38 protein-coding genes, 8 tRNA genes, 1 other RNA gene and 1 pseudogene (2 of these 48 cut by a window edge) are annotated in these 57,671 nt (G+C 65.4%); 18 read left to right on the forward strand and 30 right to left on the reverse strand.

The features are described 5' to 3' along the window. From AC1DEL_RS11025 to AC1DEL_RS11060, 8 genes are all read right to left on the reverse strand, one after another. Nucleotides 1–626, reverse strand: the 5' portion of a protein-coding gene (locus tag AC1DEL_RS11025) for a Bug family tripartite tricarboxylate transporter substrate binding protein (protein ID WP_477125743.1). 352 nt of this gene lie to the left of the window's left edge; the window shows 626 of its 978 coding nt (coding positions 1–626); its start codon is at nt 624–626; the stop codon falls past the left edge of the window. Nucleotides 627–679: 53 nt separating this feature from the next. Further along, nucleotides 680–1,648 (reverse strand): hydroxymethylglutaryl-CoA lyase, encoded by a 969-nt coding sequence (locus AC1DEL_RS11030; RefSeq protein ID WP_092289725.1) that lies wholly within the window; start codon nt 1,646–1,648, stop codon nt 680–682. After that, nucleotides 1,645–2,841 carry a CaiB/BaiF CoA transferase family protein gene (locus AC1DEL_RS11035; protein WP_092289727.1) on the reverse strand — a complete coding sequence of 399 codons (1,197 nt, stop codon included), beginning with the start codon at nt 2,839–2,841 and terminating at the stop codon, nt 1,645–1,647. Before AC1DEL_RS11035 ends, AC1DEL_RS11030 begins: the two co-directional genes overlap by 4 nt. A 197-nt stretch (nt 2,842–3,038) precedes the next feature. Next, a complete protein-coding gene (locus AC1DEL_RS11040; protein WP_477159071.1) occupies nt 3,039–3,944 on the reverse strand; it encodes a LysR family transcriptional regulator in 906 nt (301 codons plus the stop codon). Between the two features lie 23 nt (nt 3,945–3,967). Beyond that, complete coding sequence (gene recR / locus AC1DEL_RS11045) at nt 3,968–4,582, reverse strand: recombination mediator RecR (RefSeq protein WP_441644640.1); 615 nt, start codon at nt 4,580–4,582, stop codon at nt 3,968–3,970. 25 nt (nt 4,583–4,607) lie between these two features. Then, complete coding sequence (locus AC1DEL_RS11050; RefSeq protein ID WP_092289733.1) at nt 4,608–4,934, reverse strand: YbaB/EbfC family nucleoid-associated protein; 327 nt, start codon at nt 4,932–4,934, stop codon at nt 4,608–4,610. A 78-nt stretch (nt 4,935–5,012) separates the two neighbouring features. Next, nucleotides 5,013–7,349, reverse strand: a complete 2,337-nt coding sequence (locus AC1DEL_RS11055; protein ID WP_477125744.1) for a DNA polymerase III subunit gamma/tau — start codon at nt 7,347–7,349, stop codon at nt 5,013–5,015. A gap of 42 nt (nt 7,350–7,391) precedes the next feature. After that, entirely contained in the window at nt 7,392–9,902 is a 2,511-nt protein-coding gene (locus AC1DEL_RS11060) for an adenosylcobalamin-dependent ribonucleoside-diphosphate reductase (RefSeq protein WP_477109946.1), read from the reverse strand. Nucleotides 9,903–10,056: 154 nt separating this feature from the next. Between AC1DEL_RS11060 and ffs the strand changes: the two genes are divergently transcribed. Next, an RNA gene (gene ffs, locus AC1DEL_RS11065) (signal recognition particle sRNA small type) lies at nt 10,057–10,155 on the forward strand. 158 nt (nt 10,156–10,313) lie between these two features. Here the strand turns inward: ffs and AC1DEL_RS11070 are convergent. From AC1DEL_RS11070 to AC1DEL_RS11080, 3 genes are all read right to left on the reverse strand, one after another. Then, a complete protein-coding gene (locus tag AC1DEL_RS11070; RefSeq protein WP_477159072.1) occupies nt 10,314–13,874 on the reverse strand; it encodes a UvrD-helicase domain-containing protein in 3,561 nt (1,186 codons plus the stop codon). Further along, nucleotides 13,871–16,804 (reverse strand): PD-(D/E)XK nuclease family protein, encoded by a 2,934-nt coding sequence (locus tag AC1DEL_RS11075; RefSeq protein WP_477159073.1) that lies wholly within the window; start codon nt 16,802–16,804, stop codon nt 13,871–13,873. The genes AC1DEL_RS11070 and AC1DEL_RS11075 overlap by 4 nt, the downstream gene beginning before the upstream one ends. A 138-nt stretch (nt 16,805–16,942) precedes the next feature. Next, nucleotides 16,943–17,221, reverse strand: coding sequence for a hypothetical protein (locus tag AC1DEL_RS11080; protein ID WP_092289741.1), 279 nt, complete (start codon nt 17,219–17,221; stop codon nt 16,943–16,945). Nucleotides 17,222–17,659: 438 nt separating this feature from the next. On the opposite strand from AC1DEL_RS11080, the gene trxA reads away from it, so the two are divergent. From trxA to AC1DEL_RS11110, 6 genes are all read left to right on the forward strand, one after another. Further along, nucleotides 17,660–17,998 (forward strand): thioredoxin TrxA, encoded by a 339-nt coding sequence (trxA, locus tag AC1DEL_RS11085; RefSeq protein WP_092289743.1) that lies wholly within the window; start codon nt 17,660–17,662, stop codon nt 17,996–17,998. 188 nt (nt 17,999–18,186) lie between these two features. Further along, nucleotides 18,187–19,449 (forward strand): transcription termination factor Rho, encoded by a 1,263-nt coding sequence (gene rho / locus AC1DEL_RS11090; RefSeq protein WP_092289745.1) that lies wholly within the window; start codon nt 18,187–18,189, stop codon nt 19,447–19,449. A gap of 87 nt (nt 19,450–19,536) precedes the next feature. Continuing rightward, nucleotides 19,537–20,388 carry a M90 family metallopeptidase gene (locus tag AC1DEL_RS11095; RefSeq protein ID WP_092289746.1) on the forward strand — a complete coding sequence of 284 codons (852 nt, stop codon included), beginning with the start codon at nt 19,537–19,539 and terminating at the stop codon, nt 20,386–20,388. Between the two features lie 195 nt (nt 20,389–20,583). Continuing rightward, nucleotides 20,584–20,844: a type B 50S ribosomal protein L31 gene (locus AC1DEL_RS11100; RefSeq protein WP_092289748.1), complete on the forward strand. Its 261-nt coding sequence runs from the start codon at nt 20,584–20,586 to the stop codon at nt 20,842–20,844. Nucleotides 20,845–20,977: 133 nt separating this feature from the next. After that, nucleotides 20,978–22,762 carry an ArnT family glycosyltransferase gene (locus AC1DEL_RS11105; RefSeq protein ID WP_441590497.1) on the forward strand — a complete coding sequence of 595 codons (1,785 nt, stop codon included), beginning with the start codon at nt 20,978–20,980 and terminating at the stop codon, nt 22,760–22,762. 83 nt (nt 22,763–22,845) lie between these two features. Further along, complete coding sequence (locus tag AC1DEL_RS11110; RefSeq protein WP_092289752.1) at nt 22,846–24,195, forward strand: MATE family efflux transporter; 1,350 nt, start codon at nt 22,846–22,848, stop codon at nt 24,193–24,195. 79 nt (nt 24,196–24,274) lie between these two features. Here AC1DEL_RS11110 and AC1DEL_RS11115 read toward each other — a convergent pair. The 7 genes from AC1DEL_RS11115 to gltX all read right to left on the reverse strand — a co-directional run bounded on the left by AC1DEL_RS11115 (nt 24,275) and on the right by gltX (nt 26,781). Then, a tRNA-Asp gene (locus AC1DEL_RS11115) sits at nt 24,275–24,351 on the reverse strand. Nucleotides 24,352–24,420: 69 nt separating this feature from the next. Continuing rightward, nucleotides 24,421–24,496, reverse strand: a tRNA-Glu gene (locus AC1DEL_RS11120). Nucleotides 24,497–24,601: 105 nt separating this feature from the next. After that, a tRNA-Ala gene (locus AC1DEL_RS11125) sits at nt 24,602–24,677 on the reverse strand. Between the two features lie 191 nt (nt 24,678–24,868). Then, a tRNA-Asp gene (locus tag AC1DEL_RS11130) sits at nt 24,869–24,945 on the reverse strand. A gap of 69 nt (nt 24,946–25,014) precedes the next feature. Beyond that, nucleotides 25,015–25,090 (reverse strand) — tRNA-Glu (locus tag AC1DEL_RS11135). A gap of 7 nt (nt 25,091–25,097) precedes the next feature. Continuing rightward, a tRNA-Ala gene (locus AC1DEL_RS11140) sits at nt 25,098–25,173 on the reverse strand. Nucleotides 25,174–25,383: 210 nt separating this feature from the next. Continuing rightward, entirely contained in the window at nt 25,384–26,781 is a 1,398-nt protein-coding gene (gene gltX / locus AC1DEL_RS11145) for a glutamate--tRNA ligase (RefSeq protein ID WP_441643940.1), read from the reverse strand. A 193-nt stretch (nt 26,782–26,974) separates the two neighbouring features. On the opposite strand from gltX, the gene AC1DEL_RS11150 reads away from it, so the two are divergent. Continuing rightward, nucleotides 26,975–27,925: a patatin-like phospholipase family protein gene (locus tag AC1DEL_RS11150; RefSeq protein ID WP_441643941.1), complete on the forward strand. Its 951-nt coding sequence runs from the start codon at nt 26,975–26,977 to the stop codon at nt 27,923–27,925. Between the two features lie 170 nt (nt 27,926–28,095). Here AC1DEL_RS11150 and AC1DEL_RS11155 read toward each other — a convergent pair whose 3' ends face one another. From AC1DEL_RS11155 to AC1DEL_RS11175, 5 genes are all read right to left on the reverse strand, one after another. Continuing rightward, nucleotides 28,096–28,782 (reverse strand): C40 family peptidase, encoded by a 687-nt coding sequence (locus tag AC1DEL_RS11155; RefSeq protein ID WP_092289758.1) that lies wholly within the window; start codon nt 28,780–28,782, stop codon nt 28,096–28,098. A 359-nt stretch (nt 28,783–29,141) separates the two neighbouring features. Beyond that, nucleotides 29,142–30,791, reverse strand: a complete 1,650-nt coding sequence (locus tag AC1DEL_RS11160; RefSeq protein ID WP_441590498.1) for an ABC transporter ATP-binding protein — start codon at nt 30,789–30,791, stop codon at nt 29,142–29,144. Next, nucleotides 30,788–31,918 (reverse strand): ABC transporter permease, encoded by a 1,131-nt coding sequence (locus AC1DEL_RS11165; protein WP_092289762.1) that lies wholly within the window; start codon nt 31,916–31,918, stop codon nt 30,788–30,790. The genes AC1DEL_RS11160 and AC1DEL_RS11165 overlap by 4 nt, the downstream gene beginning before the upstream one ends. Continuing rightward, entirely contained in the window at nt 31,915–32,964 is a 1,050-nt protein-coding gene (locus AC1DEL_RS11170; RefSeq protein ID WP_477159074.1) for a microcin C ABC transporter permease YejB, read from the reverse strand. The genes AC1DEL_RS11165 and AC1DEL_RS11170 overlap by 4 nt, the downstream gene beginning before the upstream one ends. 25 nt (nt 32,965–32,989) lie before the next feature. Beyond that, nucleotides 32,990–34,894 (reverse strand): extracellular solute-binding protein, encoded by a 1,905-nt coding sequence (locus AC1DEL_RS11175; RefSeq protein WP_092289765.1) that lies wholly within the window; start codon nt 34,892–34,894, stop codon nt 32,990–32,992. Between the two features lie 217 nt (nt 34,895–35,111). Here AC1DEL_RS11175 and fabI point away from each other — a divergent pair, with 217 nt between their 5' ends. Both fabI and AC1DEL_RS11185 read left to right on the forward strand, forming a co-directional pair. Next, complete coding sequence (gene fabI, locus AC1DEL_RS11180) at nt 35,112–35,897, forward strand: enoyl-ACP reductase FabI (RefSeq protein ID WP_092289767.1); 786 nt, start codon at nt 35,112–35,114, stop codon at nt 35,895–35,897. A gap of 165 nt (nt 35,898–36,062) precedes the next feature. Beyond that, a complete protein-coding gene (locus AC1DEL_RS11185) occupies nt 36,063–37,724 on the forward strand; it encodes an ABC-F family ATP-binding cassette domain-containing protein (protein WP_477125746.1) in 1,662 nt (553 codons plus the stop codon). A gap of 35 nt (nt 37,725–37,759) precedes the next feature. Here AC1DEL_RS11185 and AC1DEL_RS11190 read toward each other — a convergent pair whose 3' ends face one another. Beyond that, nucleotides 37,760–43,273, reverse strand: coding sequence for a trifunctional serine/threonine-protein kinase/ATP-binding protein/sensor histidine kinase (locus AC1DEL_RS11190; protein WP_477125747.1), 5,514 nt, complete (start codon nt 43,271–43,273; stop codon nt 37,760–37,762). Between the two features lie 279 nt (nt 43,274–43,552). Between AC1DEL_RS11190 and AC1DEL_RS11195 the strand changes: the two genes are divergently transcribed. Both AC1DEL_RS11195 and AC1DEL_RS11200 read left to right on the forward strand, forming a co-directional pair. Next, nucleotides 43,553–45,208 (forward strand): M30 family zinc metallopeptidase, encoded by a 1,656-nt coding sequence (locus tag AC1DEL_RS11195; protein WP_477125748.1) that lies wholly within the window; start codon nt 43,553–43,555, stop codon nt 45,206–45,208. Next, on the forward strand, nt 45,205–45,525 hold the full coding sequence (locus tag AC1DEL_RS11200; protein ID WP_477125749.1) for a hypothetical protein: 321 nt from the start codon (nt 45,205–45,207) through the stop codon (nt 45,523–45,525). The genes AC1DEL_RS11195 and AC1DEL_RS11200 overlap by 4 nt, the downstream gene beginning before the upstream one ends. A gap of 19 nt (nt 45,526–45,544) precedes the next feature. Here the strand turns inward: AC1DEL_RS11200 and AC1DEL_RS11205 are convergent. Together AC1DEL_RS11205 and AC1DEL_RS11210 are read right to left on the reverse strand one after the other, a co-directional pair. Continuing rightward, nucleotides 45,545–45,621, reverse strand: a tRNA-Arg gene (locus AC1DEL_RS11205). A 64-nt stretch (nt 45,622–45,685) separates the two neighbouring features. Continuing rightward, entirely contained in the window at nt 45,686–46,933 is a 1,248-nt protein-coding gene (locus tag AC1DEL_RS11210) for a sensor domain-containing diguanylate cyclase (RefSeq protein WP_477159075.1), read from the reverse strand. A gap of 438 nt (nt 46,934–47,371) precedes the next feature. On the opposite strand from AC1DEL_RS11210, the gene AC1DEL_RS11215 reads away from it, so the two are divergent. Together AC1DEL_RS11215 and AC1DEL_RS11220 are read left to right on the forward strand one after the other, a co-directional pair. Further along, nucleotides 47,372–47,448, forward strand: a tRNA-Pro gene (locus tag AC1DEL_RS11215). A gap of 522 nt (nt 47,449–47,970) precedes the next feature. Next, nucleotides 47,971–48,990, forward strand: a complete 1,020-nt coding sequence (locus tag AC1DEL_RS11220; protein ID WP_477125751.1) for an acyltransferase — start codon at nt 47,971–47,973, stop codon at nt 48,988–48,990. A gap of 24 nt (nt 48,991–49,014) precedes the next feature. Here the strand turns inward: AC1DEL_RS11220 and AC1DEL_RS11225 are convergent. Next, nucleotides 49,015–49,518, reverse strand: a pseudogene (locus AC1DEL_RS11225) (contractile injection system sheath initiator); the annotation flags it as partial. Between the two features lie 688 nt (nt 49,519–50,206). Then, complete coding sequence (locus AC1DEL_RS11230; protein WP_441643948.1) at nt 50,207–50,884, reverse strand: class I SAM-dependent methyltransferase; 678 nt, start codon at nt 50,882–50,884, stop codon at nt 50,207–50,209. Nucleotides 50,885–51,587: 703 nt separating this feature from the next. Between AC1DEL_RS11230 and infA the strand changes: the two genes are divergently transcribed. The 3 genes from infA (at nt 51,588) to AC1DEL_RS11245 (ending at nt 53,551) form a co-directional block, all read left to right on the forward strand. Next, on the forward strand, nt 51,588–51,809 hold the full coding sequence (gene infA / locus AC1DEL_RS11235) for a translation initiation factor IF-1 (RefSeq protein WP_008641674.1): 222 nt from the start codon (nt 51,588–51,590) through the stop codon (nt 51,807–51,809). A 179-nt stretch (nt 51,810–51,988) separates the two neighbouring features. Further along, entirely contained in the window at nt 51,989–52,465 is a 477-nt protein-coding gene (locus tag AC1DEL_RS11240) for a SixA phosphatase family protein (protein ID WP_477104930.1), read from the forward strand. 234 nt (nt 52,466–52,699) lie between these two features. Beyond that, on the forward strand, nt 52,700–53,551 hold the full coding sequence (locus AC1DEL_RS11245; protein WP_441590501.1) for a GNAT family N-acetyltransferase: 852 nt from the start codon (nt 52,700–52,702) through the stop codon (nt 53,549–53,551). A 117-nt stretch (nt 53,552–53,668) separates the two neighbouring features. Here the strand turns inward: AC1DEL_RS11245 and ppx are convergent, their stop codons facing one another. After that, nucleotides 53,669–55,201, reverse strand: a complete 1,533-nt coding sequence (gene ppx, locus AC1DEL_RS11250; protein ID WP_092289781.1) for an exopolyphosphatase — start codon at nt 55,199–55,201, stop codon at nt 53,669–53,671. A gap of 132 nt (nt 55,202–55,333) precedes the next feature. Here ppx and ppk1 point away from each other — a divergent pair, with 132 nt between their 5' ends. Then, nucleotides 55,334–57,454: a polyphosphate kinase 1 gene (gene ppk1 / locus AC1DEL_RS11255; protein WP_477159076.1), complete on the forward strand. Its 2,121-nt coding sequence runs from the start codon at nt 55,334–55,336 to the stop codon at nt 57,452–57,454. A gap of 60 nt (nt 57,455–57,514) precedes the next feature. Here the strand turns inward: ppk1 and phoR are convergent, their stop codons facing one another. Continuing rightward, nucleotides 57,515–57,671, reverse strand: partial view of a phosphate regulon sensor histidine kinase PhoR gene (gene phoR / locus AC1DEL_RS11260; protein ID WP_092289785.1) — the 3' portion only. The gene runs 1,190 nt beyond the window's last position; 157 of the gene's 1,347 nt are visible here — the last part of the coding sequence; its start codon lies off the right edge, out of view — the gene reads right to left on this strand; its stop codon occupies nt 57,515–57,517.

Here is a 57,671-nt window from a genome sequence, read left to right on the forward strand (position 1 = left end):
GGCGGCGTGGTGATGGTCAGGTCSACRTTGCCGCCCAGCAGGTCGGTCATSGCCGGGCCGGTRCCYTTGTATGGCACATGGGTAATCTTCGTGCCGGCCTGCAGGTTCAGCAATTCCGTGGACACGTGCTGGAGCGAGCCATTGCCCGACGACGCGTAGTTGAGCTTGCCCGGATTCGCCTTGGCGTAGGCCACCAGTTCCTTGAGCGAGTGGACCGGCAGGCTCGGCCGCACCACCAGCACCTGCGGGGCGGACAGCAGGTTCGCCACGGGCGCGAAGTCTTTCACCGGATCCCACGGCTGCTTGGTCAGCAGCGGCGTGATCACGTGGTAGCCCGAATACTGCACCAGCAGCGTGTAGCCATCCGGCTTGGCGCGCTGCACGGCCTGCGCGGCGATGGTGCCGTTGCCGCCCGGCTTGTTGTCGACGACGACCGACTGGCCGAGCGCCTTGGACAGCGGCTCCGAGATCAGGCGCGCGGCGATGTCCGTCGTGCCACCGGCCGCGGCGGAAACCACCAGCATCACCGGTTTGTTGGGATAGGTGCTTTCCTGCGCCTGGGCGGCAGGTACGAGTGCCATGCCAGCCAGCAGCGCGGCGGCCGTCAGTTGAGTCTTGCGGTTCATGGTTGTCTCCGTGCTTGTTATATAGGGAAGCGAAGGGATCTGAATCTCTGGCGTTACTGCCCGGCGAAGTGCTCAGCCATCCAGGCCGGGGGTTGATGGGTGCGCAGGCGCGGGCCGGCGCGCAGCAGCTGGCTGGAAATTTCGCGCTCAACCAGTGCCGGCAGGCCCCCGACCACGGCCAGCAGGCCGTCCAGGTCTACGCCGGTGTCCACGCCCATCGACGCGAACATGTGGACGAGTTCTTCCGTGCTGACATTGCCGCTCGCGCCGGGCGCGTACGGGCAGCCGCCAAGACCGCCGGCGGCCGCGTCGAAGCGCGTGACGCCGGTCTGCCAGGCCGCGATGGCATTGGCCAGGCCCATGCCGCGCGTGTTGTGGAGGTGGATGGTCAGCCCGGTCTGCGGCAGCGCGCGCTGGAATGCCTCGCACATCGCCGCCACCTGGTTCGGATAGGCCATGCCCGTGGTATCACACAAAGTGATTCCCGAAGCACCCGCATCGGCAAACCGGCGCGCCAGGGCCATGACGTCGGCCTCGGGGATATCGCCCTCGAACGGGCAGCCGAACACCGTGGACAGCGACACGTTCACCGGCACGCCAGCCTTGCCGGCCTCGTCGATCATCGCCGTCAACTGCGCCTTGGACTGCTCGCGCGTCATGCGCAGGTTGGCGCGGTTGTGGGTTTCGCTGCACGACATGACGAGGTTCACCTCGTCCGGCTGGCACGACAGCGCGCGCTCCAGCCCGCGCAGGTTCGGCACGAGCACCGTGTAGGCCACGCCCGGCACCCGTTCGATCTGATGCATCACGGCCTCGGCATCGGCCAGCGCGGGAATGGCGCGGGCCGATGTGAACGACGTCGCCTCGATGCGCGCGAAACCGCAGTGGGCCAGCGCGTTCACGAAGGCCACCTTGCCTTCGGTCGGCACGACCACCGGCTCGATCTGCAGGCCGTCACGCGGCGCCACATCGTTGATTTCGATCTTGGCCGGCCCGGCCAGCGGATAACGTTGGGCACTCATGCGATCACTCCTCGGGCGCGCAGGTCGGCGATGGCGGCCGCGTCGAAGCCGGATTCGGCCAACACGGCATCGGTATGCTCGCCCAGCGTGGGCGCGCGGTCATGGATGGCGCCGGGGTTGGCGGACAGCTTCGGGATGATGCCCGGCACTTCCACGCTCAGCCCCCGGGCCGACGTCACGGTTTCGATCACACCGCGCGCCCGGTAGTGCGGGTCTTCGGCGATGTCCTTGACCGTGTAGATGCGGCCGGACGGCACGTCGGCCTCGCGCAGCACCACCAGTGCGGACTCGACGGTCTGGGTCTGGGTCCAGGCGGCGATGGCGGCGTCGATCTCGTCCACGCGCTTCACGCGGCCGTCGTTGCGGGCCAGCGCGGGATCTTCGCCGAGGTCCGCGCGGCCCATCGCAGCCATCAGGCGGCGGAAGATCGCGTCGCCATTGGCGGCAATCAGCACATATTCGCCGCAACCGCAGGGATAGGCGTTGGACGGCGCGATGCCCGGCAGCGCGCCGCCAGCAGGCTGGCGCACGGCGCCAAAGGCCGAGTACTCGGGCAGCAGGCTTTCGCTGAGGTTGAACAGCGACTCATAGAGCGCCACGTCGATCACCTGCCCCACCCCGCCGCGCGCATCGCGTTCGTACAGGGCCAGCAGCACACCGAGGGCGCCATGCAGGCCGGCGATGGTATCGCCCAGCGAGAGCCCGGCGCGCACCGGCGGCCGGCCCGGCTCGCCGGTCAGGTAACGCAGGCCGCTCATGGCCTCGGCCACGGCGGCAAAGCCGGGTTCGTCCCGGCGCGGGCCGGTCTGGCCGTAGCCGGACACCCGCACCATGATCAGCTTCGGATTGGCGGCGTGGAGCACATCCCAGCCCAGACCCCATTTTTCCATGGTGCCGGGGCGGAAGTTTTCGATCAGGACATCGGCCTCGGTGGCCAGCTTGCGCACCAGCGCCTGGCCTTCCGCCTGACGGAGGTCGATGGCGATGGACTGCTTGTTGCGCGACTGCGCTTCCCACCAGACGGAAGTGTCCTCGTGGATCATGCGCCACTTGCGCAGGGGGTCGCCCTGGCCGGGCGGCTCCACCTTGACCACGTGGGCGCCGAAATCCGCGAGGGTCTTGGCGGCAAAGGGGCCGGCAATCAGTTGTCCCAGTTCCAGGACGCGAATGCCTTCGAGAATCTGTTGCGCCATGTGAGGTGTCTCCGTGATGACCGTGGCTGCCGCGCCGCATCGATCTGCGGGACTGGCTTTTCATGTTGGGTCGGAGTGTGCACCAGCGGGACGGGCGGCGGAATCGGCATTCCGGCAAGCGGGCTTTCTCGGAACGCGAAGGGGCGGGCTTACCCGGAGTTCGCCCGGGGATCCCGGGGGATGGCGCGGAGATCGCCTTAGAACGGCGCGCGGTCGCCGCAGAGATGGGTGATGAGCAGCCGCGCCGACACGGTCAGCCCGGCCGGATCGCGCATGCCGATCAGCAGCGAGCGGCGCGCCCAGGCGTCCTGCAGCGGCACCAACGACAGTCCCATCGACTTCACGTGCGGCTCGGCCGCAATGCGCGGCAGCACGCCCACGCCCAGCCCGGCCATGACCATGCGGCACATCGCGTCGAAGCTGCGCACCTGGATGYGCAGCCGGAACTGCCGCTCCAGCCGGCTGCTTTCCTCGAGCAGCCGCGCCGCCAGCGAGGTCACCTGAGGCAAGCTCACGAAGTCGTATTCGAGCGTATCGGCGTAATGCACGGGCCCGCGCTCGGACAGCGGATGCCCGGGCGGCGTGATGATGACCAACTCGTCCTGCCGGTATTCCACGGTCACCAGCCCGGAGCTTGGCGTGCGATCGGCGAAGATGCCGACATCGGCGCGGTTTTCGACCAGCGCGGCGACGATCTCGCTGCTGTTCTGCTCCTCCAGCTCGATGCGGATGGTCGGATGCTGGCGCATGAACGCCGCGAGGTCGTCCGGCAGGAACTGGGTAATGGCCGAGGTGTTGGCGCACACGCGCACCTGCCCGCGCACGCCGGACGCGTAGTCCGACATCACGCCAGCCATCCGTTCCACGTCCTGGAGGATGGTCAGCGCATGGTGGTAGCAGGCCTGCCCGGCCTCGGTCAGTTGCACGCCGGCGGCGTGGCGGAAGAACAGCGGCGCGCCCACGGCGGCTTCGAGATCTGAAATCCGCTTGCTGGCGGCCGCCACGGCCAGGTGCGACTGGCGCGCGCCGGCCGAGATGCTGCCCTGTCGGGCCACGGCCACGAACAGGCCAAGCGTCACGAGGTCGAAGCGCGCCAGATTCATGTTTGTCCGAGGAAGTCCGATACCTACAGGCTACGCCGGTCCATGACGGCGCGGGCGATGGTGCCCGCGTCCACGTATTCGAGTTCGCCGCCCACGGGCACGCCGCGCGCCAGCCGCGACACCTTGAGCCCGCGCGACTTCAGCATCTCGCCGATGTAGTGCGCAGTGGCCTCGCCCTCGCTCGTGAAATTAGTGGCCACGATGACCTCGCCCACCGGTCCGCCGAGTTCGGGGTCCGTGGCGCGGGCCAGCAGCCGGTCCAGGTGGATGTCCTTCGGGCCGATGCCGTCGAGCGGCGAGAGCCGCCCCATCAGCACGAAATACTGGCCACGATAGGTCAGCGTCTGCTCGATCATCACCTGGTCGGCCGGCGTCTCCACCACGCAAAGCAGCGAGGCGTCGCGCGCGGTGTCGCGGCAGGTCTCGCAGATCTCCTGCTCGGTGAAGGTGTTGCAGCGCTGGCAATGGCGGATGCCGTCGGCAGCACCGCGCAGCGCGTCGCCAAGCTTGCGTGCGCCGTCGCGGTCGTGCTGCAGCAGGTGATAGGCCATGCGCTGGGCGGACTTCGGCCCCACGCCGGGCAGCACCTTGAGCGCCTCGATCAGCGCCTGCAGCGAGGTGGGCGGCGCCGCTCTCATCGGCGCGCCCCTGTCAGATGCGTCATCAGAACGGCAGCTTGAAGCCCGGGGGCAGCGGCAGGCCGGACGTCATCGAGCCCATCTTCTCTTGCGTGGTGGCCTCGGCCTTGCGCACGGCGTCGTTGAACGCGGCGGCGACGAGGTCTTCCAGCAAGTCCTTGTCGTCGGCCAGCAGGCTCGGGTCGATGGTCACGCGCTTCACGTCGTTCTTGCAGGTCATCAGCACCTTCACGAGGCCGGCGCCAGACTGGCCCTCGACCTCGATCAGGGCCAGCTGCTCCTGCATCTTCTTCATGTTTTCCTGCATCTGCTGGGCTTGCTTCATCAGCCCGGCCAGTTGACCTTTCATCATGGGGATACTCCTGAATCAATATGTGTGGATGGCGGGGCGGCGCCGGTGGTGCTGGTCTGGCCGCCCCGGGAATGGTTGTCAGGCGGCGCGTGGCTGGACGGAGCCGGGCACGATCTGCCCGCCGAACTCGCGCAACAGCCCCTGCACGAACGGATCGCCGTCCATCGTGGACTCAGCCTCGCGCTGGCGCTCGGCCCGTGCCGCTGCATCGACAGCAGCCGCCGTGTGCGTGACAGCGCCAATTTCGCACTGCACGCGCACTTCCACGCCGAATTGCTCGACCAGCGCGGCCTGGAGCCGTTCGGCGACATTGTTTTCGGCGATGGCCGCCACCGGCACGCGCAGGTGCAGGGTGCGGCCGACCACGCGGTGCAGCTCGCTCTGGAACGCCAACTGCTGGGCCAAGCCCTTGAGCGGCAGCGTGGCGGCCAGCGTCGGCCAGTCGTCGGTGAACACGGGCGGCGTGCCGTCATCGGCGGCGCTTGGCGCCACGGGCGGAATCGCCGGGGCCAGTTGCACGGCCGGCTGGGCCGGCGGGGCGGCCGGTTCCGGCTCCGGCCGGCGAGCCAGCTTGGCCTGTGGTGCGGCGCGGCTGGCGCGCGGCGCGGGTTCGAACGAGTCCGACTCGAAACCGCTGTCGTAGCCGCCGAAGCTCGGGTCATAGCCCGGATCGCTGTCGTACGGGCCGATCACCGGCAAATCGGGGGGCAATTCCTCCCAAGGCGGCACTTCGCCGCTGGCCGACTTCGCGGCCGGGGCGGATGGCACCGGTTGGGGCGTCTGGACTGGCTTGAGCGGCTGGGCGGCGGGTGCAGCCGGCGCTTCCCGTGCCGGCGTGACGGCCGTGGCCGGGCGCGCCGCCGCAGGCGGACGCAACGGCTGGGCAGCAGGACGCGGGCTCGGCGCTGCCGCCGCAGCGGGCGCCGACATCGGCCGCGCGCCGCCACGGCCAGCCGTGGCCTGGCGGGCGGCCAGCAAGGCGGCCTTGGCGGGCGACATCGCGGCGGCATCGGCTACCGGCGCCGGAGCGGATGGCACGGGCGCTTCGGCCCGGACCGGTGTCACCGGCTCGGCGGCGCGGACAGAAGGTGCCACGGGTGCGGGTCGAACCGGCTCGGCGGCCTGCACCGGAGCGACTGGCACCACCGGAGCCGAAACAGCGGCAGGCGTGGGCACAGCAACCGGAACAGCAGCCGGGGCCATCGCCACCGGCGCAGCCGCCACACGCGGCGCGGGTGCTGCCGGCGCGGCGGGGCGCGGTCGGGCAACTTGCTGCTGGCCGCCACCGCCCTGCCCGCCCACCGTCGCCGGGCTGGCGGACGGCCGGAAGGCCAGCATGCGCAGCAGCGTCATGGTGAAGCCGGCGTACTCGTCCGGCGCCAGTGCCAGTTCGTTGCGGCCAATATTGGCAATCTGGTAGAACAGCTGCACTTCCTGGGCGTCGAACACGCCAGCCAGCCGCCGTACTTCGTCAGCCTCGGGCCATTCGTCCTGCACGGACGCCGGCACGGCCTGCGCCAGCGCCACCTTGTGCAGCAAAGAGCCCAGATCCTGCAGCGCGCCGGCGAACGACAGGCTGCGGTCCGCCATCGCATCGGCAATCCCGAGCATGGCGGCGCCGTCCTCGGCTGCCAGCGCGTCCAGCAATTGCACGAGGTAGCTCTGGTCGATGGCGCCGAGCATGCCGCGCACGGCCTCCTCGGAGACCTGCCCGGCGCTATAGGCGATGGCCTGGTCGGTCAGCGACAGCGCGTCGCGCATCGACCCATGGGCCGCCTGGGCCAGCAGCCGCAGCGCGTTGCCGTCATGGCCGATGCCTTCCTGGCCCAGGATATGGTCCAGATGCGAGACGATATGCCCCGGCGGCATCTGTTTCAGGTTGAATTGCAGGCAGCGCGACAGCACCGTGACCGGAATCTTCTGCGGATCGGTGGTGGCGAGGATGAATTTGACGTGTCCGGGCGGCTCTTCCAGCGTCTTCAGCATCGCGTTGAAGGCGTGGTTGGTCAGCATGTGGACTTCGTCGATCATGTAGACCTTGAATCGGCCCACGGTCGGCGCGTAGACCGCCTTGTCCAGCAGTTGCGCCATTTCGTCCACACCCCGGTTGGACGCCGCGTCCATCTCGATGTAGTCGACGAAACGGCCGCTGTCGATCTCCTGGCAGGCCTTGCACTGGCCGCACGGCTGGGCCGTGATGCCGCCCGCCCCGTCAATGCCGGTGCAGTTGAGGGCCTTGGCCAGGATCCGGGAGAGCGTGGTCTTGCCCACGCCACGGGTGCCGGTGAACAGGTAGGCGTGATGCAGCCGCTGCTGTTCCAGCGCGTGCGTGAGCGCGCGGACCACGTGCTCCTGGCCCACCAGCGTGGTGAAATCCCTGGGGCGCCATTTGCGCGCTAGAACTTGATAACTCATGGCGGCGATTGTAGCAAAACGCGCCGCCCCGAATGGCGCCGATTAACCGCACTCCCCCACGTAGCCACAATTGGCGCATTTGGCGCAGCCATCCACCTTGTGCAGGGCGTGGGCGCCACACTCGGGGCAAGGCTTGCCGGTGCCCACGCCGGGGTTGTGGCCGGCCGGGGCCGGCCGCGTCGGGTTGCCGGCCAGCGCCAGGGCCGGCTCGCCAGCCTGGAACGCGTCCCGCCCGGCCAGCCGGGCCGCCAGCGCCGCCGCCGGCACCTGGGCGCCGTCCTCGTCCAGGAACCCGCGCTTGATCAGGATGCGCTGGAGCGCGTAGCTGATGGCGGCCACCTCGGAATCATGGAAACGCGGCACCTCGGTGCCGTCCTGGCGCACCAATGCACCATATCGGACCGTGCCCTTGTCCCAGACCACGTTGCGCATGTCCGCCAGTGCCTTGGCCACCGGGCCGCCGGAGCGCGCCACCATCGACAGCAGCCGCATGGTCGAGGTGATCCACTGCTGCCCCTCGGTGCGCTGGCCCGCCGGCATGAAGAACTCGAGCGGCCGCTCCACCGTCACCGGCTTGCCATCGATGACGCCCGAGACCCGCATGAAGTTCACGGTCAGGTAGACGGTCTTGTGGCCCTCGTAGGTCAGATACTCCACCTTGGACGTCACGCCTTCCAGGTCTCCGAGCGGCCGGCTGTTGAACGGGCGCGTCAGCGGATCGTCGTCCGGGGTGGCCGTGGTGGCGGTGGAGGCCGTCGCCGGGGCGGCGGCAGGCGTGACCGAGAGCACGGCGCCCAGCACGCTGTTGGGCCGATAGGTCGCCAGCCCCTTCAGGCCGGCCTTCCAGGCCTCCAGGTAGAGGTTGCGGAAGGCCTCGTACGGATAGTCCTCCGGCACGTTGACGGTCTTGCTGATGCTGGTGTCGATATAGGGCTGCACCGCCTCCAGCATGCGCATATGGTCCAGCGCCGACATCTGGAGCGCGGTGACGAAGCTCTCCGGCAGCCGCTCCATGTCGGCGCCCATGTGGCGATACAGTCGCCAGGCGTGATCGGCCACCTCGAACGATCGGTAACTGTCGTCCGGCATCCGCTTGCGGCGGTTGTAGGTCCACGAAAACGCCGGCTCGATGCCATTCGACGCGTTATCGGCAAATGCCAGCGTGATCGTGCCCGTTGGGGCAATGGAGAGCAGGTGCGAGTTCCGCAGGCCATGCGCCCGGATGGCGTCGCGCACGGCCTCGGGCAGCCGGCTCACGAAGCCGCCGGCCAGGTATTGGTCGGCCTCGAACAGCGGGAAGGCGCCCTTCTCGTCGGCCAGCTCCACCGATGCCAGGTAGGCATGGTCGCGCATGGCTTCCGAAATCCGCCCGGCCAGCTCGCGCGCGGCATCGCCGTCGTAGCGCAGGCCGAGCATCACCAGCGCGCTCCCCAGCCCCATGAAGCCCAGGCCGATGCGGCGCTTGGCGCGGGCCTCGGCCTCCTGCTCGGGCAGCGGCCAGAACGTGACGTCCAGCACGTTGTCCAGCATGCGCGTGGACACCCGCACGACCTCGGCGAAGGCCTCGAAATCGAAATAGGACTCGGCCGTGAACGGCTGGCGCACGAAGCCGGTCAGGTTGATCGACCCGAGGCAGCAGCAGCCATACGACGGCAGCGGCTGCTCCGCGCACGGGTTGGTCGCCTCGATGGTCTCGCAGTAATAGAGATTGTTGTCCGCGTTGATCCGCGACAGGAACAGGATGCCCGGCTCGGCATGGTCATACGTGGCCTGCATGACCTGGTCCCAGAGCTGGCGGGCCGGCACGCGGCGGTAGACCCACTGGCCGTCATCACGCCGATAGGCGCCGGCGGCGATCATGTCCATGCCCGGCTCGGCCTCGTGGACCAGTTCCACCTCGCCATCTGCCTCCACGGCCTGCATGAACGCATCGGTCACGCCGATCGAGATATTGAAGTTGGTGAGGTCGCCCTGGTCCTTGGCGTGGATAAAGCTCTCGATATCGGGGTGGTCGCAGCGCAGCACGCCCATCTGCGCGCCACGCCGGGCGCCGGCGGACTCCACGGTGGCGCAGGAAGCATCGAACACCTTCATGAACGACACCGGCCCGGACGCGCGCGAGTGCGTCGCGCGCACGAGCGCCCCGCCGGGGCGGATGGCCGAGAAGTCGTAGCCCACCCCGCCGCCGCGCCGCATGGTCTCGGCCGCCTGGGCCACGGCCGCGTAGATGCTGGGCTTGCCGTCGCGCGCCTCGGAAACCGAGTCGCCCACGGGCTGGACGAAGCAGTTGATCAGCGTGGCCTGGATACCCGTGCCAGCGGCGGAATTGATCCGCCCCGCCGGCACGAAGCCGTTCTCCAGTGCCCAGAGGAAGCGCGCGCCCCACATCTCGCGCCGGTCGGCCGGCTCGGCCTCCGCCAGCGCACGCGCCACGCGGGCACGCACATCGGCAATGGTGCTTTCCTCGCCCTTGGCGTACTTCTCCAGCAGCACTTCGGTGGAAATGTCCTGCGGCGCCAGCGCGCCGCGCAAGATCTGGTCGTTTGCGTTCATGTCCTGGCTCATTCAGATGGAACGATTTTTCCAGTCCGCCATGCTGCCAGCGATCCTCCGGCGCACAGCCTGCGTCAGATCAAACTAGCTAGAACAAATCGTATTCCAACTAATTTCGGGACGCCGCCGGCCGGTTGCGATACAATGCCGGTCGGACGGGCCTCCTCGCATGGTGGCGCGGTCAACCTGGTCAGGTCGGGAACGAAGCAGCCACAGCCGTTTTCCATCAGTGCCGAGGGTCAGGCTCGTCCCCCATATTCTTTTGCTGCATTCCTTCGCGGCACATCTTCGTAGCCGTTCGCGTTACACGTCACACACTCCCCGCACAATCAGGCAACAGCGTCGGCAACGCCCTGCAATGCCGCCTATTCTGCTCCCATTTTTCGATTGGGGGCGCATGCCCCCAATCGCTCAGAACAACGACCCCTGCTGCATTGCCGGAACCGGCGCGCGCAAACTGCCCGCGTCGATCCACTCCCCGGCCGCCGTGGCCACGCCGGCCTCGATGCGCTTGCCGGGGAACATCGGCCCCACTGCCGCCACGTAGCGCGCGAGTTGGGCGCCATAGGCGGCATGTTCCTGCGGCAGCAAACGCAGTTTGTAGTCGATCACGACCACGCGGTCGGTGAATTCCACGAGTCGGTCGATCCGCAGCAGCCGGCCGCGCCCGTCGTACAGTTCCACCTCGTTGCGCGACGATAGCGCCGCTTCGGGGAAGAACAGCGGGCGCAGCGCCGGTGCGGTCAGCATCGTGCGGACGTCGGCCACGGCCGCTTCGGCCTGGGCCTGCCAGCGTTCGCGCGCCTGCGGCGCCCCGGCGCCGGTCAGCGGGAACCAGCGCATGACCGTGGGCACGTCCGGCAAGGCGCCGAAGGCTTCCGGATAGCGCGTCACCCGTTCCAGCAAGGCGTGGACCAGTTCGCCATGGGCCGCCGCTGCGGCGTCGAACACCACCGTTTCTTCCTGGTCTTTGTCGTCGAACTCATCGAATTCGTCAATTTGCGGGAGTGGCGCCGCGTCGCGATAGCGCAGGCGGAAGTCCGCGTAGCGCACGCGCTCGCTCACTGGCGTCAGCGCGGCATCGCCGGGGGCAGCTTCGGTTTCCGGGTAACCGTCCACCGCTTCGCCCACGCCTGCCGCCGCCAGTCGCACGTACCAGCTACCGGCGATCTCGGCCGCCGCGCCCTCTTTCTCGGCCTTGCTCGCACGGCCCTTCACGCCGCTCACCAGCAAACCCTGTTGGGCGCGCGTCATCGCCACATAGAGCAGATTCCAGTTCTCGCGCTCGGCCAGGGCCGCTTCGGCCTCGAACAGGGGCTGGCGGGCCCGGCCGCGCTCGCTGCGCTTGCCGTAGGCCGAGAAATGCCGGGGCACCGGCGACTCAGGCGGCCAGTCAACCAGAATGCCGCCGCGGTCCGCCGCCGGGTCGCTGTGGTTCGCGTCGAGCAGCACCACGAAGGGGGCCTCGAGCCCCTTGGCGGCGTGAACGGTCAGGATATGCACCGCATCAAGCTGGCTTTCGCCGTCATCTTCCGGCTCCGCCTCGCCGTCCTCCACGCCTTCGCCCATGCCGCCCTCGTCGGGGCTCTCGTCCTCGTCGCCGCGCCGAATTTCCTGCAACTCGTCGATAAACTTCGGCAAGCTCGGATAACGACCGCCATCGAGGTCCAGCGACAGCTTCAGGAAGGCGTCGAGATTGGCCAGCACCTGCTCGCGGATGGCGGCTGGCGCGGCCTCGGCGTAGCGGCGGCGCACCTCGCCCGCATCATAGATATGGTCGATCAGGTCATGCACGGGTCGCTGTGGCGCGAGCGCGAGCCAGGCGCGCAGCCGGGCCACGCCGCCACGTAGCGCATCGGAACATTCGGGCGGCACGCCCACCGCGTGGATGCGCGCCCACCAGCCGCCCTCGCCTTCCAGGCCGGCCAGCAGCAGCAGGTCATCGTCGGTGGCGCCCACCAGTGGGCTCTTGAGCACGTGCGCGAGGTCGAGGTCGGACTCCGGCGTCATCAGGAAGGCGAGCAGCGCGGAGATGTCGAGCGCCTCCAGCGTCGCCAGCAGGCCGCCCCGGCGCGGACTCAGGCACGGGATGCCGGCCTCGCGCAGCGCGCGCTCGTAATCGGCCAGATGGGTCTTGCGGCGCACCAGCAGGTGCATGTCCCGCCAGCAGGCAGGCCGCGTGGTGTCGCCTTCCCGCACGGGCACGTGGTCGCGCACATGGTGCAGCCAGGCGGCCACGCGCCGGCCTTCTTCGTAGCGCAGCGAATCGCCCTGCCGCGTGCGCGGCTGGGTCAGCGTGTCGCGGTGGGATGGGGCGTCAGCCGGAACCTCGGCTTCGTCCTCAGCCGGCTCCTCGACCAGCGGCAGCAGCCAGACCGGCCCGCCGGGCTCGCGCAGCGCCGTGGTCTGGGTCTCGWACAGCGGATAGCGGCCSTCGGCGCGCGCATGGTCGAACACGGCGTTGACCCAGTCGAGCACCTCCGGACGGTTACGCCGCGTGCGATTGGTCCGCAGCACGGTGGCGCCGAAATCGGCCTGCAGCATGGCGCTCGCCGCGCCGAACAGGCGGGCGTCGGCGCGACGGAAACGGTAGATCGACTGCTTTGGATCGCCCACCAGGAAGACAGTCGGCTTCTCGCCCAGGCCCTGGTAGCCGGCCAGCCAGCCCTGCAGGATCCGCCACTGGAGCGGATTGGTGTCCTGGAACTCGTCGAGCAACAGGTGCTTGTAGCGCGCGTCCAGCCGCACCTGGAGGTAGGTGGCGGTCTCCTCGTCGGCCATCAGCCGGGCGGCGAGCCATTCGAGATCCGCAAAATCCATCGCGCGCTGGTCGTTCTTGTAGCGCTGGTAGCGCTCGAGCAGGGCATCGCCGAGTTGGTACAGCGCGAGGTTGATGGCCAGCACGGCGGCCTCGCAGCGGCGCGCGGCGATTTCGTCGAGCCGGGCGCAGTGTTCGGCATGGCGGGCTAGCAGATCGTCCACGGCGGACTCGCCGCCCGCGGCCTTGACCAGCGCCGTGGTGCGACGCATCGCACGTGGCTCGCCCGCCGCCGTGAAGAACGCCGATCGCAGGCGGTGGAAGGCTTGCGCGGCGGCGTCGCCGGGCGCGCCGCCCGCCTCGCGCCAGGTGCGGATGGCGGTCAGGCCGTCGATCATCCGGGCAGCATGGCCGTGCTCGGTCTTGCCGCCCTGCCCTAGCAGTTTTGCGAGGGCCGTGCAGTCGTCGAGCCATTCGCCCTCGCAGAGCGCCTCCACCAGTACGTCCGCCGTGGCATCGTCGCCGAGGTGTTCCGCGAGCATCGTCGCCGGGTCGCCAGCCTCGCGCATCGCAAACCATTCGCTGCGCGCGTGGAACATGCGGTCCAGCAGGCTGCGCGCCTGGAAGTCGCCGATGGCATCGACCAGTTGTTCGTACGATGCCCGCAATTCGGCGAATTGGGGCTGGGCCAACGCACGCCAGAACGGCGCCCAGGCTTCCCGCTTCATGCGCAGGGCGTCTTCCCGCAGCGATGCGCCCGGCACGATGCCGGAGGCCAGCGGTGCGCCACGCAGCAGCGTGCCGAACCAGCCGTGGAAGGTGTCGATGGCCATGCGCCCCGGCGAGGCGAGCACCTTCGCGTGCAGCCCGCGCGCACGCGGCAGCGCGGCCCGGGCGGCGTCCGGGGTCAGGCCACGCATGGTCAGGGCGGCCAGCACCTCGGCGTCGGTGCCGCTGGCCAGTTGCGAGAGCACTTCCAGCAGGCGCTCGCGCATCTCCTCGGCGGCCTTGCGCGTGAAGGTGATCGCCAGAATCTCGTGCGGGGCGGCGCCGGCCAGCAGCAAGCGCACCAGTCGCGCCACCAGCAGCCAGGTCTTGCCGCTGCCGGCGCACGCCTCCACCACCACCGAGCGGGCGGGGTCGCAGGCGGCGCGCGTGAAATCGGCCTCTTCGATGGGGTGCCCATCGCGAAGGTAGGCGTGGACGTCGGTCATGACTGCAGATCTGGCAAGGCGGTGGATTCCCAGAAGCCCTTGCGGCACAGGCCGCGGGCTTCGCAATAGGTACAGGCGGCGGCGTCACCGAAGGCCGGCAACTTGGCGCCGGTACGCAGGCGGCCCACATCGTGGCGCAGCTGGCGCTCCAGCCACGTGACGGCGGCGGCGAAGTCGGGCAGTTCCACTTCGCGCTGCGCGGCGGCGGCGCTGTCTTTCCCGCCGTGCTTCACGCCTTCCAGCGCGACCCAGCTTCCCGCCACTGCATCGGCGCGCAGCAGGCCGTAGAACGGCAGCTGGCAGTCTTCCTCGGCATCGCCGGCCTTGCGGCGCAGGCGGCTGGCCGGCTGCGTCTTGTAGTCGAGCACCGCGTGCGCGCCATCCGGGCCCTTGTCGAGCCGGTCGATGCGGCCCGCCAGCCGCAGCGGCAAGCCGTCCGGCATCGCCACATCCACGCTCACGTCGAATTCGCCGGCGCGCCACAGCCAGCCCTCGGCCTCACGCGCAGCCTGCCAGTCGATATAGGACGGCAGCACCTCCAGCCAGCGACGGTAGTAGCCGATGGCGTTGCCGTCCTCGGCCATCAGCGCGCCAAACACGGTGTCGGAAATCTGGCGCAGCCGGGCCAGCCGCCGCGCGGCGTCCTGTTCGTCGGCTTCGGCGATTTCGGCGTGGTATTGCAGCAGCACGCGGTGTAGCAGATTGCCGATATCGCGCTTCTCTAGGTCGTCATTTACCGCCTCAAGACCGGCCAGCCCGAGCATCCGCGCGGCGAAGAACTGGTACGGGCAGCGCCGCAGCATGTTGTACGCCTGCGCGCTCCAGCGGGCGGGCACGCGCTCGGGGGCGGTCGGCACCGGCATATAGCCGGGCTGGGCGAAGGTGTCGTGCAGGCGCGGGGCGATGCTGGCCTCGATCGGCGCCCCGGCGCGCGCGCAGCACGCCGACAGTCGCTCGATCCAGCCCGACACGTGGTGCGGCTCGCCCCGCCCCCCGAAGCGCTGCCAGGTCATCACCACGTCGTCGTTGTTCAATAGCACTTCGGCCAGATCGCGCGCCTGCTGGGCGAAGCGCGCCTCGCGGTCTTCGAGCGCCAGTTCGCGGCGCATCTGGTTCGAGAAGAACATCAGTTCGGCGGCGCTGGACGGCAGTTGCGCATCGTCGCAGCCGACGATCACCACGCCGTCGAAGCGCCGCATGCGCGCGCCGTTCAGCGGCAGGATCGTGATGCGGGACGAACTCTGCGCGGACGGCTCCTTGTACGCCACCGATTCGAGCAAGGCGGACAGCATCGCGCGGAATTCCTGCTGGCTCAGCGTGGCGTGGGCGCCGGTCTCGTCGTCGGGCAACTCGGCCAGCCGCGCGAGGGCGTCGAGCATCTGCCGGCCGGCGTCGTCGGYGGCGAGGGGCGTGCGCATATCGAGCGCGTCCAGCGTGGCGTCGAGCCGCTCCAGCCAGACCGTCAGGGGCTTCTGCGCCAGGCCGCGCGGCCACGCGGCGGCCTCGTCGGCCAGCGTGGCGATCAACGCGCGCGCGCCGGCGCGGGTGGCTTGCTGGGCCTCGTCGGCGTCCATCGTCTCGGCATCGACCAGCGTGGCGTTGGCGCGCCGCTCGGCAAACAGATGACGCAGGCGCGCCCAGCCGCCGGTGATGGCTTCGCGGCGAATCTGGCGTTCCATCAGCGCGATGGCGCCGCCGCGATGGGCAAAGCCGGGCAGGCAGAACGGGCTCTTGAGCAGGTCGAGCAGCGCGGCGGTGTCGCCATCGCGCGCCAGGACGTCGAACCAGCGCATCAGCGCGGCGGCCGCCCGCGTGGTGGAGAGCTTCCAGCCGGTTTCGTCGCGGACCGGCGCCCCGGCGCGGGCGAGCAGCGCGCGGGCCCGGCGGGCCACCACGCGGTCATGCGCGACCAGCGCGACGTGGCGGCGGCCTTCGTTGAGCCATTGCACGAGTTGGTCGGCGGCGGCGGTCGCCTCGTCCTCGAAGCGCGCGCTGCCGACCACGCGGATGCGGGGGCGATGTTCGGGGAACTGATCAGGCAATGCATTTTGCGACTGACGGGTCAGGGAATCGTCTGACGCATCAGATTCGTCTTCGTCTGCCACTGCATCGATCCGCCGTGCCTCGGGCCACAGTGCCAGCAGCGTGCCGTACCAGTCGGGCGTGGCCTCGGCATCGTGCGCGCCGCCGGACCAGTCGTAGCCCACTTCGAGCGTCGGCACCTGCTCGCCAGCCTGGGCGAGGAAGCGGGCCTCGACGGGTTCGGGCGGCGTCGGGCCAATCCACACCACTGGGCCGGCCACCTGCTGCGCCAGCCGCTGCAGGGCGCGGCGCCGGGCTGGCAGCGGATCGTCCGGACCGGAAAGCATCTGCCAGAACGCCAGAACAATCTGCGCCTCCTGACCAAGAAATTGTTCCGACAGGTGCGCATAGGTGCGTTGCAACGCGCCCTGGAGCAGCGCGGCGCGATCCTCGCCATCGATATCGTCATCGTCGCGGACGGCGGCGTCCTCCAGCCAGCGCGCGCTCAGTTCGTCGCTGATCGACAGCAGCGTTTGCGCCAGCCCCCAGGCGGCGCCCTCGGTCTGGGCGCCGAACGCGCGGCGCAGCCAGTCCTGTTCGCGGATGGCCTGCTGCACGGCCAGCAGGCGCGCGGCATGGCTGCGCACCGGCCTGGGCTCGGCTTCCAGGTCGGGCGGGAGGTCCAGCAGCCAGTGGCCCAGCGTCAGCACGCGCGGCAGCAGCCGGGGCGTGCCGGCGGCGCGCGCGGCGGCGTCGAGCGCCAGCCTGACACCCGGAATCTGCGCGGCCGTGGGCACGACCACGTGCGCGCCGGCGGCGGCCGGTCCGCAATGGTCAAGGAAATACCACGTCGCGGTGGCGGCCTGCTCGAGGAAGGCGGGGCCGGGAGAAAACGAAAGCCGGGTCATGGATGGCGCGCCGGGCCACGTCGGGTCAGGCGCAAATGGGGGCACGGAGCCGTGGCGCGCCAGGGCGGCACGGCGTGGTCAGTCAGGGAAATACGATGGCGTTGGCCGGGGCCACCCGGCTGCCCGGGCAGGCGCGGGTCAGTGATCACCGCGCTCCAGCCGCGCACGCAACTCGCGGGCGGTTTCGAGCAACCCTTCGTAGCCGGAGCGGGCGTGCTCGGGCAGGTCCGGATCGCCAACCAGCGTGCCGAGCGTCTCCATCACGCTGTAGACGAGCCCACGCGCCGCGCCAGTGGCAATGCTGTTGGTCTCCACCGCGCTGTTCAGGTGCGCCAGGGCGTCGCTCAGGTGATCCACGTCCGGTGGCGTGTCGGGCAGATCGTCGGCGGGATCGGGCTTGCGGGGATCGGCAGTCATGGTCGGTGGCCTTGTGGTGCCTGCGGGGTTGGCAATCCATATCATTCTACGCGCGCGGCCGGTCGGCCGGCATGGGGAGGATTCTCAAAGTGCTTTTCAGGTCATGCCGGATACCCTTATTGGGGGAATTCCCCGGGCACAAAGATAATCCATTTGAGTACTGGATAACCCGATGCCGATTGAGCGATTCTCTTGCCGCGATTAACACAATGTTGAGCAGGTATTACCGCGCAGGGGCACAATTGCACCTGTCCCCGGCCCTGTCGGCACCCCGTTCCGAGGGGGTATTGAAATTCGGCAAGCTGGTAACATATCGGCATCAACGGCACGACCTGTCTGACCTGACTGCCTCCGGCGCCATCGCAAACCGATCGCCGGATTCTCGTGTAAGGTAGCGGTCAGCCTTCAACATCAACTGAGCCCCAGAGGTTTCACGCCATGAGCGAACAAATCAAGTATGTGAGCGACGCATCGTTCGACGCCGACGTCCTCCAGTCCGACAAGCCCGTCCTGCTGGACTTCTGGGCCGAGTGGTGCGGTCCGTGCAAGATGATCGCCCCGATCCTGGACGAAGTGGCACGCGATTTCGGCGACAAGGTGCAGATCGCCAAGATCAATGTGGATGAGAACCAGCAGGTGCCGGCCAAGTTCGGCATCCGTGGCATTCCCACGTTGATCCTGTTCAAGGAAGGCAAGGTTGTCGCCCAGAAGGTTGGCGCCCTGTCCAAGTCGGACCTGACCGCGTTCCTGAAGAACAACGTCCCGGCCCTGGCCTGACGCCAGACCCCGCGGCCAGCCCGGCATGGCTGGCTGCGGCACCGCATGATCCGGCTTCGCGTGCGCCAGCTCTGGCGCGCCGGCCGGATTGTGCTAAGATGCCATCAACAACTTCCCCGAGCGTTCGCTCATTCTTTCCCCCTTCCCTTTGGTCTCGCCCGTCCGGGCCACTTCTGTACCCCTCGTCTATGCACCTGACAGAACTCAAATCGCTTCACGTGTCTGCGCTTCTCGAAATGGCGGCAACGCTCGAGATCGACAATGCACAGCGGATGCGCAAACAGGAACTGATGTTTGCGATCCTGAAGAAGCGCGCCAAGATGGGCGAAACCATCTACGGAGACGGCACGCTGGAAGTCCTCCCCGACGGCTTCGGCTTCCTCCGCTCGCCGGAAACCTCGTACCTGGCCAGCACGGACGATATCTACATCAGCCCTTCGCAGATCCGCCGCTTCAATCTCCATACCGGCGATTCGATCGAAGGTGAAGTGCGGACCCCGAAGGACGGCGAGCGCTACTTCGCGCTGGTCAAGGTGGACAAGGTCAACGGGCAGGCGCCCGAAGCGGTGAAGAACCGCATCATGTTCGARAACCTGACGCCGCTGCATCCGAACCGGCCGCTCCAGCTCGAACGTGACATCCGCGCCGAAGAGAACATCACCGGCCGCGTGATCGACATGATCGCCCCGATCGGCCGTGGCCAGCGCGCGCTGCTGGTGGCCTCGCCGAAGTCGGGCAAGACCGTGATGCTCCAGCACATCGCGCATGCGATTGCGAACAACCATCCGGAAGCTGACCTGTTCGTGCTGCTGATCGACGAGCGCCCGGAAGAAGTTACGGAAATGATGCGCTCGGTGCGCGGCGAGGTGGTGGCGTCGACCTTCGACGAACCGGCCATCCGTCACGTGCAGGTGGCCGAAATGGTCATCGAGAAGGCCAAGCGCCTGGTGGAACTGAAGCGCGACGTGGTGATCCTGCTGGACTCCATCACCCGTCTGGCACGCGCCTACAACACCGTGGTGCCGGCCTCCGGCAAGGTGCTGACCGGCGGTGTGGACGCCAACGCCCTGCAACGCCCGAAGCGTTTCTTCGGCGCCGCGCGTAACCTGGAAGAAGGCGGTTCGCTGACCATCATCGCCACGGCGCTGATCGAAACCGGCAGCCGCATGGACGACGTGATCTACGAAGAGTTCAAGGGCACCGGCAACATGGAAGTGCACCTCGAGCGCCGTCTGGCCGAGCGCCGCGTCTACCCGGCCATCAACCTGAACAAGTCGGGCACGCGCCGCGAGGAACTGCTGATCAAGCCGGAAATCCTCCAGAAGATCTGGATCCTGCGCAAGTTCATCTCCGACATGGACGAAGTGCAGGCGATGGAATTCATCCTCGACAAGATGAAGCCGACGAAGAACAACGCGGAGTTCTTCGACATGATGCGCCGCGGCGGCTAACCGCCCCGGTAGTGCATCAGGCAGGAAAGGCGTACCCTTGGGTGCGCCTTTTTTGTCTCTGCCAATCGATCCGACGACCCTCCGCCCATGTTCGGCAAACTGACCAGCTACCTGCGCTCGCGCTCACGCGCCCGCAAGCTCGAGCACTACGCCATTCCGGACGACCTCTGGACGCGCACCGTGGCTGCCCTGCCCTACGTGCAGCGCTACGGCGCCGAGGATCAGGCCGCGCTGCGCGAGCTGGCCACGCTGTTCATCGCCGGCAAGGAATATTCGACTGCCCACGACCTGCCGCTGACCGATGAGATGGTGGTCAGCGTGGCCGTGCAGGCTTGCGTGCCGATCCTCAAGCTCGGTATCGAGTGGTATCGCGGCTGGCACGGCATCGTGCTGTATCCGGGCGAATTCCTGATCCGGCGCACCGTGGAGGACGAGATCGGGCTGGTGCACGGCGTGGAGGAGGAGGCGAGCGGCGAGGCGTGGGAGCATGGTCCCGTCATCCTGTCCTGGCAGGACGTGAGCACGCCCGGCGCCGGGCTCGATTCCGACCACGCGCTGCCGGCGGACACCTACAACGTGGTGATCCACGAGTTCGCCCACAAGCTCGACATGCTCGACGGCGAGCCCGACGGCGTGCCGCCCTTCTCGCGCGTGCTGCATCCGGGCGTCGATGCCGAACAGTGGGCCGAGGCGTTCCTGAGCCAGTACGATGCCTTCGCCGATGCCTGCGAGGCCGTACCGGACAGTGCATGGAACCACCCCGAGCGGCTGCCGCCCCGGCTGCGGGTGATCGACCCCTACGGATGCGAGGCGCCCAGCGAGTTCTTCGCAGTGGCGTCCGAGGCATTTTTCGTGGAGCCCGAAGGCCTGCGCCGGCATTGGTCTACGCTATACGAAGCGCTGGCCACGTTCTATCGTCAGGACCCGGCCAAAAAATGACGCAAAATGCACTTCCGAACACCCGACGACATGGTCACAGCCGCGCGCGTATTGTTGTCCAAGCGCTTGTCTTTCTGGCATAATCCCGGTTTGCCCGTTATCGGCAAGTGGTTCGCTCGTCGCAAGCATTCGTCATCCGATGCACGCACGCGGCAGACATGAGCGGACTGGCTACCCAACCTGAAAGGAAGCACCATGAAAGAAGGCATTCACCCGAATTATCGCGAAGTCCTGTTCCACGACGTGTCGAACGACTTCAAGTTCGTGACCCGCTCGACGATCCAGACCAAGGACACGATCGAACACGACGGCAAGACCTACCCGCTGGCCAAGATCGAAGTGTCGTCGGAATCGCACCCGTTCTACACCGGCACCCAGAAGATCATGGACACGGCCGGCCGCGTCGAGAAGTTCCGTCAGAAGTTCGGCAGCAAGCTGAGCACGATGAAGAAGTAATCTCGCGGAGCCGCGAGCATGCCGCGCACGAGGGAACAGATGCTCCCGCCGCGCGCGACCTGACAAAGAGGCAGCATCGGCTGCCTCTTTGCTTTTGTGCAGCCGATTGTTGCTGCCTACGATTTCACCGCCGATGAGTCAAGCCAAGACCTCTCCCGTCCACCTGACCGCCGCCGCCACCGGCGCGCTGCCGCGCGCCCTGCTGCTGGCCATCTGCATCATCTACGGGCTGGCCGGCCTGTTCGGACGCGATCCGTGGAAGAACGAGGATGCCGCGGGCTTCGGCGTGATGTGGCAGCTCGCCACCGGCGGTACACAGGACTGGCTGATGCCGAACATCGCCGGCCGGCCGTTCAGCGAGGACGGCCCGCTGGTGTTCTGGCTCGGCGGCATCATGATCCGGCTGTTTGGCGGCTGGCTCGGCGCCCCGGACGCGTCGCGGCTGGCCACGGCGCTGTTCTACTTCGGCACCTGCGCCTTCATCTGGTATTCCACCTACCTGCTCGGCCGGCGCGACGAAGTGCAGCCGTTCGCGTTCGCGTTCGGCGGCCAGCCCGATGCGCGCTCCTATGGCCGTGCGCTGGCCGATGGCGCGCTGCTGCTGTTCCTGGCATGCGTGGGGCTGGCGATGCGCGGGCACGAAACCACGGCGCAGGTCGGCCAGGTCTGCTTTATCGCCTTCATGCTGTACGGGCTGGTGCGCAGCCTGGACAAGCCCGTGCAGGGCAGCCTCTGGTACGGCGTGGGGCTGGGCGCGCTGTGCCTGTCCAGCGGGCCGATCCTGGCCGCCGCCCTGCTGCTCGCCACGGCCCTTGCCGCCGTGGCCTGCCGGCCGCTGCCCGCGAAGTGGCTGGCGGGGATTGGCCTGCCGCTGGCGCTGGCCATCGTCGGCGCGTGGATGGCGATGGTGTACCTGGGCGCGGCCGACCGCGACGAGGCTGTCACCTTCATCCGCGAGTGGGCCCGCTACGACCGTCGCACCTATGGCGGGCCGTCACTGGCCGCGGCCGGCTTCATCGCACGAAATCTGTTCCTGTTCGCGTGGCCGGTCTGGCCGGTGGCCGTCTGGGCGTGGTTGTCGTGGCGTGGCATGCGGCGCGCGGCCCACGTAGCGCTGCCGCTGTCGATGCTGACGACACTGCTCCTGTTGCTGGTGCTGCAACGCAGCCCCGGCGACGTGCAGTTCATCCTGTTGCTGCCGCCGATGGCCGTGCTGGCTGCCTTCGCATTGCCCACGCTGGCGCGTGGCGTGATCAACGCGATCGACTGGTTCGCCCTGCTGTTCTTCACGATCTTCTGCGGCTTCCTCTGGTTCATGTGGATCGCCCGCACGACCGGTTTTCCGCCCAAGATCGCCAACAACGTGTACCGGCTGATTCCGGGCTTCCAGCACTCGTTCACCTGGAGCGCGGTGGTGATCGCGCTGGCGGTGACGCTGGCCTGGGTACTGGTGGTGCGTTGGCGGCTGTCGCGTGCGCCCAAGCAGATCTGGCGCCCGGTGGTGATCTCGGCCGCCGGCACGACGCTGATGTGGGTGATGGCCATGACGCTCTGGCTGCCCGCCATCAACTACGCCAAGACCTATCGCGATGTGGCGCAAGCCGCCTCGATGGCGCTACCGTCGACCTATACCTGCGTGCAGCCGATCCGCATGGGGAATGCGCAACTGGCGTCGTTCTCGTATTACGGCCATATCCGCTTTGGCGGGCCCGATGACGGCTGCGACGTGCTGCTGCGCCACGACGCCGTGGATTACGGCCCGCCCGGCAACATTTCGCACTTCGAATGGCGGCTGGTCTGGGAAGGCCGCCGGCCTGCGGACCGGGACGAGCGCTTCCGCCTGTACCGGCTGGTCGATGTTGGCCGCGCTGCGCCGCCCCGGCCCACGGTGCCGCGCCGCCTGCCGCGCCAGCCTTAATCCTCCGCGCAGGACGCCCCTCGCCCCCCCTCACGCGCCGGACTCACGACTGAGCCGGCGCGCCATGCTTTCCGACAAGAACAATGAGCAGCGCGCTGCAAGACATTCGCCGCATCCTCCACCTCGCCGCGCCCGTCCTGGTCGGACAACTCGCGGTGGTGGCCTTCGGCGTCATCGATACGGTGATGGCCGGGCGCGCCTCCGCTACCGACCTCGCCGCCGTGGGCCTGGGCGGCTCCATCTACATCACCATCTATATCAGCCTGATGGGGGTGCTCCAGGCGCTGGCACCCATCGCCGGCCAACTCTATGGCGCGGGCCGCACCGCCGAGATCGGCAGCGAAGTGCGCCAGGCCGCGTGGCTGGGTGTGGCACTGGCCGTGCCGGGCATGCTGTTGCTGCTGTTCCCTGGGCCGCTGCTCACGTTTGCCAAGGCGCCGCCTGAGCTGGTCGAGAAGGCCTCGCACTATCTTCATATCGTGGCGTTCGGCCTGCCGGCCGCGCTGAGCTTCCGCATCTATATGGCGCTGAACAACGCGCTGTCGCGGCCGATCATGGTGACGGTGCTCCAGATCGCCGGGCTGGCGATGAAGGTGCCGCTCAACGCGTGGTTCATTCATGGGGGACTGGGGCTGGCGCCGATGGGCGGTCCGGGCTGCGCACTGGCCTCCACGCTGATCAGCTGGACCTGGTGCATCGCCGGCCTGCTGATCCTGCGCACCGGCGCCGCCTACCGGCCGCTGGCGCTTTTTGCCGGCTGGGAGTGGCCAAACTGGAGCAAGATCCGCCCGCTGCTGCGGCTGGGCGTGCCGATGGGGCTGACCTATCTGATCGAGATCACCTCGTTCACGCTGATGTCGATCTTCATCACACGACTCGGTACCGAGACGCTGGCCGGGCATCAGATCATCGCCAATCTGAGCGCGGTAGCGTACATGATGCCGCTCTCTCTGGCGATTGCCACGTCCACGCTGGTGGCCCAGTCGATTGGCGCACGTGACTTGGCTGGGGCACGCCGGCTGGCGTGGCGCGGCATCCGCTTCGGGGCCGGGCTGGCGCTGCTGACAGGCGCCCTGCTGTGGCTGCTCCGCGAGCCGCTGCTGCAGGCCTACGCCAAGGATCCGACTGTAGTCACCAAGGCACTGCCGTTGATGCTGTTCGTCGCGTTCTATCAGGCATTTGACGCGGTGCAGGTCATGACCGCCTTCATCCTGCGCGCGTACAAGATCGCCCTGATTCCGACGTTGATCTACGCAGGATCGCTGTGGGGCGTGGGGCTGGGTAGTGGGTATGTGATGGGATTCGGCTTGATCGACGCGCTACCCGAGTGGACACGCGGCGCCGCCGGTTTCTGGTTCGGCAACAGTATCAGCCTGGCCTTGGCCGGCACGCTGCTGGTACGGTATTTCATGCGGGTGAGCAAACCCGCATGATTTAAAGGCGGGTCACGCAATGCAATAACGGGAAGCGAAGGATAAAAAAAATGCCTGCTTGCGCAGGCATTTTTAATATTGGCGGAGCGGACGGGACTCGAACCCGCGACCCCCGGCGTGACAGGCCGGTATTCTAACCAACTGAACTACCGCTCCGTGTTGGTTCGCCGCTCGAAGCTATTGCTTCGGACGACTAGCTGGACGTTTGATTACGCCCTGCTGTTTTGGCGTCCCCTAGGGGATTCGAACCCCTGTACTCACCGTGAAAGGGTGATGTCCTAGGCCTCTAGACGAAGGGGACAGAAACTTGTTGCAACGTTTCCGTCTGCGCTGCGAAGTCCGTAACTGTAACAGACTTTTCAACGACTGAGGCACCTTTTTTGCTGGGTCGGTGCCTCGAAATCCTTGGTGGAGCTAAGCGGGATCGAACCGCTGACCTCTTGCATGCCATGCAAGCGCTCTCCCAGCTGAGCTATAGCCCCKTGGTACTGCCCTTTACTACCAGTACTGCATAATCGCGTTTCAGCGAAGCCGCGATTATATTACGATTTTCTTTCGAAGTGCAACTGCCATGTGGCATTTGCTTTCGCTAAAAACCGCGAGGCGATTATCAGATAATCAACCTCTCACCCAAAGAAAAACCCGCTTGGTTTTACCCAAGCGGGCTCAGTTTTGGCGGAGCGGACGGGACTCGAACCCGCGACCCCCGGCGTGACAGGCCGGTATTCTAACCAACTGAACTACCGCTCCGTGTTGGTTCGCCGCTCGAAGCTATTGCTTCGGACGACTAGCTGGACGTTTGATTACGCCCTACTGTTTTGGCGTCCCCTAGGGGATTCGAACCCCTGTACTCACCGTGAAAGGGTGATGTCCTAGGCCTCTAGACGAAGGGGACAGAAACTTGGTGGAGCTAAGCGGGATCGAACCGCTGACCTCTTGCATGCCATGCAAGCGCTCTCCCAGCTGAGCTATAGCCCCAATGTTACTGTCATTTACTGCTTCTTGCTGTCGCGGGATTTACTACGATTCCGGCGAAGCCGAGATTATATAGCAATCCAACCGCTTTGCAAGTCCCTTTTCGGCCTTTCAACCGATCCGCGTGGTTTTTGCCGCGCGGCAGGGAGAAGGAGATTATGCTGAAATCCCGGCCCGAGCGCAAGCCCCTGCCGAGATTTTTCCGCACTTTTCTCAGGCTGCCGCAAGGCGGCGCAGCACCGTCTCGCGGCCGAACAGTTCCAGCACCGCGTCGATGCCCGGCGTCTGCAACTGCCCCGCCACCAGCAGGCGCACCGGCATAGCCAGCTTCGGCATCTTCAGGCCGAATTCGGCCAGCACTGCCTTGAACGTGGCGCTGATGCCCTCGCGCTTCCACTCAGGCAGCGCGGCCAGTTGCGCGGCCAGCGCCTGCAGCGCCGGGCGGATCTCGTCGGTCAGGTGCTCTGTGCGCAGCGCGGCATCCGCCTGCGGCTCGCCGCGATAGAACAGCATCGCGGCCTGGGCCACTTCCTTCAGCGTATTGGCGCGATCCTTGACCAGCGCGATCACGTCGGCCAGGCTCGCGCCTTCCACCTTGCCGCCCAGCGCCTCGATGAAGGGGCGCGTCAGATCGGCCAGACGGGCGTTATCGCCCACCTTGATGTAGTGGTTGTTGAGCCAAGCCAGCTTTTCAGGGTTGTACTGCGCCGGCGACTTGCCCAGGTGCTCCAGGTCGAACCACTCGATGAACTGCTCGCGCGAGAAGATCTCGGCATCACCATGCGCCCAGCCCAAGCGCGCGAGGTAGTTCAGCACGGCCTCGGGCAGGTAGCCCTCGTCGCGGTAGCCGGTCACGGGCATCGCGCCATGGCGCTTGCTCATCTTCTCGCCCTGCTCGTTCAGCACGGTCGGCAGGTGCGCGTAGACCGGCACGTGGCCGCCCATCGCACGAATGATGTTGATCTGGCGCGGCGTGTTGTTGACGTGGTCGTCGCCGCGGATCACGTGGGTGATCTTCATGTCGAGGTCATCGACCACGACGCAGAAGTTGTATGTCGGCGTGCCGTCGGGGCGGGCGATCACCAGGTCGTCCAGCTCGTCGTTCGAGATCTCGATGCGGCCCTTCACGGCGTCGTCCCAGACCACGCTGCCGCCGATCGGGTTCTTGAAACGCACGACGGGTTGCACGCCGGCCGGCGGCTCGGGCAGGACCTTGCCCGGCTCGGGGCGCCAGAAGCCGTTGTAGCGCGGCTTCTCGCCGGCGGCGCGCTGGGCTTCGCGCAGCGCGTCCAGTTCCTCGGTGCTCATGTAGCAGTGGTACGCGAGGCCGGTCTCCATCATCTGCTGCACCACCGCGCGATAGCGGTCCATGCGCTGCATCTGGTAGAACGGACCTTCGTCGATGTCCATGTCGAGCCAGGCCATGGACTCCAGGATCACGTCGACGGCCTCCTGGGACGACCGCTCGACATCGGTATCCTCGATGCGCAGGATGAAATCGCCCTGCATGCGGCGGGCGAAGGCCCACGGATAGAGCGCGGAGCGGATGTTGCCGAGGTGGATGAACCCGGTCGGGCTCGGCGCGAAGCGGGTGCGGACGCGTTGTGTCATGGCGGAGAGAAACAAAAAGGCCCGCGCACAGCGGCGCGCAGGCCAGATTCGAGGAATGGCGCATTATACGCCCTGCCCGCCGCCGCTTTTTCGCTACGCGCCGGCCGGAATCATTTATCCTGCCACCGGTCTGAGACCTCGGATGCCGCCTCGCACGGCGCCGGCATCACTTCCCGTAGATTCCCGTTCCTCGATGAAACGACGCCATTTCCTGGGCGCCTCCGCGGCGATGCTGCTGGCGGCCTGCTCCACCGGCCCGAAGCCGACCCCCACCCTGCCGACCCAGCCCGTCGTCACGCCGCCGGTGGCCACGCTGCCGCCGCGCCCGGTGCGCATCGGCCTGGCGCTGGGCGGCGGCGCGGCGCGCGGCTTTGCACATATCGGCGTGATCAAGGCGCTCGAGGCGCAGGGTATCCATCCCGATATCGTCACGGGTACCAGTGCGGGGTCGGTGGTGGCGGCGCTCTACGCGTCCGGCATGGATGGCTTCACGCTGAACAAGCTCGCCCTGACCATGGACGAGGCGTCCATCGCCGACTGGGCGCTGCCGTTCGGCACCAAGTTCGGTGGCTGGCTCAAGGGCGAGGCGCTGCAGAACTATGTGAACCGGCTGGTCAAGCAGCGCACCATCGAACAGATGAAGCTGCCGCTGGGCATCGTCGCCACCGATCTCAAGACCGGCGAGCGGATCCTGTTCCGGCGCGGCAATACCGGCCAGGCCGTGCGCGCGTCCAGCAGCGTGCCGGGCGTGTTCCAGCCGGTGTCGATCCAGGGCCATGACTATGTCGATGGCGGGCTGGTGGAGCCGGTGCCAGTGGATGCGGCGCGCGAGATGGGCGCCGAGTTCGTGATCGCGGTGAATATCTCGGCCGATCCGTCGAGCCAAAAGAATGGCGGCCAGAGCGGCGTGCTGCTGCAGACCACGGCCATCATGGGTCAGTCGATCAACAAGATGGCGCTGGCGCGCGCGGACATCGTGATCCGCCCTGACCTGCCCGACATGAGCGGCAGCGACTTCACGGCGCGCAACCGCGCGATCCTGGCCGGCGAGCAAGCCACGGCGGCAGTACTGGCGAGCCTGCGCGACAAGCTCGCTCTCGCCCGTACGCGCCAGCTGCCAACCGGCATTGTTACCACCCAATAGTGGGGTAAAACGACAATCCTTGTCAGGACATGGGCTCGCTTCGTGACAATTCGTGTCACTTCATGTGACGCATCATGTCACCCTTTAGTGGGGTATTTGTCTTATTTGTATGTCGAGCCCGATAAAAAAGGACTGCCGAGGCAGTCCTTTTTGTTTGGCGAGCAGCCGGTTCAGCCGCCGTACAGCGACCGACCCTGGGCAGCCGGGTCGAAGCGCTTGAGCGTCTCGACCATGTTGCCCATGCCGTTGTCGGCGTCGCCGCGCTGGGCATCGTCGATGCGTCGCGCGCCGTTGTAGCGTGTCACCCAGTAGCTGGCACGCATGTCGTCCACGCGGATCTTGCTGCCGGTGGACGGCGCGTGCACGAACTTGTTGTCGCCAATATAGATGCCGACGTGCGAGAACGTATGACGCATGGTGTTGAAGAACACCAGGTCACCCGGACGCAGTTCGTTGACCGCCACAGTGGTGCCAACCTTGCTGATTTCGACAGAGCGACGCGGCAACACGAAGCCGAAGGTGTCGTTGAACACGTAGCGGACGAAGCCGCTGCAGTCCAGGCCGGATTCGGGGCTGTTACCGCCGAAGCGGTAACGCACGCCAATCAGGCCCAGCGCGTTCATGACCAGGTCGCCAGCCTTGCTGGCAACGTTGCTGGTGGAGTTCATCACCGACGACAGCAAGCCACGCTTGCCTTCCGGATGGGCATCCGCGCTCAGTTCCGCGCGGGCATCGATCCGGGCGTCCGGGTCCTTGAACACCGTATCCGCCAGCACTCCATTCGACACAGTCGCACCGCATGCAATGGCAATTCCAATAGCGGCGCGCGCCAGGGAATGAAGTACCGTTCGTTGCATTGGTTCTCCTGATAATCGGACTTATCTGACCGGCATGTCAGACATTGCCGGACAAACGCTAGACATCAGGGCGGTATGTACGCAAGACATATGCCAGCGTACTGTGCACGATTCGCATGCGTGGTTGACCTTCCCAAAGGTCAGCATGCGACCGACAGACCACCCCCAAAAATAGGTATCGCGGGATAGTAAATGACTGTCATTATCGTGTCAAAGATGGTTACAAATTCGCCCGAAATCGCAGCCAAATCAATGAGCTAGCGTGAAAAACGTATCTTTTTTCTCGTATTTCGCATAACGGCGATGTGATACATCGCGCTGTCATGCTAGTGCGGCATGCGTGCTGCGCCGCACATCATTCAGACGACCCCTAACTGTGCGGCCGCCATCAGCTTGCGCGTATACGGATGCTGCGGTGCGCCGAGTACGGTTTCCGTCTCACCCGCTTCGACCACTTCACCATTTTTCATCACGACGACGCGGTGCGCCATCGCACGAATCACCGCTAGATCATGGCTGATGAACAGATAGCTGAGGTTGTACTTGTGCTGGAGCTGGGAAAGCAGCGCCAGCACCTGTTGCTGGATCGAGACGTCAAGTGCAGAAGTCGGCTCATCTAGCACCAGAACCTGCGGCTTGAGGATCAAAACTCGCGCGATGGCGATGCGTTGCCGCTGTCCGCCAGAGAACTCGTGCGGATAACGGCCCAGCGCCGTCCGGTCCATCCCGACCTCCCGCAGGGCCTCGATCACGCGCTCGCGCATCGCCTCGGGCGACAGCCCCGGCTGATGGAGGGCGAGGCCCTCCCCCACGATCTGTTCGATGGTCATCCGGGGCGACAGCGAGCCGAACGGGTCCTGGAATACCACCTGCATGCGCGACCGCAGCGCACTGCGCTCCTTGTGCGTGCAGGCGTCGAACGCACGCCCCAGGAAGCGGATCGCCCCGCTGCTCTGGCGCTGGAGCGCCAGCACGGCGTGAGCCAGCGTGGTCTTGCCGGAGCCGGACTCGCCGACGATGCCGACAGTCTCGCCTTCGCGCAATTGCAGGTTCACGTCCTTCACGGCCGCGAACTGCTCCTTCGAAAACCAGCCGGCAAACCCGGCGCGCTTCTTGGCGTAGTTGACGCAGAGCGCATCGGTCTCCAGCAGCACCGGCGCCAGTGGCACCAGCGGCAGCACCTCGCGGCGCGGGCGGCTGTCGATCAGCTTGCGCGTGTACGGATGGCGCGGATTGCCGAACACCTCGGCCGTCTCGCCAGACTCCACCAGCACGCCCTTCTCCATCACCCCCACACGCTGCGCGAACGCCCGCACGAGGTTCAGGTCATGGGTGATCAGCATCACCGCCATGCCGAACTCGGCCTGGAGGTCGCGCAGCAGATCCAGGATCTGAGCGCGGATGGTCACGTCGAGCGCCGTGGTCGGCTCGTCGGCCAGCAGCAGCTTGGGCCGGCAGGCCAGGGCCATGGCGATCATCGCGCGCTGGCGCTGGCCGCCCGAAAGCTGATGCGGGAAGCTGTTGAAACGGTTGGCAGCGTCGCTGATGCCGGTTCGCTCGAGCAGCGCGATGGCACGGTCGCGCGCGGCGCGGCGGTCCAGGCCCTCGTGCAGCGCCAGCGTCTCCACGATCTGGTTGCCGATGGTGTAAAGCGGGTTCAGGGCCGTCATCGGTTCCTGGAAGATCATGGCGATCTCGGACCCGCGGATGCGCCGCATCTCGCGGCCGGACACGCGCAGCAGGTCCTGGCCTTCGAAGCGAATGGCGCCCTGGTAGTGGGCGTCGCCAACCAGCCGGAGCATGGCCAGCGCGGTCACGGTCTTGCCCGAGCCGGACTCACCCACCAGCGCGTAGCGCTCGCCAGCGCGCAGGTCGAAGCTGACCTCGCGCACGGCGCGCGTGGCGTGCTCGCCCTCGCCGAAGGTCACCGACAGTCGGTCCACACACATCAATTGCGTGCCGGGCGCCGGCGGGGCCACGGCGTCAGGAAACGTTGCGGCGAGGCTCATTGCACGGCCTCCGCAGCGGGACTTCCCGCAGGCGCCTTAGGCTCCACACGACCACGCAACTGGGCCAGCCCCAGGCGCGTATCGAAGGCATCCCGCAGCGCGTCGCCCATAAAGGTCAGCAGCAACAACGTGATAACGAGCACCGCGAACGTGGACAGCGAAATCCACCAGGCATCGAGGTTGCCCTTGCCCTGCGCCAGCAGCTCGCCCAGGCTCGGCGTCGTCGGCGGCACGCCCAGACCCAGGAAGTCGAGGCTGGTCAGCGCCAGGATGGCCGCGCTCATACGGAACGGCAGGAAGGTGATCACCGGCGTCAGGCTGTTCGGCAGGATATGGCGCCACATGATCTGGACATTGGACAGGCCCAGCGCGCGCGCCGCCTTCACATAGTCGAGCGAGCGGTTGCGGTAGAACTCGGCCCGCACGTAGTCGGACAGCCCCATCCAGCCGAACAGCGACAGCAGGATGATCAGCAGCGCCAGGCTCGGCTCGAAGATCGACGCGAAGATAATCAGCAGGTACAGCTCGGGCATCGAGCTCCAGATCTCGATGGCGCGCTGCGAGAACAGGTCGAAACGCCCACCAAAAAAGCCCATCAGCGCCCCGGTAAGCGTGCCGACCAGTACGCCGATGATCGTCAGCGCCATGCCGAACAGCACGGACACGCGAAAGCCGTAGATCAGGCGCGCCAGCACGTCCCGGCCGCGATCGTCGGTGCCCAGCCAGTTCTCGGACGAGGGGGGCGCCGGATTCGGCTCCTTGGCGAAGTAGTTCAGCGAATCGTAGGAATACTGATTCACCGGGAACACCGCGAAATTGCCGTGCGTGGTGATCCGTTCGCGGATGAAGGGATCGAGGTAGTCGGTACGGGTCGGGAAATCGCCGTCGAACGTGGTTTCCGGGTAGACCTTGACGATCGGGAAGTAGTACTCGCCCTTGTAGCGCACCACCAGCGGGCGGTCGCTCGACAGCACCTCGGCACACAGGCTCAGGACGAAGATCACCACGAACAGGATCAGGCTCCAGTAGCCCAGCCGGTTGCGGCGGAAGCGTTGCCACGCGCGCTGGCGCGGCGACGGCGAGTGCGGCAGCCCGTTGGGCACCGCGCCGTGGGAGAGAATGCTCATCGGTGCATGCCCTCGAAGTGAATGCGCGGGTCGACCATCACGTAGCAGACATCCGAAATCAGGCGCGTCACCAGCCCGATCAGCGTGAACAGGTAGAGCGTGCCGAGCACGACCGGGTAGTCACGGCGCAGCACGGCTTCATAGGACAACAGGCCCAGCCCGTCGAGCGAGAACAGTGTCTCGATCAGCAGCGAGCCGGTGAAGAACGCGCCGATGAACGCCGCCGGGAAGCCGGTGACGAGCGGGATCAGCGCGTTGCGGAACACGTGTTTCCAGAGCACGCGCCGCTCCRCCAGGCCCTTGGCCCGCGCGGTCAGCACGTACTGCTTGCGGATTTCTTCCAGGAACGCGTTCTTGGTCAGCATGGTGATGACGGCGAAGCTGCCCACCACCGACGCCGTGATCGGCAGCACCAGGTGCCAGAGGTAGTCCATGACCTTGCCCATCAGCGTGAGCTGGTCCCAATTGTCGGACGTCAGCCCGCGCAGCGGGAACCACTGGACGAACGTGCCACCACCGAACAGCACCAGCAGCAGCACCCCGAGCACGAAGCCCGGAATCGCGTAGCCCACCAGCACGATCATGCTGCTGATCACATCGAAGCGGCTGCCCGCCCGGATCGCTTTCGAGATCCCGAGCGGGACCGATATCAGATAAGTCAGAAAAAACGTCCAGAGCCCGAGACTGATCGACACCGGCAGTTTCGACTTCACCAGCTCCCAGACGCTGCGGTGCTGGAAGTAGCTCTGGCCCAGGTCGAACTGGGCGAAGCGCTTCAGCATCATGAAATAGCGCTCGATTGGCGGCTTGTCGAAGCCATAGAGCGCCTGGATTTCCTTGATTTTGTCCGGGTCCACGCCGCGCCGGCCGCGGTATTCCGCCCCGCCACCGCTGGCCTCCCCGCCACCGCCGCGCCCCTTGAGTTCGAGCATCATCTGCTCGACCGGGCCGCCCGGCACGAACTGGATCACGACGAAAGTCAGCGTAATGACCCCGATCAGGGTCGGAATCATCAGCAGGATGCGTTTGAGCAGGTAGGCAATCATGCGCGTCCGGGTTCCGTCAGTGCCGTCATTGGGTCTTCGGCGTCAGATCGTTCCGCCACCAGTTGGAGAGGACCCAGCCCTCCGCCGTATAGAAGTACGGCAGGCGGGTCGGGTAGGACATCGTATTGCGATAGGCCACGCGATGCGAGGCACTGTACCAGTTCGGCACGATGTAGTACCCGTGCATCAGCACGCGGTCCAGCGCGCGACCCGCCGTGACGAGTTCGTCGCGCGTGTGCGCGTGCAGCACGTGGTCCACGAGCTTGTCGATGGCAGGCGATTTCACGCCGAACAGGTTGTCCGAGCCGGGCGTGGTCGCGGCCTCGGTCGTGAAGCGGTCGCGCAGCTCGTTGCCGGGGCTTTGCGAGTCCGGGAAGCGGATCGACACCATGTCGAAGTCGAAATCCTCGAGACGCTTTTGATACAGCGCAAAGTCGGTGGTGCGCTGATGCACCTCGATGCCAAGCTTCTCCAGGTTGCGCACATAGGTGGTGATCACCCGGCTCATCGCCCCGCCGTCATCGAGGAATTCGAACACCAGCGGCTCGCGCTTGGCGTTGCGCAGCGCGCCGTCCTCGTAGGTCCAGCCGGCCTGGGCCAGCAGGCGGCGGGCTTCGCGCAGGTTGTCGCGCAGCGAGCGCGGTGCGTTGGTGGTGGGCTGCACCACATCGAGGCCGAACACTTCCGCCGGCAGCTGGGCGCGCAGCGGCTCCAGCAGCGCCATCTCGCCCGGACCGGGGCGGCTGTCGAACGTGGCGCTGGCGGCCAGCTCGCTGTTCGAGAACCAGCTGTCCAGCCGCTTGTACGCGCCGTAGAACAACTGGCGGTTCAGCCATTCGAAGTCCAGCGCCAGGATCAGCGCGCGGCGGACGCGTACATCCTGGAACACCGGTTTGCGCATGTTCATCACGAAACCCTGCATGCCGGCGCCGTTGCGGTGCGGGAATTCGGTCTTGATCAGCTCGCCTTTGCGGAAGCGCGTGCCGACATAGCTCTTCGCCCAGTTTTTCGACCGATATTCGACAATGGCATCGAATTCGCCGGCCTTGAACGCCTCCAGCTTGGCCGTCTCGTCCTTATAGAGCCGGTAGACCACGCGGCCGAAGTTGAACGTGCCGCGCCGTACCGCCAGATCCTTGCCCCAATAGCTCGGGTTTCGCTTGAAAATGATGCCGCGACCGGCGTCGTAGCGGTCGATGACGTAGGGGCCGCTGGTGATCGGTTCCTCGAAGGTCAGCTTGTCGAACGGCACCTTGGCGGTCCATTTCTTCGAGAACACGGGCAGTGAACCGACGATCAGCGGCAATTCCGTGTTGCGCTGCTTGAAGTCGAAGCGGACGGTGCGCTCGCCGGTCACGACCACGGCCTTCACGTCGGTACACATGCTCCGGTAGCCGGGGCTGGCCGACTTGCTCATGAGCATGTCGTACGAGTACTTGACGTCCGAGGCCATGACCGGGTCGCCATTGGTGAAGCGCGCCTCCGGTCGGATGCGGAAGGTCACGGACAGCGCGTCGGGCGCCACGGTGACGTCGTCGGCCAGCAGGCCATAGGCGCTGGCGGTTTCGTCCGCGCTACTGATCAACAGCGATTCGAACATCAGCGCGGTCAGGCCGGGCGCCGAGGTGCCCTTGAGCGTGAACGGATTGAACTTGTCGAAGCTCGTGCGCCGGTCCGGGTTGGCCAGCGTCAGCGTGCCGCCCTGGGGCGCATCGGGGTTGACGTAGTCGAATTGCTTGAAATCGGCCGGATACTTGAGGTCGCCGTGCAGGGCAATCCCGTGCGCGGCATGCGCCAATGCGGGAAAACCCGAGGCCAGCACGCATATCCAAAGCGCCAATGGCGCCAGCCCCCGCACCTTCTGCAGCACCGCGCCACGACGAAAGCACTGCCCTGCCGCCTGAAGCGGCCAACGTGCGCGAATAGGCATCCCGTTGCAGACCTCCACTCTGACCTGGACATGCCCGGCGTCTTGTGGCCGGGCGAAGTTGTGCGACAATTTTACATGCGTCCGGGTGGCCCCCAGCCATCCGGACATTCCCTCTGCGCGGCGCAACAAACTGCGGGGAACTTTACCCGTCGTGCACCGGCCCCGGGGGCCGAGCATGAAACATGCCCGCCCCACCCTCACATATCTTGGAGAATTTATGGGATTTCTGGCAGGTAAGCGGATCCTGATCACCGGCTTGCTGTCCAACCGCTCGATCGCCTATGGCATCGCCTCCGCGTGCAAGCGCGAGGGCGCCGAGCTGGCTTTCACCTATGTCGGCGAACGCTTCAAGGACCGCATCAGCGACTTCGCCAAGGAATTCGGCTCCGACATGATCTATGAGTGCGACGTGGGCAGCGATGAGCAGATTACCGCGACTTTCGCCGCTCTGGGGCAGCGCTGGGAAAAATTCGACGGTTTGGTGCATTCGATCGGCTTTGCGCCGCGCGAAGCCATCGCCGGCAATTTCCTGGACGGGCTGTCGCGCGAAGGCTTCCGCATCGCGCATGACATCTCGGCCTACAGCTTCCCGGCACTGGCCAAGGCTGCGCTGCCGCTGCTGTCCGACAAGGCATCGCTGCTCACGCTGACCTATCTCGGCGCCGAACGCGTGGTTCCGAACTACAACACGATGGGCCTGGCCAAGGCGTCGCTCGAGGCGAGCGTGCGCTACCTGGCCGAAGCCGTGGGCGAGCGCGGGATCCGCGCCAACGGCATCTCGGCAGGCCCGATCAAGACGCTGGCTGCGTCCGGCATCAAGGACTTCGGCAAGCTCCTCAGGCATTTCGAGGAAGCCGCCCCGCTGCGCCGCAACGTGACGATCGACGAAGTCGGCAACGTGGCCGCCTTCCTGCTGTCCGATCTGTCCAGCGGCGTGACGGGCGAGATCACCTACGTCGACGGTGGCTTCAACATCGTCGGCGCGGGGGGCGTGGGGGCGTAATCCCGGCGCGCGGCCCGCGGCCATCAAGAGCGCCCCAGTTGGGGCGCTTTTTTTTTGGGCGTTCATCGTCGATTTTCCGCCGATTGCTATTGTTGCACCGCAACAAATAACGACCGTCACACGCCCGGTCGGCTATCATGGCAGTCCTCTCCGAAGTGGCTCCCCATGATTTCCGTTCGTAATGTCACGCTGCGTCGCGGCGTCAATGTCGTGCTCGACCGCGCGTCCGTCACATTCAACCCCGGCGAAAAGATCGGTCTTGTCGGCCGCAATGGCGCCGGCAAGTCGTCCTTCTTCGCCCTTCTCAACGGCACGCTGCACGAAGACAGCGGCGAGTTCTCGATTCCTGCTGCGTGGAGGATGGGCCAGGTTGCGCAGGAGATGCCGGAGACCGAGCAGAGCGCTACCGACTTTGTCGTCGAGGGTGACACCGTGCTGTTGGCCGCGCAGGCCGAAGTCGACGCCGCCGAGGCCAGCGACGATGGCATGCGCATGGCGCACGCCTATATGGCCCTGCACGACGCTGGTGCACACGATGCCCCCGCACGTGCCCAGGCGCTGATCCTGGGCCTTGGCTTCAGTGGTGCGCAGCTTAGCCAGCCGGTCAACAGCTTCTCCGGCGGCTGGCGCATGCGCCTGCAACTGGCGCGCGCGCTGATGTGCCCGTCCGACCTGCTGCTGCTCGACGAACCGACCAATCACTTGGACCTCGACGCACTGGTCTGGCTGGAAGCCTGGCTCAAGCGCTATCAGGGCACCATGGTGGTGATCAGCCACGACCGCGAGTTCCTCGACGCCGTGACGCAGGTGACGGTGCACGTCGACAACGCCAAGCTCGTGCGTTACGGCGGCAACTACAGCAAGTTCGAAGACATGCGCGCCGAGCAGCTTCTATTGCAGCAGGCCGCGGTGGCCAGGCAGGCCGACAAGATCGCCCACCTGCAGAAATTCATCGACCGTTTCAAGGCCAAGGCCTCGAAGGCGAAGCAGGCGCAGAGCCGAGTCAAGGCGCTCGAACGCATGGAGAAGATCGCCCCTGTGCTTGCCGATGCGGAATTCACGTTCGAGTTCAAGGAGCCTCTCAACGTCCCGAACCCGCTGTTGTCGATGCTGGACGCGAGCTTCGGCTACCCGGCGCCGACCGACGCACTCCCGGGCACGCCGCCCACGGTCATCGTGAAGGGCATCAACCGTTCCGTGCTGGCGGGGCAGCGCATCGGCATTCTCGGTGCGAACGGCCAGGGCAAGTCCACGCTGGTGAAGACGGTGGCGCACGCGCTGGCGCCGGTTGCCGGTGAAATCAGCGAAGGCAAGGGCCTGAACATCGGCTACTTCGCACAGCAGGAACTCGACGTGCTGCGCCCGCTCGACACGCCGATGGAGCACATGATCCGCCTTGCCAAGGACAGGCCGCCGCACATGCGCGCCCCCGGCCAGAGTGGCACCGAGCAATCCCTGCGCACCTTCCTCGGCACCTTCAGTTTCAGTGGCGACATGGTGCATCAGGCGGTGCACACGATGAGCGGCGGCGAAAAGGCGCGGCTCGTGTTGTGCATGATCGTGTGGCAGCGCCCCAACCTGCTGCTGCTCGACGAGCCGACCAACCACCTCGACCTGGCCACACGCGAAGCGCTCGGCATGGCGCTCAACGAATTCGAAGGCACGGTGATGCTGGTCAGTCACGACCGGGCCCTGCTGCGCGCTGTATGCGATGAGTTCTGGCTGGTCACCAAGGGCGGCGTCGAGCCTTTCGACGGCGATCTGGACGACTACCAGCAATTCCTGCGCGACGAAGCCCGTCGCCTGCGCGAGGAGGCTGCCGCATAGCCGACGGTCATCGCCTGAGATACCCGTTCAGGGGATCACAATGACGTGCCCGGCTCCGCGGGCACCGTGAACTGAAAGACCGCACCGTGGGGCACGTTCGCACTCGCCCACATTCGACCCTCATGGGCGTCGATGATCGAACGGCAGATGGACAGCCCCATCCCCAGCCCGGCGGACTTGGTCGTGTAGAAGGGAGCGAAGATGCGCTCGGGGTCGTCTGGCGCAAAGCCGGGCCCTGAATCACTCACCGCCACGCGCACGCAGTTCCCCTCCGCTTTCTCCGTACTGATCAGCAAGTCCCGCGCGCCGTCGCTCGCGCCGCTCATCGCTTCCATGGCGTTGATGAGCAGATTGAGGAGGACTTGCTGCAACTGGACCCGATCTCCCTGCACAAGCGGCAACGGGTCCGCGAGGTGCGTCTGCACCAGCGTGTCGTGCTTCCGTGCTTCGGCACGGGTAAGTTCGACCACCTCGCGGATCGCCTGGTTGATGTCCAGCGGCTCCTTCCGGGGCGGCGCCTTCTTCACCAGTTCACGGATGCGGCCAATGATGTCCACCGCCCGATTGCCATCCTTGATGATGCGACCCAGTATCTCGCTGACCTCGTCGATGTTGGGCGGCTCGGCCCTCAGCCACCGCACGGCTGCGTGCGCATTGGTCACTGTCGCAGCGACCGGCTGCTTGATTTCGTGCGCAATCGAGGCCCCGAGATGCCCGATTGTGGCAACGCGGTTCGCATGGGCCAGTTCCGTCTGCGCCTCGCGATAGCGTCGCTCGCCCTCCCGGATACTTTCCTCCGCCTGCTTGCGCTCGCTCAGGTCGAGCACGAAAGCGACGCCCTCCCTTCGGCCGGTTTCGAATGTGGCTGCACCGATCAAGACGGGCACGCGGCTGCCGTCCTTCCTGACAAACTCCTTCTCGAACGGCGGCGCGCTTCCCATCTCCCTGATCTCTTGCAGCACGCGCTCGTCGCCCTCGCGCCATTCCGGTGGTGTCAGGTCCGTCCAGCGCACGCTACCTGCGATGAGATCGTCGCGCGCGTATCCCACCATGCGAAGAAACGCATCATTGGCCTCGAGAACGTCGCCCTCCACAGTCCAGACGACGATCCCGATGATGTCGGCGTCGACAAGGCGCCGAATCTTCGCCTCACGCTCCACAAGTTCGCGGTAGAGATGGGCATTTTCCAACGCAATCGCGGCCTGCGAGGCCACCAGCCTCAGGATCGCAATGCGGGCGGGAGTGAACACATGGGTCGTGAGATGGTTTTCGAGATAGAGCGCGCCAGTGAGCCTCGCCTGATTCATCAGCGGCAAGCAGAGAATGGAACGGGCGCGATGCTGTGCGATGTAAGGATCGGCCGCAAACGTGGGATCCGCCACGGCATCGTCGAGGATGACGCTCTCCCGCGTCCGCAGGACGTAGTTGAGGACAGACTCCGGCAGCACCGCATCGGTCATGGGCTGGTCGTGGAGATGCACGGCGACCATCTCCCCGTCGATCGTTGCCTCCGCAGTGATCCGCTGTTCACCGGCATCCGGAAGGATCAATACCCCGCGTTCGGCGCCCGCCTGCTCAATCGCCGTGCGCATGACCATCTCGATCAGCTTTTCCAGGACGATCACACCGGAGACCATCTGCGACACCTTGATCACGGTCGAGAGATCAAGGTGTTCGACGGGCGTCGTGATCGTGCCCGTCGGGCCGGGGGCAAACGCTTCCGTTCTGAGGTGCGGGTGCATCTGCTCAAGTTGCCGCGCCTTCCCATCGGCTCGCCAGCGCAGGTAGCTGTAGTGCGCATGGCGCAAGTAGGTCTCGGCGATGACCGCGAACTCACGCGCCGCGTAGAATCGCGCGGCAAGCTCGTTGGCGAGCGCTTCCACGTGCACGAAACCGTTGGCGCGCGCCGAGCGGATCGCCAGTTCGTAGAGCCGCATCGCATCAAGTTCGCGGCCTTCAATCCGGGCGATCTCCGCGCCCACCAGCGCGGCGCGATTCTCGAAATTTTCCGGGCAATGCTCCGCCCAGACCGTCAGTTGCCCGTGATGCCCAGCCAGCGCCGTCAGGTGCGCTTGCCGCGCATCGCCGGATGTGGCATCGGCGCAGGCGGCGTGCGACAGCGCCCCATAGAAATAGTATTCGGCTTCCTCGAAAAACGAGGCCGTGGTCCAGAGCAGTCCTTTTGCCTTCGCAGCGGCGTCCATGGCCGCCGCGTGGTCGCCGGCGATACAGCGCGCCTGTAGCTTCCGGATCCAGTACCAGCACGCCGCAATCGCCAGATCCGGGTTCTCCGAGAAACGCCGCTCGATCCGCGCCTCATCAAACTGCGCGTCGTCGAGGCAACCAAACTTGGGCGTGAGCCCCCGCAGCGTGCGCATCAGCGCGACTTGCGTGGCGATGATGTCGATGGCGAGACCGAACCGCGATTTCTCGGCGAACGCCAGGCCGTGCTCGGCTTCGGCCAGCGCGTCGCACAGCGACTCGCCGGAGAAGATCAGGTTCGAGTTCAGATCGTTGCGCGTGTAGGTTGCATACTGGAGATCCCCGACGCGGTTTGCCGCATCGAAGGCGCGGCGTTGCAGATCACGGCAAGCCCCCACGTGCTTCATCCAGGGCACGACAAACAGCGCGAAGCAAACAAAGGTTCTCGCCTCGAGGCGCTTGAGCCCGCGCCGCTCCACGAGGTCGTAGCCAAGCTGACCGAACCGGAACCCCGTCTTGTAGTCGCCGAAATGCGGCCCTGCAATGCGGATGAGGATGACGTAGGCGAAGCACGAAGCATCGCAATTGCCGTGCTCCAGGCTCAGGCTGACCGCCTTGCAGATCGTCAGGGAAGCCAGGTTTTCATCGGTGTATAAGGCCGGCGTCCAGAGCTTCATCAGGACATCGACGGTGGCCAGGGAGGCAGGGTCCTCCATCAGCGGCATGTCGATAAGCGCCTCGATTTCCCGATCCCCAAGCGCCGACCCGATGCGCCCGTATTCGCGCCGTACCTCGTCGCCGTCCGGATGGGGTGACCAATCGATGCCGAAATGCCGGAGGCAATTGAGGCCGACATTGATCGCGCGGCTGCTCTGATCGAGCACCAGGCAGACATCCATGTGCAGGCAGGCCACGATGGCTTGTTCGACCGTCGTCGCGGCGTGACCTGACAGTGCCGCCAATTCCTCATCCGCAACCGAGAGTTCACCGGTCAGGAAGGTGCATTCGGCCCGGTTCAGCTCCAGCGCGAAGAGCATCTCGTGCTGGCGCTCCCAGCTATCCTCCCCCAACAGCGCCACGCCGATATTGAGATAGGTGAGCGCCGAGGCATAGGCGGTAGAACCCTTGGCACGCTTCCCCGCCATCAGGTTGAGCCCGGCGAGCTGGTCCCGCTCCGCTTGCGCCGTGATCAGCGCAGCGCCGCGGTCGAGCTGATTGACGATCTCGAAGATCGCGGCCTCCTGCTGCCCGATGGGCGTTCGGGCGACCAGCAAGCGGCCGATCCGCAGATGCACCTCGGCGCGCATCGCTTTCGGGATCAGCGAATAGGCGGCTTCCTGCACGCGGTCATGGATAAACCGGTAAGCGCCCTCCAGCCGCTCGACCAGTTCCAGGCGGACGGCCTCCCAGAGCACCGCATGGACCTCCTTCTCCGGAATCGCCAGCACGGTGGACAGCATCGTGATCTCGGCGATGTTGCCGAGGCAGGCCAGCTGCTGCAACGCCTGCTGTGTCTCGCTCGGCAGACGGCTCAGTTTGCCCACCATCAGATCCACGACATTGTCGGTGTAGCCCTTGGCATGAATGCGATCGAGATGCCAGGACCAGCCCTTCGTGTCATGGTCGAAGTGGAACAAGCGCTCCTCGGCCAGCGCGTAGAGAAACTGAATCACGAAGAACGGATTGCCGGCCGTCTTCTCATGCACCAGCTGCGCCAGCGATGCCACGCGCGTCGTGTCGCAGCACACGGCATCGGCAATCAGCTGCCCGAGGTGTTCACGGCCAAGCGGCGCCAGGGTGATCTCCTCCACCGTTCCGCGAGCGCTCCGGATCGCCTGCAACTTGTGCGTCAGGGGATGGGCGGCATCCACCTCATTGTCCCGATAGGCGCCGATCACCATCAGGTGCTGCAAGTCCGACCGCGCCAGCACATCCTCCAGCAAGTCGAGCGTTGCCGTGTCCAGCCATTGCAGATCATCGAGGAAGAGTGCCAGCGGGTGTTCCGGCCGGGCGAAGACACCGATGAATCGGCGGAAGACCAGTTGAAAGCGGCGTTGCGCCTGCTGCGGCTCAAGCTCCGGCACCGGCGGTTGTTCGCCGATGATGAGCTTCAGCTCGGGGATGAGGTCGGTCATGAGCCGTGCATTCGGCTCCAGGGCTTCCAGCAGCGCGGCGCGCCAGCTCGCCAGTTCGGCGTCCCGCTTACCAAGCAGCGGCCGCACCAGACTCTGGAACGCCTGCACCAAGGTCGAATAAGGAATGTCGCGCTTGTACTGGTCGAACTTGCCTGCGGCAAAGAGCCCCCGTGGCGGCACCAGTACCTTGTGCAACTCGTTGACGACGGCGGTCTTGCCGATGCCGGAGTATCCCGAGACCAGCACAAGTTCCGGTGCGCCGCGCGTGATCACGCGGTTGAAGGCCGCCAGCAACCTGTTGACTTCGCGCTCCCTGCCGTACAGCTTCTCGGGAATCACCAGACGGTCGGGCGTGTCGTGCTCGCCAAGCGGGAAACCATCGATCTGGCGATGGCTCTCCCAGGCAGCCAGGCAGCGTCGCAGATCCTGCTCGACACCGGCCGCAGTCTGGTAGCGCTCTTCCGCCGTCTTGGCGAGCAGCTTCATGACGATCTGGCAAAGCGGGGCCGGTATCGACGTCAGGCGCTCGCTGGGCGGCATCAGCTTTCGGGCGATGTGGCAGTGCACCCATTCCATCGGCTCGCTCGCCGAAAACGGCAGGACACCGGTGAGCATCTGGTAGATCACCACACCGAGCGAATAAAGGTCGCTGCGCGAATCGATGGAGCGATTCATCCGACCGGTCTGCTCGGGCGCCATGTAGGCGAGCGTGCCGGCGATCGTTTCGGGCGGCTCGGGTGCCTGATGCTCGCGCGGCAGCCGCGAGGCGATGCCGAAGCCGGTGAGTCGCGCGCGTCCGTCCGTGACATTCACGAGAACATGGGCAGGCTTGAAGTCCTTATGGACCAGGCCGCGCTGATGGAACTGGCCAAGCGCCGCCGCGATGGCGGCAGCGAAGCGCAAGACCATGCCCGTCTCCATGGGTGCGCCGAGCAGCAACTCGAGCGGCTCGCCGCCCGGGTCTTCCAGCACCAGCGAGGTCCGGCCATCCTCGCGCAGAAGCTCCAGGGGCCGCACCGCCCACGCGCTGTCGAGTTCATCCTTCAGCCTGAATTCGTGAGCAAGGCGGTCGAGACTGGCGGACGATGGATAGTCGGCGGCGGGCCGGACGATCAGGACGATGTCGGCGCCGTCATTGCCCGGGCGCTGGCCTCGACAGAAAACGTGCTCGCCGTCCTGCCACAGGATTTGAAGGCTTTGGCTGTTACCCATGAGCGCCGAAACCGGGTGAGGGGTTGATCTTGCGCGCTGCTGCCTACCAATCATCCTGCCGAGAGTCCTGCCAATAGGGCGTCACATTGGCATCAATGCGGAGCATCAAGCGCCCCCCAAGAATAGGCGAAAAAGTGGGAAATGTTCCAACCCGCAATGGCTCGCGGGGGCCTTCGGATAGAACAATTGCGAATCTCTGCAGCCCACTGATTCAGATCAAGCGCCTAGCCGGCGGTCCATGGAAAAAGCTTCCTTTCCCATACGAAGAGGAAAGGAATCATGATGAAGAAGCTGGCCTTGGCGTGCTGCATGGTTGGCGGCCTTGCCGCGTGCGGGGGTGATGGCGGGTCCGACCACCCCACTGCGCCGCCCATCCCACCCACCCCACCTGCCCCGACGGCGCCCCAACCTCCGGGTGACCTGCTGTCGGTGGCGTGCACCGGCTGTGGCGCGCTGGACGCCAATACGTATGCCGGAACCAGCGTGGGGGTCTGGCGGCATGTGAACGCCACGGCCGCCCCGGTCGATGTGCCGGTCAATATCCGGGGGCTCTCCGGACACGACGTCACGCTGGTCTTCACCAATCAGGGCGCCGAGCCGCAGGCGATGCCGGCCCTCTCGCTGGTGCCCAAGGCATCCGCGTCGGCGGTCGGCAAGACGTGGCGTCTCGATGGAGAGGACAGCGCCGTCATGCGGCGCGTCGGCGAATTCAACGCCCATGGCTGGGCCCGGCTGGCAGCCACGCGCCCGCTGGCAGCGCTGGAGGCGCGGGAAGCTCGGATCGCCCCGCGGCAGGTCGTGCTCAACGAGTCCCGCACCTGGCATGACGCGGAAGACCAGCCGCATATGGCGACGCTGTTGCGCCAGTCACAGGCCAGCGACGGCACGGTCGTCAATTTCTGGATCGAGGATGCCGAGCGCGGTCCTGCAAAAGTCAGTGACGCCACCATCGACGCGCTTGCCGCCAGTTTCCTGGGGCCGGGCAAGGTCTATGACCTGCTGACGCACGTCGGCGGGCCGCTCTGGGGCGCGCATGGGTATGCGGAGTTGATCCCGGGTGCCGGCCAGCCGCTCGATATCGTCATCCTCAAGCTGACGAGCGACAACCCGTCCGCGCGGCTGATGGGCTATTTCTATTCGCGCGACGTGATCCGGCGCAGCGCCGGACTCCCTCATAGCAACGAAGCGGTGGGCTTCTTCCTGAATTCGGAATCGCTGTACGCGGCGGGCGACGCCGCGCTGAAGCAGGCTGCCAGCACCATGGCCCACGAAGGCATGCACTTGCAGAACTTCTACCGCCGGGGCGCTGGCCACGGCCCGAAGTATCTGTTCGATACCTGGCTCGACGAAGCCACCGCGATGATGATGGAGGACTTCGCCGGGCACGCCATCGACCCGGCCGTCAACGATATTCGCGATGTCCGGTTCCGCGACTACGTCAGGATCCGCAACGGCATGTACAACTGCAGCCTGACCACGTGGGAGCCGTTCGGGGAGACGTGCGAGAGCTATTCGGTGTCGGGCTCGCTGGGCGGGTTTCTCAATCGCCAGCTTGGCGCTGGGTTCTTCTCGCGGCTGTTGCGCGACGTGAGCAGCGAGAAGTCACTGGAAGTCCTTGATGCGGCGATCCGGGCCGAAGCTACCGGCGCGGGACTCGGCGAGCAGCTTCGCCGCTTCTCGGCGACCGCCGGGTCGCTGATGCGGGCCACCGACAGCCCCGCTGGCTACGGTTTTCCGGCGCGCGTCGATGGCGCGCTGCGACTGCCGGTGATCGATCCGCAGAACCTGGCCGGGCTCCGGGCGCTGACGCAAACCTTGCCAGCGCAGCTGCAGCCGTATGCGAGCATTCCCATCGTCCGGCCAGCAGTGCATGGGATCTATAGCGAACGGGTGAGCGTGCCGCCCGGCACCGCGCTGTCGGTGATCATCCAATGAGGGACGTGACGAAACGCGGCCTGCGGGCCATGGCGGCCGCCTGCTGCCTCGCGGCCTGCGTCGGGACAACACCGCCCCCGGCGGTGGGCGCGCGCATCGCGCTCACGGGCGAGGTTCGGATCATCGGCAATGCGCCCCACCCCATGGCTGTGCTGCAGGTGGACGATCAGACGGTATGGGAATTGACCGGGATCAGCGTCGCGCTGGCGCGGCCACTGGTGGGCCGACGGGCAACGGTAAGAGGGACGGTACGGCGGGCGCCGGCACCCGGTAGCTGGATGCCCGCCCTGGAGGTGGAAAGCACGGCGCCGCCGTGAACCCTTCCGCGTGAAGACTTGGCCCGCCCTAGAGGATTCGAACCTCTGACCGCTCGCTTAGAAGGCGAGTGCTCTATCCAACTGAGCTAAGGGCGGCCGGGGCGCCACGAGCCTTGCCGTGGCGGCAAGGCCAGCATTCTACTCCACCGCGCGCGCGAAATCAGTTGGATTCGCGTTCGCGCACACGGGGCCGGCGCGGCATGCCGACCGGCTCGCCGCTGTCGTGCGACGACACGCAGTTGCGGCCCATCTGCTTGGCGTCGTACAGCGCGCGGTCGGCCCGACGCATGACGGCATCGGCATTCTCGCCCGCCTGCCGCTCGGCCATGCCGATACTGACGGTGTAGGCAATCGGGTCCGGTTCCGAGGGGCACGGCGCGCCGCRCACGATCGCGTTCAGGCGCAGGCTCACGGCGCGGCCCGCCTCCATCGCGGTATCGGGCAGGACGATGGCGAACTCTTCGCCGCCCAGTCGCCCCAGCACCGCACCCGCCGGCGCTGCCTTGCGCAGCAGGCCGGCGAAGTGGCGCAGCACGCTGTCGCCGGCCAGATGGCCGTAGAGGTCGTTGATGGCCTTGAAGTGATCGAGGTCGATGAACGCCACAGTGAACGACTGGCGCGTGCGTTCCGCCTGCTTGCAGGCCAGCTCGAGTTCCTCCCAGAACGCGCCGCGCGAGAGCACATCGGTCAGGTCGTCGTGCCGCGCACGGCGCTCCAGCATGCGGCGCAGCCGGTCGTGTGCCATCAGCGCGAAGCTGACCGACAACCCCACTACGCCGAACACGAACCAGACTGTGACGCCGCCATCGGCATCGACCGGCGCGTGCGGGCGAACCTGGCCCAGCGCCTCCAGCATCGGCAGCGCCTGCATGGCTGCCAGGGCGGCACAGGCCAGCGCCACGAAGCAGAGGCACAGCGCGGCCAGCCGCCCGGTGCCCCGCTTCTCCGCCACGCACGGCGCCGTGATGCGGATGATCTCGATCGACAACAGTATTTGAATACAGGCGGCTGCCAGCGAGAGCGACACCCCGAACGCCGCCGATTCCGGCAGGGTGGCCGGCGCGAGGTGGCTGGCCACATGGGCCCCCACCGCGACCAGGGCCGGCAGGTTGGCGATGGCCAGCACCCTGCCCCGGCCCGGCTTGCCGACGAAATGGCGCGTACCGTAGACCATCATCGACAATCCCACGCTCAACGCCAGCTCGGGCAGGCCATGGAGTGGCCATTCGGGACGCCACGCATGGGCCGCCAGCAGCACCACCGCGAGCGTGACAATCAGGTCCCCCAGCGCCCACGAGGTCAGCCCGCTGCGCTCCATGCCCGGCGCGCGCCGCAACACGGCACAGACGACCGCCATCTGCAGCGCAAACAGGCCTGCGATCAGCACTACCACCTGCGACTGAAACATCTTCCTTCCCGTTCACAAAGGCATCGCCAAGTGCTCCGCGCGGCACTGGGAAACCACCTTCTGTTTGCGGCCTGCGATGGCCGTCCTGTTTTGTTTCCGCAGGTTCCGGGCGCCCTGGGCAGCCGGTGGACGCAAGGGCACCGGTGGGGCGTGGCTCAGGCACTGCCGCGCCGCTCGCGTCGCTCGCGGCGGCTGGCGCACCATTGTTGTGATAGTCGGGACCGGGTCCGGATGGGAACAGCAACCCGGCGACGTGCGCCGGTCGGACCTTTGCGGTGTGCGGATTATGTCAGCGCCCGGAACCAAGTCAAGCCTAAAGCGCCCCGCTGAAGCGGGGTGTTGGGCGCAGCGGCGATGACGTCACATTTTGGCATCAGGAATGCTTATTGCACGCAGTGATTGACCGCACGAGCCGTCCCGGGCTAGAATCGCCGGCTTCGGAGCGTAGCGCAGCCTGGTAGCGCATCTGATTTGGGATCAGAGGGTCGTAGGTTCGAATCCTATCGCTCCGACCAGTTTTGCAAGCAGTTTTAGGCAGTAGAACAAGTGGTGGAATCAAGGGCTTACGTCTTCGGCGTAGGCCCTTTTTTTCGTCCGGAAGCAAGTGCTTCCAATATCGTTCCGGGTAAATTCCAAAAATGCAGCGTCTCATACGGTACTGTATGCACGCGCAGGTGAGGCAGATGAAACTCTTCATCAGTCGATCGAAAGAGCCCAGCGAAGTCAATCCTACTTACTCCTGCATCCAAGACTTAAGCCTGAACGTCATGACGACGGCGGCGCACCCGTAAATTGATCCGGCGCCGGTGCTGATCAATGCGACCGCCCATTCGGAATCGCTGCGCGGCCTGGTCATGCACATCACAACGATGGGGACCAGCTTGGCGCCGACCAAACCGCCGATGAGTTTCCAGCCTGCTACGCCTGCGACGCTGCCGGTGATAGGTTCGGACGTGCAATTCCCCGAAAATGAAAAAACCCGCTCAAGGCGGGCATGAAACCGCCACAATAGGTGGCCGCAATAACGTTCTTCGATAATGACAAGACAAAAATACCTGGACTACTTGCGGGCTTTCTCAGCCATCTGCGTAATTGGCATCCACACGCATGGGCCTTTTTTTCAAAAGCCTGCCATCTGGAGCCCGACCGGTATCGCGGGTGGCATTATGGACACGACGGTACGGGTTGGCTTGCCGCTGTTCTTCATGCTCAGTGGCGCACTGCTCTTGGCCAAGCCTTATGACTCGGTGAGCCGCTTTTATCTGAAGCGCTTCCCGAAAATCCTAATACCATTCGTCCTCTACTCAGCAGCGTACTACGTCTACGTGCACACGGTCGAGAAGCCTTCGCCGATGTCCTTCAGCGACCTCGTGATAGCGCTAGTTCGCGAACCGCAATTCTACCATCTTTGGTTTGTATATTCCCTTATTGGCCTCTACTTCATAGCTCCCTTCCTGTCGATCGCGATCAGTCGTGTTCCAACTAGAACGCTATGGACGGGAATACTGGTCTTGCTAGCCATCTTGCAGGTCCGGCAGTTCTCGCATCTCGCGGGAATTGGAATCAATGGCGCGCTTTTCCTGGTGAGCCCTTGGCTACTGTACTTCGTCGGCGGCTATGCGATTACAAGGCTAGATGCTCATCAGTACAGCCTCGCCTTCTTCGGATTGACGGTATTTGGATTCATTTCGACCTTCTTCGCGCGTGCAGCGCATCTGCAAATCGGCATCTTCGATCAAGGCCTCAACATGTATGCCCTAGCGTTCGGTGTGTTCGGGTTATTTATGGGCGCGAAGCACCTACCCGGTGACGGTGCGATCCTAGACCGGTTGATGAGCACGATCTCCAAGTACTCTTACGAAATCTATCTGGTACATCCATTGATTTTGGTGTGGCTGCGCGACACGGTGTTCAAGATGACAGAGCTCCATCCCATCTGGAACACCTTTGTGCTGACATCTACTGTCTTGTTCGGATCTCTCCTCGTCGCCGCAGTGATACAGACCCTCGTCACTGGACCATGCTTGAGAGCTGCAGACTTGTTTTCCGCAAGATGAATGCCAAATGGTGGGCTGCAGCGGCCAGACAACCGCCTGGAGAAGTCCAGCCTGATTGGGAATGTCTCTCAACGGCATGCGATACGCCAGCCAGTCCTGGCATTGGCACGGCGTCATGATCGTCTCGATTCCAAGCTCGACTTCCTCTCGGTGCCGCTCAATCGATGACGCTGTCCGCGAGCGTCTGCGGGTTGACGGCCGTGTCGATCCAACGCGGTCGTTTCGCCGGAAAAAGCCGACCGAAGGCGGCCATAGGTCTGATAACAGCTCAGTCAGGCAGCGCAGTCGTCTCGCGTCCTGAACGGTGATGGTGCCGTAGATGGTGTTGATCGTCGACGTCACGCTGAGTGACCGGTTCTCGCTGTCCAGCGTGCTGGAATAGGCGGCCAGCTCGAGCACGCCCGGCGTGCCAAGCGATTCGCTGCCGAATGGCGCGTCATAGATGCTGCCGGTGTACTTCCCGACGATTTGATCCCACGGCGTGCCCTCGGTCTTGTCGAGAAACCGAGCGATAGGGTTTCGACTCATCGCCTATTTTTCGGTGTCTTATACAGCACGGTCGATATTCATCTGCCGAGACGGCACACGCCTTAGATCAAGGCGAAGCGGCCAACCACCCGAGCAATTTCAGGTGCCGCCCACCGCTTCGTTCACCCATTTGGGGTATTGCATAGAGGCTCAGTCGTGCCACCCTTTTGGGTGTCCTTCTGGGCGTGTCTAGCACGCATACCATCTTCAGGCCGAACGGAAACGGAGGTTCATTGGATGGGCGTCATAGCGATGTTGGGAGCCATTGTATTTTTCTGGCGATTTGTGAGCACCCGTGCAGCATTGATCCTAGGGGGATTGCTCGCCCTCGGCCTGCTTTCCTATTTGTCCAGGGCTGATGCCAGCCGGCAGTGCGATGGTAGGGCCTGGTTCTGTGACCTGATCCCGGCACAGACCATTGTCGAGGGACCGCCACCTTGCCCTGAGGTCACGCCAATCACCGCCCGGATTTTCCAGAGTGACGCTGCAGACGCCGAAGTACATCGCCTCATTGCAAAAGGCGTTTGCCAAGAAGACGCCATAGAAAATGTCCATAGGGGTTGGAAGGCGCCTTATGATCCTCAATATGGGCCGTGGTGGCAAAAACTGTTCCGCTAGATTTTCTAGTAAATCGAAACATAAGGGCAAAAGGGCACCCGAAGGTGGCTTTTGTGACTGCCGCCATCCTCTATCGAGGACGTCGAGCCATCATGTTTAGCGAAAAGTACTCACCGAACGTTGCATTCGCAATGGAGGCGTCCACTGCCCCGGGCACAAAATGGGGCTCATGAGGGTATTCTTCGCACTGCTCGAATCCGCACTGCTCAAGCAAATGGCACAGCCAATTGGCATTAAATCCCGTCTTGTGAAAATCATAGGGAGTCGACTGGCCGCCGTAGATTAGCCCTATCCATGGCGTATGCCCTGGCTTCTGGAAGTGCTCCCAGTTCTTGTGATAGATCCGAACGATTCTGTCCAGATCTGGTACGGAAATCCGCAAAACGCCGCCCGGCTGCAGAATCTCATACCACCGTTTGAGCAACGGCACCACCTCGTCATGAGCGAAGTGCTCCAACACGTGGCACGCATAAATCTCCTGGGCGCTTTGGGCTGGAAAACGCCGTAGCGTGCGAATGTCGTCAATTGCGTCCGCGGCCATCGTCTCAAGGGCATCAACGTTGCAGAAGCCGTTCAACTTTACATTCCCGCAGCCAAGGTGCAGGCGATATGGCGAAGAGAACTCGTGCAGCCGATCATGGAACTTCGGCTCTGGTGCCGGCTTCGGGACCGGGCGCAGCCTGCGCAAAACGCCTCGCACTGCCGCACGCTGCTCAATCGTAGTAATTCGTTTGATGACAGATCGCACGATTGCTCCTAGCTCGTCGGTATCGGCACGAGTATATCCACATTGAGACAGACTAAGATACCAAGACAAGTGCTCAACATCATGGCGGACAATATGCCACTGGCAGTCTTGCTAGCGCTCAACCACGCCCAGTGTTCCCCGACAGGATATAACGTTCCGATACCAATCGCATGCGCCAAGTAGATCGCGTAAGAGCATCAGCCAGCAGAATCGCGATTCGTGAAGATGCCCTCGCCCCTGCAGAGTGCATCTTCACTGTCGAAAAAACCACCAGCACCCCTTAACAGCAAGGATGAAGGCTGCCGCGATAATAGGTGCAAAGGACCGCGTGAAATTGCCTACTCTTACATGTGCAATCCCCGTCACACACCTGTGGTCGCAACCTCTCCGGACGGGTCGAGTAGCGCGACGGCCGCAGGGCATGCTGCACCGCCGAACGTGCTATAATCCCGCGTCAGTTCCGGGGTATCTGAGCATGCCCTGTAACCGGGTCCGTGCTGCCAGGCACACTGGATTTTTCGGCGCCGCACCCCCAGATTCGGGGTATGTCGCGGCCGGCCAGACCCGGAAACACCTTGCCCGCCTGTCCCGAGACGCACAGGACCGCGCCATGGCACGGTCCAGCCCGATGATCCATCGGGCGCTTCACACGTATTCCCTAAAAACTTACGCAGCTCTCGGGGCTGCCGCAAAGGAAAACAGATTGGCTAAGGAAGAACTCATTGAATTTGGCGGCGTGGTGTCGGAAGCCCTGCCCGACAACCGTTATCGCGTCACGCTGGAAAACGGCGTGGAAATCTGGGCATACGCCTCGGGCAAGATGCAGAAGCACCGCATCCGCATTCTGGCCGGTGACCGCGTGACCCTCGAAATGTCGCCCTACGACCTGACCAAGGGCCGCATCAATTTCCGCCACAAATCCTGAGTTCGCGCCGATCGGGCGAGCGCCGCTGTCACGCGGCTGACATCGCCCCCGCCGACACTGACGGGCTGCCTTCGGGCGGCCCGTTTTGTTTCTGGCGATTCGTTTGACGACGCGCGCCCCGCGTCTTGCCTTGGGCTACCCGCTTCACCATACTCAAGGCACAACGAATACCTGCCAACATGAATCTGATCTTGTGGCGCCACGCCGAAGCCGAGGACTTGCCTGACCCCCTCAGCCTCTCGCGCAGCGCTGACCTGCAACGTCCCCTCACGCGGCGTGGCCGCAAGCAGGCCGAGGCATCCGCCGCATGGTTGCGCGCCCATCTGCCCGCCGATCATCGCGTAGTCTGCAGCCCGGCCCTGCGCACGCGCGAGACCGCTGGCGCACTCAGTAGCAAGGTGGAAGTCCTGCCCGACCTCGCGCCCGGCGCCGATGTCAGCGCCATCCTCGCCGCCATCGACTGGCCGCAAGGCCACGAGCACACCGTGGTCGTGGGCCACCAGCCATGGATCGGCCGCCTGGCCAGCCTGTTGCTGGCGGGCCACGAAATCAACTGGAGCGTGAAGAAGAGCGGCATCTGGTGGCTGTCCGCACGCACGCGCGACACCGAGGCCCAGGTCGTCCTGCGCGCCGTCACGGGTCCCGATTTCCTCTAGGACGATGCAGCAGATTCGCGACGGATCTGCCTCAATTCCGAGGCAAGGTTTTCAAACTGCAATACCGGTCCTTTTTTCGGATAACGACGATGGAAACACGGGAGGCCGCTGGCTAGAGTCGCCGGTGCGCCGCCCAACAGAGGGACGTCATGGAAGCGTCATCACTGCTTCACGGCACTGTCACCAGCCCTCTCTACATTGTTTCGAAGCCGTTTCGTCACCGAAAGGACATACATGCGCGACCTTCCGACGCCTACCCAGCCGCTGTTTGACGCTTTGCCCACTGGCCGCTCCGGCCAGTCGGCGCGGAGCCGTCTTCCTCGTCAGCCAGCACAGCACCAAACCCATGCACAAGCTCCAGCGCCTGCTTTCAGTGTGGCGTGGGCACGTCACCAGGACGAAGTAGCCGAGGCGCAGCGCCTGCGCTACAAGGTCTTCGCCGAAGAAATGGGCGCACGGCTCCAGTCGTCGTCCAATGGCACCGATGTCGACATGTTCGACGCCTATTGCGACCACCTGATCGTACGCGACCAGGAAACGCTGCGCGTGGTGGGCACCTACCGCGTGCTGCCGCCGCACCAGGCCAAGCGCGTCGGCTGCCTCTACGCCGAATCCGAATTCGACCTCGTGCGCCTGGCGCACCTGCGCCCCAAGATGCTAGAGCTGGGCCGCTCGTGCGTGCACCGCGACTACCGCTCGGGCAGCGTCATCATGGCGCTCTGGGCTGGGCTGGGCGAATACCTGCAACGCTACAACCTCGAGTCGATGCTCGGCTGCGCCAGCGTGCCGATGAGCGACGGCGGCCACTACGCGGCCAGCCTCCATCGTCTGTTCTCCGAGAAGTTCCTGGCACCGATCGAGTACCACGCCTTCCCGCGCACTCGCCTGCCCGTGGAAAACCTGAACCAGGCGCTCGACGTGGAACCGCCGGCGCTGATCAAGGGCTATCTGCGCCTGGGCGCGAAGATCTGCGGCGAGCCGGCATGGGATCCCGACTTCAACGTAGCCGACTTCCTGACGCTGCTGCGCGTGAGCGACATGAACCCGCGCTACGCCCGCCATTTCCTGGGCCTCAACCGCGGCTGAGTCCGCGACCGAAGCCTGTCGGCTCCCCGATCGAAACGGCACATTTCATCGGCATGAAAAAAGGCGACTCCGGAAACGGGGTCGCCTTTTTTACTGGCTGCTCGGAAGACTGCCGAATCAGACGTACACCACCTTGTAGCGCTTGCCCACGCGCTCCCATTCGTCGGACTCCTGCGCCAGGCTGTACTCGACGAGCGGGTTCTCATCGATCCACACCTTAGGCAGCCGCACTTCGAAACCCTCATCGAGAGCATCCGACCGCTGGCTGACCTCGATCTGGGGCAGCTTCACGTCCGCACGGCGCCGGCACAGGACAAAAGCCAGACGCAGGCTGAACAGCATGCGCCAGTCGACGAACTTGCCGCTGCCAGAGAGCTTGCCCAGCTTGCCCGCATGGCCCAGCAGCAGCGTCGCCAGCCGCGCCTGGTCGGTCTTCGAGAAGCCCGGCATGTCCGCGTGTGTGGCGATATAGGCCGAATGCTTGTGATAGCCGCTATGCGAGATCGACATGCCGATCTCGTGCAGGCTCGCCGCCCAGCCCAGTAGCGCGAGGTTGTCGTCGCGGCGCTCGTTGGGCGGATCGGGGAACTGGGCGAGCAGATCGCGCGCGGCCTGCCCTACCCGGCTCGCCTGCGCGCGGTCCACGGCGTAGCGGCGCATGAACTGGTCGACGGTGACCGTGCGCATGTCCTCGTGGTGGCTACGGCCGAGCAGGTCGTACAGCACGCCCAACCGCAGCGCGCCGTCGGTCACGTCCATGCGGTCCACATCGAGTTCGGCGAACACGCCCAGCATGATCGACAGGCCGCCCGGCAGCACCGGGATGCGGTCAGCCTTGAGGCCCGCGAGCTTCACACGATTGGCGTTCTCGGCCTTGATCAGCGCGCGCTTGAGCCGCTCCAGGCCCTCGCGCGTGATGCCGTGCTCGGCCGGGTTGTCGTTCATGCCGTTCAGCTCGATCAGCTCGGCCAGCGCGCGTGCCGTGCCCGACGAGCCCACCGCCTGCTGCCAGCCCGCCGCGCGGTACTGGCGCACCAGCACCTGGATCTCGCGCCGCGCGGCCAGTTCGGCCTGCTTGAACGCGTATTCATCCACGTTGCCGCTCGGAAAGAAATGACGGCTGTGCGACACGCATCCGATATACAAGCTTTCCATCAGCTTCGACTGATAGCCACTGCCAATGATGAACTCGGTGGAGCCGCCGCCGATGTCGACCACGAGCCGGTTGCCCTGGCAGGCTGGCGCATCGTGCGAGGCGCCGAGATAGATCAGCCGCGCCTCTTCGCGCCCGGCGATCACTTCGATCGGGAAGCCGAGCGCACTTTCTGCCTCGATCAGGAATTCGGAAGCATTCTTGGCCACGCGCAGCGTGTTGGTGGCCACCGCACGCACGTGTTCTGGCGAGAAATCGCGCAGGCGGTCGCCAAAGCGGCGCAGCGCGTCGATGCCGCGTCGTCGCGCGGGTTGGTCCAGGTATTTGTCAGGCGTCAGACCGGCGGCAAGTCGTACCGGCTCGCGCAGGGCATCCACCTGGAAGATCTGGCTGGCAGGGCCGGAGGCCGTGGGCGTCTCGTCCACCCGCCCGATCATCAGGCGGAAGCTATTGGAACCCATGTCGACGGCGGCCAGCAGGCGGGGATTCTGTGTCATTGCGTGCGTAAGTAGCGCAGGATCGGTGCAAGTTTGGCAAGATACGTACAACCCCGCCAAACGCGTAAGATTATGTCCTTGTCATGTCTGCATCATGACAAAATCAAAGTGTCATCAAATTGACACGATTCTATGAAAAAGTCGCCACATCGCCAAAATAAGGTTCTACACATGATGACGACGCCGCCCGGCACGCTGCTGAACCGCGAGCTTGGCATTCTGGAATTCAATGCGCGCGTGCTGGCGCAGGCTGCCGACCCGAACGTACCGCTGCTGGAAAGGCTGAAGTTCATCTGCATCGTCTCCAGCAATCTGGACGAGTTTTTTGAAATCCGCATGGCGGGGCTGAAGGAGCAGATGCGTGATAACGCATCGGGCCTGAYGCCCGATGGTCTCTCCGTCCTCCAGACCTATCAGCTCGTCACGGAGCGCACACAGCGGCTCGTGGCCTCGCAGTATGACATGCTGCAGAACGTGATCTTCCCCGCCCTCGAACAGGAAGGCGTGTTTTTTCACCTGACGAACACCTGGACCGACGATCAGCGCCGATGGGCGCGCGATTTCTTCACGCGCGAGCTGGGTCCGGTGCTGACGCCGATCGCGCTCGATCCGGCGCACCCGTTCCCGCGCGTGCTCAACAAGAGCCTGAACTTCGTCGTCGAACTGTCCGGCAAGGACGCCTTCGGCCGCGACGCCGACCTCGCCATCGTGCAGGCCCCGCGCGCATTGCCGCGCGTGGTGCGCATGCCGGAGAAGCTGTCCGGCTATCCGTATGGCTTCGTGATGCTGTCCTCGTTCATGCAGGCGTTCGTGCATGAACTGTTCCCCGCCATCGACGTGGAGGGCTGCTACCAGTTCCGCGTCACCCGCAATTCCGACCTGTTCGTCTCCGAAGACGACATCACCGACCTGCGCGAGGCGCTCCAGGGCGAACTGCCGGCCCGGCATTTCGGCGATACGGTGCGGCTCGAGGTCTCGTCCGATACCCCGCCCGCGCTCTCGCGCCGGCTGCTGCTGGAATCGGGCCTGACCGAGCAGGACCTGTACCGCGTGAGCGGCCCGGTGAACCTGGTGCGGTTGATGCAGATTCCCGATCTGGTCGACCGCCCTGCCCTCAAGTACCCGCCGCACGTGCCGGCACCGGTCAAGCCGCTCCTGACCGGGCTTGGCATGTTCGACGTGATCCGCCAGCAGGACGTGCTGCTGCACCATCCGTACGAGAGCTTCACCTCCGTGCTCGACCTGCTGCAACTCGCCGCGGCCGACCCGAACGTGGTGGCCATCAAGCAGACCGTGTACCGCACCGGCAATGAGTCGGCGGTCATGGAGGCGCTGATGACTGCGGCGCGCAACGGCAAGGAAGTCACGGTGGTGGTGGAGTTGCTGGCGCGCTTCGACGAGGAAACCAATATCAACTGGGCCGAGCGGCTCGAGTCCGCCGGCGCCCACGTGGTCTACGGCGTGGTGGGCCACAAGTGCCACGCCAAGATGCTGCTGATCGTGCGGCGCGAGGCAGCCGGCCCGAAGGTGAAGCAGGTCACCCTGCGCCGCTATGCGCACCTGGGCACCGGCAACTACCACCCGCGCACGGCTCGGCTGTACACCGACTTCGGCCTGTTGACGGCCGACGAGAAAGTCTGCGAGGACGTGCACCACGTGTTCCAGCTGCTGACCGGCACGGCCGGGACGATCCGGCTGAACCACCTGTGGCAGTCGCCGTTCACCATGCACAGCAACCTCGTCGAGCATATCCGCGCCGAGGCGCGCAATGCGCGGGCGGGCAAGCGGGCGCGCATCATCGCCAAGATGAACGCGCTGCTGGAGCCGTCGATCATCGACGAACTCTACAAGGCGTCGCGCGCGGGGGTGAAGATCGACCTGATCGTGCGTGGCGTGTGCGCGCTGCGCCCGGGCGTGCCGGGGATGTCGGACAACATCACCGTGCGCTCGGTGGTGGGCCGCTTCCTGGAGCACCATCGGGTCTACTACTTCCGTGCCGATGGCGAGGATGTGCTCTACCTGTCGAGCGCCGACTGGATGGATCGCAACCTGTTCCGCCGCGTGGAGGTGGCCTTCCCGGTGCTGGATCGCAAGCTCAAGGCGCGTGTGATCAAGGAAAGCCTGCAGGTGCACCTGCGCGACAACGCGTCCGCATGGCTGATGCAGCCGGATGGCCAGTACGTGCGCAAGCGCTCGGCGGCCAAGCGGCAGCTGGTGAGTCAGGCGGAACTGCTGAGGATATTCGGGAACTGATGGATTCGCCGATTCGCCCCTTCCCGCGTGCGGGAGGGGGCGATTTGCCGCGACCCGGTGTTACGCCGCGTGGCGGCGCGGGTCCGGCAGGTGCGATGCAACGGCCGCCGGCTCATAGCCACTGCGGTCCGTCGGGAAGACGATCCGGAAGGTGCTGCCGCGCCCGACCTCGCTGGTCACGCGCAGGTCGGCATGGTGGCGCGACAGGACATGCTTG

The organism is Cupriavidus sp. 10L43_2, assembly GCF_056395265.1.

What these genes read in the sequence shown, in the direction of transcription:
- AC1DEL_RS11030 (WP_092289725.1), bottom strand. Translation starts at nt 1,648, where the DNA reads ATGAGTGCCCAACGTTATCCGCTGGCCGGGCCGGCCAAGATCGAAATC.
- AC1DEL_RS11035 (WP_092289727.1), bottom strand. Translation starts at nt 2,841, where the DNA reads ATGGCGCAACAGATTCTCGAAGGCATTCGCGTCCTGGAACTGGGACAA.
- recR (WP_441644640.1), bottom strand. Translation starts at nt 4,582, where the DNA reads ATGAGAGCGGCGCCGCCCACCTCGCTGCAGGCGCTGATCGAGGCGCTC.
- AC1DEL_RS11050 (WP_092289733.1), bottom strand. Translation starts at nt 4,934, where the DNA reads ATGATGAAAGGTCAACTGGCCGGGCTGATGAAGCAAGCCCAGCAGATG.
- AC1DEL_RS11055 (WP_477125744.1), bottom strand. Translation starts at nt 7,349, where the DNA reads ATGAGTTATCAAGTTCTAGCGCGCAAATGGCGCCCCAGGGATTTCACC.
- AC1DEL_RS11060 (WP_477109946.1), bottom strand. Translation starts at nt 9,902, where the DNA reads ATGAACGCAAACGACCAGATCTTGCGCGGCGCGCTGGCGCCGCAGGAC.
- AC1DEL_RS11080 (WP_092289741.1), bottom strand. Translation starts at nt 17,221, where the DNA reads ATGACTGCCGATCCCCGCAAGCCCGATCCCGCCGACGATCTGCCCGAC.
- trxA (WP_092289743.1), top strand. Translation starts at nt 17,660, where the DNA reads ATGAGCGAACAAATCAAGTATGTGAGCGACGCATCGTTCGACGCCGAC.
- AC1DEL_RS11095 (WP_092289746.1), top strand. Translation starts at nt 19,537, where the DNA reads ATGTTCGGCAAACTGACCAGCTACCTGCGCTCGCGCTCACGCGCCCGC.
- AC1DEL_RS11100 (WP_092289748.1), top strand. Translation starts at nt 20,584, where the DNA reads ATGAAAGAAGGCATTCACCCGAATTATCGCGAAGTCCTGTTCCACGAC.
- AC1DEL_RS11105 (WP_441590497.1), top strand. Translation starts at nt 20,978, where the DNA reads ATGAGTCAAGCCAAGACCTCTCCCGTCCACCTGACCGCCGCCGCCACC.
- AC1DEL_RS11110 (WP_092289752.1), top strand. Translation starts at nt 22,846, where the DNA reads ATGAGCAGCGCGCTGCAAGACATTCGCCGCATCCTCCACCTCGCCGCG.
- gltX (WP_441643940.1), bottom strand. Translation starts at nt 26,781, where the DNA reads ATGACACAACGCGTCCGCACCCGCTTCGCGCCGAGCCCGACCGGGTTC.
- AC1DEL_RS11150 (WP_441643941.1), top strand. Translation starts at nt 26,975, where the DNA reads ATGAAACGACGCCATTTCCTGGGCGCCTCCGCGGCGATGCTGCTGGCG.
- AC1DEL_RS11155 (WP_092289758.1), bottom strand. Translation starts at nt 28,782, where the DNA reads ATGCAACGAACGGTACTTCATTCCCTGGCGCGCGCCGCTATTGGAATT.
- AC1DEL_RS11160 (WP_441590498.1), bottom strand. Translation starts at nt 30,791, where the DNA reads ATGAGCCTCGCCGCAACGTTTCCTGACGCCGTGGCCCCGCCGGCGCCC.
- AC1DEL_RS11165 (WP_092289762.1), bottom strand. Translation starts at nt 31,918, where the DNA reads ATGAGCATTCTCTCCCACGGCGCGGTGCCCAACGGGCTGCCGCACTCG.
- AC1DEL_RS11175 (WP_092289765.1), bottom strand. Translation starts at nt 34,894, where the DNA reads ATGCCTATTCGCGCACGTTGGCCGCTTCAGGCGGCAGGGCAGTGCTTT.
- fabI (WP_092289767.1), top strand. Translation starts at nt 35,112, where the DNA reads ATGGGATTTCTGGCAGGTAAGCGGATCCTGATCACCGGCTTGCTGTCC.
- AC1DEL_RS11185 (WP_477125746.1), top strand. Translation starts at nt 36,063, where the DNA reads ATGATTTCCGTTCGTAATGTCACGCTGCGTCGCGGCGTCAATGTCGTG.
- AC1DEL_RS11190 (WP_477125747.1), bottom strand. Translation starts at nt 43,273, where the DNA reads ATGGGTAACAGCCAAAGCCTTCAAATCCTGTGGCAGGACGGCGAGCAC.
- AC1DEL_RS11195 (WP_477125748.1), top strand. Translation starts at nt 43,553, where the DNA reads ATGATGAAGAAGCTGGCCTTGGCGTGCTGCATGGTTGGCGGCCTTGCC.
- AC1DEL_RS11200 (WP_477125749.1), top strand. Translation starts at nt 45,205, where the DNA reads ATGAGGGACGTGACGAAACGCGGCCTGCGGGCCATGGCGGCCGCCTGC.
- AC1DEL_RS11220 (WP_477125751.1), top strand. Translation starts at nt 47,971, where the DNA reads ATGACAAGACAAAAATACCTGGACTACTTGCGGGCTTTCTCAGCCATC.
- AC1DEL_RS11240 (WP_477104930.1), top strand. Translation starts at nt 51,989, where the DNA reads ATGAATCTGATCTTGTGGCGCCACGCCGAAGCCGAGGACTTGCCTGAC.
- AC1DEL_RS11245 (WP_441590501.1), top strand. Translation starts at nt 52,700, where the DNA reads ATGCGCGACCTTCCGACGCCTACCCAGCCGCTGTTTGACGCTTTGCCC.
- ppx (WP_092289781.1), bottom strand. Translation starts at nt 55,201, where the DNA reads ATGACACAGAATCCCCGCCTGCTGGCCGCCGTCGACATGGGTTCCAAT.